Raw genomic sequence first — 56770 nt, 5'->3', positions numbered from 1 at the left:
AGCGCGGTTCCGTTCCACATGTGGACGCCTGACGTTTACGAAGGCGCGCCGACCCCGGTCACCGCCTTCTTCGCAACCGCGCCCAAGGTGGCAGCGGTCGCGCTGACCGCACGCGTGGTGTTCGAAGTGTTCGGCGGCCAAGTTGCGGCGTGGCAGCAGATCGTAATGTTCATGGCGCTCGCATCGATCATCTTCGGCGCGCTCGGCGCGATCGGTCAGGACAATCTGAAGCGCCTGCTTGCCTATTCCTCGATCAACAATATCGGCTTCATCCTGCTCGGGCTTGCGGTGGCCAATGCCGCCGGGGCGAGCGCGATGCTGGTCTATCTCTTCATCTATGTCACCATGAGCATCGGTTGCTTCGTCGCGCTTCTCATGCTGCGCGATGACGAAGGCCGATTGTACGAAACCTTCGCCGACATCCGCGGCCTTTCGGTCACGAAGCCGGCGGTTGCGTGGGCCTTGCTGATCTTCATGTTCAGCCTTGCGGGCATCCCGCCGCTGCTCGGCTTCTTTGCCAAATTCGTGATCTTCCAGGCGACGATCGAAGCGGGGCTTGTGGTGTTCGGGGCGATCGCGATTGCGGCCAGTGTTGTCGGCGCGTTCTATTACATCAAGTTCGTGAAGGTGATGTTCTTCGACGAGCCTGCCGGTATCGTTACCGGCAAGAGCGGGCCGGCCCACTGGGTGCTGCTGGCGCTGACGGGTCTGATCATTTCGCCGCTCGGCTACTTCTTGACTCCGTCGCTGACCGACCTTGCCGACAAGGCGGCTTCGTCGCTGTTCCTCGCGGTTTGATCCACCTCGTCGCAGAGACCGGCTCGACCAATGCCGATGTGGCCGCCGCCCTGCGCAGCGGTGCAGGGTGGGCCGAGGGGGACTGGCTGGTGGCCCACCGCCAGACCGCGGGTCGCGGCAGGCAAGGGCGCGCATGGTTCGACGGATCGGGCAACTTCATGGGTTCGACCGCGGTCGAAATCACCGAAGGCGGCCCGCCGCCGGCATCGCTGAGCTTCGTTGCAGCGCTGGCGGTGCATGCCGCGATTGCGTCGGTGCCGGGCATTGGCGGCGATTTGTGCCTCAAATGGCCCAATGATGTCCTGCTGAACGATGGCAAGCTGTCCGGCATCCTGCTCGAGATGGTCGGCGCGAACGTCGTCGTCGGCATCGGAGTCAATTTGGCGAGAGCGCCGGTGATCGAAGGCCGCAAGACCGCCGCCGTTGCCGATGTGACCACGCCTCCCGATATCGAAGAATTTGCCGCCAGTCTGGCAAGCCTATTCGACCGGCAGCTGGAGATGTGGCGGACCTACGGGCTCGAAGCGGTGCTGCAGGCATTCCTTTCACGCTCGATCCATGCGCAGGGTTCGTCGGTGACAGTTCACGACACCGACGGATCGATCATTTCGGGAAGCTTTGCGGGCCTCGAGGAAACCGATGGCGCCTTGCGGCTACGCTTGGCGGATGGGCGCGAACGTGTCATTCGCGCTGGCGATATTTCTTAAGGCTAGGACTGATCACGATGCTGCTCGCCGCCGATGTCGGGAACACGAATGTCGTCTTTGCGCTGTTCGATTTTGAATCGGACGGGACCTATACGATCCGTGCGCGGTGGCGGATCGCCACTGATCCGCGCAGGACCGGCGACGAATACGCGGTGTGGTTGCTTCAGCTTCTCAAGATCGAAGGGTTCGAACGCACCGACATCACGCAGGTCATTGTCGCATCGGTGGTGCCGCGCGCGGACCACAACCTCACCGTCCTGTGCGAGAAATATTTCCGGATCACGCCGCTGTTTGCAGGTCAGGGGAGCGCGCGGTGGCGCTTCGCGATCGATGTCGATCAGCCGTCCTCGCTCGGCGCTGACCGCGCGCTGAATATTCTGGCCGCGCATACCAAATACGGCGGCGACCTGATCATTGTCGATTTCGGCACGGCAACCAAGTTCGAAGCGGTCGATTTCACCGGCGCCTACAAAGGCGGTTCGATCGCGCCGGGGATCAATCTCAGCCTCGACGCGCTGGTCGGCAAGACGGCGAAGTTGCCGCGGATCGCCATCCGCGCGCCCAGCAGCCGTTCGGTCATCGGCCGCAACACCGAAGACCAGATGCTGATCGGCGTCTTCTGGGGCTATGTCGCGATGATGGAAGGCATGGTTGCCAAGATGAAATCCGAAATCGGCCGCCCGGCAAAGGTTGTAGCGACCGGCGGGCTTGCCATATTGTTCGATGACGCCACCGACATTTTCGACCATGTCGATGCCGACCTCACCCTCGATGGCCTCGCCATCCTTGCCCGCCAGGCCGAAGCCATTTGAGCGCGCACAACGTAAGAGACATTGTGAAGAACGATTACACGCCCGAAGACGAATTGCTGTTCCTGGCCCTTGGCGGATCGGGAGAGATTGGCATGAACGTCAATCTTTATGGCTGTCAGGGCAAATGGCTGATGGTCGATCTGGGCATGACCTTCTCGGGCGGCGAATATCCCGGTGTCGAACTGGTTTTTGCCGATCTGGAGTTCATCGAGGAACGCCGCAAGGATCTGATCGGGATCGTGCTGACCCATGCACATGAAGACCACATCGGCGCGGTCCCCTATTTCGCGGAAGATCTGGGCGTGCCGCTGTATGCGACGCCGTTCACTGCCGATCTGGTTTCGCGCAAGCTGGAAGAAGCCGGGTTGCTCGGCAAGGTCGAGCTCAACATCATTCCCGAAGACCACGGCGAGATCGAACTTGGCCCGTTCAGCATCACCTATCTGCCGCTGGCGCACTCGATCGCGGAAGGCAACGCGCTGCTGATCGATACGCCGCATGGCCGCATCTTCCACACCGGCGACTGGAAGCTCGATGACGAGCCGATCATCGGTGAACCCACCACCGAGGAAGAGTTGCGCGAAATCGGCGACGAAGGTGTGCTCGCGCTGGTGTGCGATTCGACCAACGTCTTCAATCCCCAGCCTTCGGGCAGCGAGGGTGCGGTTCACCGCGCACTGATGGACGAAGTTGCGCGCCACAAGGGCAAGCGGGTTGTCGTCACAACCTTTGCCAGCAACGTCGCGCGGCTCCAGACGCTGGGCGAGGTAGCGCGCGAAACCGGGCGGCAGATCTGCGTTGCAGGACGCTCGCTCGACCGCATCATCGAGGTGGCGCAGGACAACGGGTATCTTGCCGATTTCCCCAAGCCGGTCAGTTTCGATACCGCCATGGGGCTTCCTCGCGGCGAGCTGCTGATCATCGCGACGGGGGGGCAGGGCGAACCGCGCGCCGCGCTTGGGCGAATGGCGGATATGAACCACCCGATCGAACTTGTCGCAGGCGATGTGGTGCTCTTCTCCTCGCGCCAGATCCCGGGCAACGAAATTGCAATCGGCAAGATTCAGAACCAGCTGGCCGCACGCGGTATCCAGATGGTCACCGACCGGCAGGCACTGATCCACGTTTCGGGCCACCCGGGTCGTCCCGAGCTCGAAGCGCTTTACAGCTGGCTCAAGCCCGAAGTGCTGGTGCCGGTTCACGGCGAGATCCGCCACATGGCCGAACAGGCGCGTGTCGGCAAGGCAAGCGGAATTCCGGCGCAGGTGGTGCAGAAGAACGGCGATCTGGTGCGCCTGGCTCCGGGCAAGCCCGGCAAGGTGGCTCAGGTACGGGCGGGCCGGCTTGTGCTCGATGGCGATATCATTGCCCCGGCCGACGGCGATGCCGTGACCATGCGCCGGCGCATCGCGAGCGACGGGGTTCTGATGGTGGTGCTGGCGCGGGGCAGCCGTCCGGTGATCGAGGCTATCGGCCTACCGCTTGACGAGGATCTGCCCGAGTTTCTCGAAGAGGCGGCGGAGGACGTGTTGAAAGCGATCGCGCGGCTCAAGGGCCGCGATGCCAAGGACGAAGCCACCATCCGCGAGGCTGCGCGCCTTGCTGCCCGCCGTGCCGCGCAGCGCTGGTCGGGCAAGCGTCCGCAGGTGCGCGTGGTGATGCCGGGGCGTGCCGCCTGATGGCCATTACCTCGATCGCGGCGATTTATTTCCTGTTCTTCGTGATGAGCGGATTTCTGATGCTGCCTTTCGGCGTCAGAACCGCTGACGAGGCGGGGATCGAGAAGGTGCCGGGGCAGGCTGAAAGCGCGCCGATCGATTTTCGCCCCGGCAAGGTCGCCGCGCGGGCAGCCGTCATCGCTGCCGTGCTGACCGCGATCTTCGTCGCCAATTACCAATATGGCTGGGTAACGGCGGCGGATATCGACTTTCTCCCCAAACCGCCGTCGGCCACAGCGCCCGCCGGTTAGGCGCGAAGCCGCTGGATCGACTGGGCGAGCGCCACATAAAGCTTGCCCATGTCCGACCCCAGCATCGTCACGCTCAACACGTGCCCGTCGCGGGTCGAAAGCGTCTGACGCAGCAGCGCTTCGAAATCGTGGATGTAGCGGCTGACATTGCTCCTGAACATTTCGTCCGAGGTGTAGAGCCCGGCAATGTCGCGCGCGGTTCCGTTGTCGATCAACCGCACCGCGCGGCGGGTGAAGATCCCGCGATCGCCCTTCAGATAGGCCTCCCATGCAGTATCCGTCACCTCGGTCGAAAGCGCGGCCGTGATGTCGATCGCAGCAGAATTCAGGCTGTCGGTGATCAGCGCCATCCGCCGCGTGAAATCGTTGTTGACCTGTTCTTCGGCCAGATCGCGGGCGCGCGCCACGCGTTGTTCGAGATTGCCGGTCAACTCGTTCACCTTGACGAGCTGATCGCGCAGCTGGATCGCCGCCTCGCGTCCGACGCCCGAGGCGTGCGCCGCCGACTGCTCCAGCTTCCCCAAAGTTGCAGCGGTTTCATTGCGCAGCGCCCGTTCCAACGCTTCGACCGCATCCTTGCCAAGCGTGTCGGCCAGAGCAACCAGCCGCGAACGGGCCCCGTCATCAAGCGTTGCGAACGCACCTTTGATGGCGGTTTCAAGCTCTCCCAATGCGTTACGCAGCGCTTCCTGGGTCTCGCCCGCCAAGGCTTTGCTATCGGCGGCCAAACGGACATATCCACCCTTGAGGCCCTGCAGCCGGGCCAGCGCATCGTCGCTGTCTTGGGCAAGCTGCGTGCGAAGGTCGGCGATTGCCTGTTCGGTGTCGTCCACCCCGGCGCGGGTCTGCACCAGATAGGCCGACAGATCGCGGCCCGCAGCGGCGCTGCGCAGCATCACCGCGTCGACCTCGGCCGCGCGCTGCTCGACCGTTTCGAGCGCGCGGTCGGCGTTGCCAATCGCTTCACCCAGATCATCGCGGCAGATCCGCGTACCCGATTGCAGGATTTCGAGCAGCCGCACGCTGTTGTGCGTGAGCTGCGCAATGTCTGCCTCGGTTGCGGCGAGGGCTGCGCGCTTGTCGGCAAGCTGCTGCGCCAGCGTATCGAGGGGGGCAGTCAGTTTGGCGCGGGCGGAGTCGCCCGCTTCCCCGGCTTCCTCGATCCGGCGCGACAATTGCGCGACTTGCTCTGCCATCGCATCGCCTTGCGCGACCAGCATTGCGATATCCGCCATCTGCGTTTCGCGGCGCTGCGCGAGCGCATCGTCGAGCGCGGCCAGCCTTTGGCCGAGCACTTCGATCGATTGCGCAGACTGGGTCTCGAACGCCGCGTGGCGCCCTTCCATCATCTCGTCGAAGCTGCGGTTTCGGGCTTCGAGCTGGGTATCGAACCGCAGCGCCTCATCGCGCAATTGCGCAATCCGCTGGCTCGCCGCGGCGCTGGTGGTACGGTCGAGATCTTCGACCACCTTCAATCGTTCCACCATCGCTTCGTGCAAGGTCGCGATTGCGGCGAGCAACCGGGTTTCGGTGTTTTCGCTGCTTTCGAGCAAGCGTGCGGTCATCGCATCGGCCTCGGTGGCGGCGATTTCGACGCGGCTGCGCAACGCATCGAGCGCCTCGCTTTCCAAGGTTCCGACCGTGGAACGATAGGCCTCAGTCTCGCTGCGCAGCGCGCCGAAGCGTTCGCTGATCTGCTGCGCGATGGTGTCCAGCTGGGTCTCGAAGGTCGACAGGACTTCGCTCACGCGGGTTGCGACCGCTTCAATCTGACGCTCGTTCTTGGCACCAGCGGCGCTCAGATTGTCGAAGCCACCCGACAGGCTGGCCAATTGCTCGTCGGCGACGCGTCCCGCGCTGCCGATCTGGTTGGCCACATCGCGCGCGGCGTTGGCGATGACGGGAAGATCGTCGCGCAGCCGGTTCATGTTGCCGAGCGCGGTATCGCTGGCAGTTGCCACGGCCGATACCTGCGCCCCGTTGGCGGTAATCAAGGCCTGCAATTCGCCGGCATTGGCCGACAGGCGCTCGGCTGCCAGACGGCCGAGGGTTTCGAGATCGCGCGACTGTGCCGCAAGAAATTCGCGCGCCAGACTGAGCTCGCGATTGACCACCTTGAGGCGCGCTTCGAGCGCCGCGCTTTCGCGGTTCATCAGCCCGGCGGTCGCGGCAAAGCGCCGTCCTTCGGCCTGCGACGAGCGCATGACCAGCAGCCAGACGATGCCGATCAACGCGATCGGCACGGTCCAGCCGATGGTCCATTGTGCCCATTGCGTGGGCGGTGCACCGGCAGTCATCGCGGGCCAATAGGCGTAAAGGTAAAAACCGGACCATGCGGCGACCAGCAACATGGCAGCGGCCGGGGTGAGCCATGCCGGCATCGCCCGCTTCGGCTCACTTTCACCGAACTCGGTAAGCTCGCCCTCGGCCCAGTTTTCCGTGAGGTCGAGCTTATCTGCCGCCCCTTCAACATCGTCAGCGGATGAGCCGCTCACGCCGTTGTCGCCGCTCTTGCGCCCCAAGCTGCGCATCTGGTGCCGTATTGTCATGACGACACACATAACACACCCGGATTCGTGATAAACCCCGCTTTAACCCATTTTGGGATAGGCCGTTGTCATGGCATTCAATCACGGAGCTCTCGATGCGACTCTCGCGGCAGCAGCGGGCGATGATGCCGCCTTGCTGCGCGAGCTGCGTAGCGCCTTTCTCGAAAGCGCGATGCGGCAGCTCGATTTGCTCAAGCGCGCCCGTTGCGATGGCAACTGGCATGTGGCCGCGATGCGTTTGAAGGGGTTGGCCGCAAGCTTCCACGCCGAGGATCTGTTGCAGGCGGCCGAAATCGCGCTTCAGGCAGCGCCGGGCGAACCATTCGCGATCCGCGAGGTCGAAGCCGTGCTGGCGCGTTTCAGCCGGACGCTGCCGCGCAATCCGAACCGGATCTGACCTCGCTTTCTGCCCGCCGGGCACCGGCAAAATATCTTCGCCTGCTTGAACCTTTGCGTGCAAACCGCCAATCCAGCCGTCTGTGATGCCGGGACGGGAAGGGCAAAGGCGATGCGCGTTGGCCTGATCGCGATGCTGCGAACCGCGAACGACGGGGGTTTGCGCGGCGAGATGATGCTCGCCGGGCGCAGCGTGATCGCATGGCAGGCATCGCTTATGCAGATGCTCGGGGCGGAGCGGATCATCTGCCTCGCCGCAGATCCCGCTGCCGATCAATTGGCCGCCTTGCGGGAGGCGATCGAAAGCAAAGGCGGCCAATTTCACCAGGTTGCCCGGTTTTCGGCCCTGACTGCCATGGTGCGGGCGGATGACGAACTGATCGTGATGCTGGACGGTCTGGTTCCTGACCCTTCGGTGGTGCGGGCCGCACTTGGTGCTGACGGTAGCAGCGGCCTGCGCGCGGTCGCCACCTTGCCTGCCGAACATCCGCTGGCACGCGATTTTCCGCAGGATTTCGAACGGATCGATGCAGCGCGGCATTGGGGTGGCATTCTGGCGATGCGCGGCGCCGGGGTGCAGAAGCTGGCCGATTTTCCCGAGGATGCCGACGCTATATCGCTCTTGCTAAGGATTGCGCTGCAATCGTCAGTTCCGGGCCGTGATCTGGCTGCCCAAAAGCCGACGAACGGCAGCTGGCAGCTGGCGCATGATGCCGAGGCGCTCGCGCTGCATGAACGCGCCTTGCTGGCACGCGCCGCGCCGCCGGCAGACTGGCGCGCGCCTGGCCCGGCGCTGGCGACGATGATCGCATCTAGGGCAGCGGCGCGCGGGTTTGGGCAGGCGGGGATCGCCGCAGGCGCGATTGCGGTGCTGCTTATGCTTGCAGGCATCATCGCTGCTGCTGCCGGCCATCCGGCAACAGGACTGGGCCTCGCGGGGCTCGGCGTGCTCGCGGCGCAAACCGCCGCAGCGTTCACACAGACGACGACGCGGCTTTATGGCGCGCCGGACCAGCCGGGCGCCGCCAAAAAGGGCATGGTTGCAGCCGACTGCCTTGCGGCGGTTACCTTGTGGTTGTCGCTGGCACCGCTTGGCGTGTGGGAGCCCTTGGCGGCGATGGGGCCAATGGTAGTCGGGCTGATGCGACTCTACAGCGTCTCCGCGACCGGAGCAGCCGTCCCCGCAAGCCGCGACCGGGCAAGTTTGTTGCTTGTGCTGGCCTTTGCGTCCCTTCCGGGATGGTTACCTGAATTGCTGTCCTGTCTCGCCTTGGGGCTGGTTGCAGCTTTGCTGCTGCGCGTGCGCGAGGAATGATCTAACCCGGCCTTAACTACGCTGGCTTTATGCTTGGTAAGGATGGTCAAACAGACGATGGACATGGCCGGCGACGATGCTGTCGAGGCGATCCTGCGGGATGGTGCCGCGCGCGAACTGCGTGCGCTGTCGGCAGTTGTCCCGGTCCTGCGTCATCTGCTTGGCGCCGAAGTACAAGGTCTGGTCAGCGACGCACTGCTGGCGCGGGTGCGCGGGATGATCGTCGATCTTTCTGCCCAACTGCTTGCTGCGCATTCGGGCCACGATCCCGCCGTACGTTCGGGAAGCGAGGACCCGGCGGCGATCGATGGTCTCGCCGCCGCGCTCCTCGCCGATGAGCGGCTGCTGACGCATTGCCACGCGCTGGCCGCTGAAAGCCTGATTGCCGAGCGGTTGCAGCAACGCCACGGGATCGACCCGGTGCTGACCGGGCTGGTGCAGGAACTGATCGCCTCGCAGGACAACGGCGTTTCCGCGCTGGCGATGCAAGCGCTGGCCGCGCAGTCGCGCTTCGTTCAGTCCCAGCGCCGGATGGAACTGCCGCTGGGCGAGCTTCCGGCCGAATTGTTCCATGCGGTGCTCGCCTGCGCGCAAACCGAGGCCGGCGAGGGTGCGGGCCTTGCGAGGCTGAAGTCGGGTTATGACGAGGCGATGTCGCGGCTCGGCCTGCTGTCCCGGCTCGTTTCCGCGATGCGCCGCGGTTTGGTGGCCGCACTGGCGCTCGACCACGCGGGGATCGCGCTGTTCGCTACGGCGCTTGCACAAGAAACCCGCAGCGCAAGGCATCACGCGGTGCTGGCCTGTCATGAAGGGCAGGCCTTGCGGCTTGCGCTGATGCTGCGAGCCGCCGGGCAAGCGTCGCCCGCGATCGCGCGCCAACTGGCGCTAGTCGATCCTGCCGCGTCGCTTCCCGATTTTCTGGCCACCCTCTCCCCCGAACGCGCCGCGGCTTTGCTGGGCACCGATGAGGCCGGGCGATGAACGGCATGGATCAGGCCGAAACGCTGCTTGGCGCCTATGGGGTCACCGATGCGCATGACCGGCTGTTGACCGCTGATGCGCCGCTGGCAGAGCTTCAGGAGCGCTGCGGCGGCGATCTGCCCGGCACATTGGCGATCCCCGAACTGCTTGCGCTGGTGCAGCAGTCGCGGCGGATGGGCTTGAGGATCGCGCGTGGCTTTGCAGCGTTCGATGGCGATGCCGAGATCTCGGGGTTTGCCCGGATCCATCCGTTGGGGGTGGGCGAGGGCGGCGGCTGCGAAGTGCTGGTCGAGAACTGGCAGCGCAGCGTCGTTACCTTTCCAAGCGCGCGCGAAATGGCCGAACGCATCGACGCGATCGACCGTGCCACGGCAGAAGTGAGCGCGCGGCTCGATGCGCGCCAGTGTCTGCGAGTGCTCAGCGCCCGCGCGCCAGATGCGCAGGCGCTCGAAGCTGCCGCTCTTGCTTCGCTTGGCGGCGACTGGACCACCCTCGTTGAGCTGGTCGGCATCACTCACCACCAGCCGCTGCATTGGCGCCTGCTCGACGGCGCGCATTGCCGCTTTGCCGGATCGCAGCGCAATTGGCGGGTGCGGATGATCCCGATGGGACCGGATGCGCTGGAGCCCCAGGGGTTCGAACTGTTGTTGGTGGCGGAAGAGCCGCTCGCCCCGATGGCCGCACCATCGCCGGCAGATGAGGACGAAGATGCGCCCGAGCAATCGCCGACCCGGCTTGTCGGCACCGCGCTGACTCCGGTGCTGCGCCAGCCGGTCGCGCGGATCATCGCCAATGCCGAAACAATGCGGGCGCGACTCGCCGGGCCGCTGCGCGACGAATACAGCGAATATGCAGGCACCATTGCCAGCGCAGGGCAGCATCTGGCCGCGATGCTGGACGATCTCGCCGATCTCGAAGTTGTCGAAAGCCCGGGCTTCGCCGCTGCGCGCGAGCATGTCGATCTGGCCGATGCCGCCGCCCGTGCGGCGGGAATTCTCGGGGTGCGCGCGGCCAATCGCGAAACGGTGCTACGCGTCGAAGGTCAGCAGGGCGGGGCGGTCGCTGTGGGAGAGTTTCGCCGCGTGCTGCAGATCCTCATCAATCTGATCGGCAACGCGGTCGCCTATTCTCCGGCGGCAAGCACGGTGACGATCGATGCCACAGCGCCTGCCGAAGCCGGGCGCGTCGCAATCACCGTGGCCGATCAGGGGCCGGGCATTTCGCCCGAGCAGATGGCCCGGGTTTTCGACAAGTTCGAGCGTCTCGGCCGTCATGGCGATGGCGACAACGGGATGGGCAAGGACACAGGCTCGGGCCTTGGCCTTTACATTTCGCGCCGCCTTGCCGAAGCGATGGACGGCACACTCACCGTCAGCGCCGCGCCCGGTGGCGGCGCGCTGTTCCGGCTCGATCTGCCCGCGGCCTGATCGCAGTTCACCGCCGGGAGCGGACGAACGCGGTCAGTAACAAGCCAAGTCCCAGCGCAATCGCAATCGCGCCCCGCAGCGCCCATTCGCTGCGGCCAAGCATGAAGCTGTCGGCCGGCCATGCCAGCCAGCCCAAACCTTGCAGCAGCCAGATACAACCGAGGGCGGCAAAGAATATCCCCGCCGCCCTCAGCATGTTCATCGGTGATCCTCGCTTCGCGTTTAACGCTGGCCGAGCGGGATGTAATCACGCTCCGTCGGGCCGGTGTAAAGCTGACGCGGACGGCCGATCTTCTGGCCGGGATCGCTGATCATTTCGTTCCACTGCGCCACCCAGCCCACGGTGCGCGCCAGCGCGAAGAGCGCGGTGAACATCGTGGTCGGGAAACCGATCGCCGACAGGATGATGCCCGAATAGAAGTCGACGTTGGGGAACAGCTTCTTCTCGATGAAATAGGGATCGTTCAAGGCGATCTCTTCGAGGCGCAGCGCGGTTTCGAACAGCGGGTCGTTGACCTTGAGCGCGTCGAACACCTCGCGCACGGTCTTCTGCATCACCGTCGCGCGCGGATCGTAGTTCTTGTAGACACGGTGGCCGAAGCCCATCAGGCGGAACGGATCGTTCTTGTCCTTGGCGCGCTCGATATAGTGCGGGATCTTGTCCGGCGTGCCGATTTCCTTGAGCATGTTGAGCGCCGCTTCGTTGGCGCCGCCATGAGCGGGGCCCCACAGGCAGGCAATGCCCGCCGCAACACACGCAAACGGGTTTGCGCCCGATGACCCGGCAAGACGCACGGTCGAAGTCGAAGCGTTCTGTTCGTGGTCGGCGTGGAGGATGAAGATCCGGTCCATCGCGCGTTCGACCTCGGGGATCACTTCGTATTCCTCGGCCGGAACGCCAAAGGTCATGCGCAGGAAATTGCCGGTATAGGACAGCTTGTTGTCAGGATAGACGAAGGGCTGACCCACCGAATACTTGTACGCCATGGCTGCGATCGTCGGCATCTTGGCGATCAGCCGGTGCGAGCTGATCGTGCGGTGCTCGGGGTCGGAGATGTCGGTGCTGTCATGATAGAACGCCGACAATGCGCCGACCACGCCGCACATGATCGCCATCGGGTGCGCATCGCGCCGGAACCCGCGGTAGAACGTCATCAGCTGTTCGTGCAGCATCGTGTGCCGCGTGATGGTGTAGGTGAAGTCGTTGAGCTCGTCCTGGCTCGGCAGTTCGCCGTTCAGCAGCAGGTAGCTGACTTCCATGAAGCTCGAGCTCTCGGCCAGCTGCCCGATCGGGTAACCGCGGTGCAGCAGCACGCCTTCGTCACCGTCGATATAGGTCAGCGCGCTTTCGCAAGCGGCGGTCGAGGTGAACCCGGGGTCGAAGGTGAAGGCACCCGTCTGCGCATAGAGCTTGCGGATGTCGATCACGTCGGGTCCAGTGCTACCCTCGAGCACGGGGTATTCGAAAGTCTTGCCGCCGAGTTCGAGTTTCGCCGTCTTGTCTGCCAAGATCTGTCTCCTGTCCAAAATTTCTGTCGGTCCTGCGCCCCCCCCGCGCAGCCTGCTTCAGGCAGCCTGCGCTTGGAGCCGGGCCAGTGCCTCGTCTCGTCCGAGCAGGACCAGAACATCGAAAATACCGGGCGATGTGGTCGTCCCGGTCAGCGCCGCGCGCATCGGCTGCGCCAGCTTGCCAAGTCCCAGTTCCAGTTCCTCGGCGAGCGCCTTCGTAGTGGCTTCGAGCGCTTCGCTTGTCCAGTCGTTTTCCGCCCGGAGAGCCTCGTAAACCTTGCGTAGAATCGAACGTGCATCGCCTTCGAGCAAACCGGCCGCCTTTTCGCTCATGACGAGCGGTGTCTTGGCAAACAGGAAGCCCGCGCCATCGACGATTTCGCCGATGTTCTTCGCCCGCACCTTGAGCACCGGCATCGCCCGGGTAAGCAGCGCCACATCGGCATGCTCGCCGATCTGTGTGGCCACCAGCGCCGCGAGCCGCGCATCGTCGGCTTCGCGCAGGTAATGCCCGTTGAGGTTTTCCAGCTTCTTCATGTCGAAGCGCGACGGGCTCTTGCCCACGCCTGCCAGATCGAACAGCTGCGTGGCTTCCTCGCGGGTGATTTCCTCGCGGTCGCCGTGCCCCCAGCCGAGGCGCAGCAGATAGTTGAAGAGCGCCTCGGGCAGGATGCCGAATTCGTCGCGGTAGGCTTCGACCCCCAGCGCGCCGTGGCGCTTGGAGAGCTTGGCCCCGTCGCTGCCGTGGATCAGCGGGATGTGCGCGTAGACCGGATCGGCCCAGCCGCCTTCGATCGCATTCATCGCGCGGATGATGGGCAGCTGGCGGAAGGCGTTGTTCAAATGGTCGTCGCCGCGGATCACGTGGGTCACGCCCATGTCGTGATCGTCGACCACCACTGCGAGCATATAGGTCGGCGTGCCATCGGCGCGCAGGATGATGTAATCATCGATCTCTTCGTTCTTGACCGTCACCGCGCCCTGCACGCGGTCGTGGATCGTCACCTCGCCCTCGTTCGGGGTTTTCAGGCGGATCACGAAGGGCGCGCCTTCGGGAGCTTCGGCCGGATCGCGGTCGCGCCAGCGCCCGTCATAGCGCAGCGGCTTTTTCTGCGCGCGCTGTTCCTCGCGCATCGCTTCGAGTTCTTCGGGCTTGGCAAAGCACTTGTAGGCGTGGCCCGCCTCAAGCAGCTGCCAGGCGACTTCGGCGTGGCGTTCGGCGCGGTCGGACTGGAACACCGGGGGCGCATCGAAATCGAGACCGAGCCAGTCGAGCCCGTCGATGATCGCGTCGATTGCGGCCTGCGTCGAACGCTTGGTGTCGGTGTCCTCGATCCTGAGCAAGGTGCGTCCGCCGTGGTGCCGGGCATAGAGCCAGTTGAACAACGCGGTGCGCGCGCCGCCGATATGCAGAAACCCGGTGGGGGAGGGCGCAAAGCGGGTGACGACCTCGCCGTTCGGCTCTGCGCCGGGGATGCTGCTTTCGCTTGCCATTGGCCTTGCTTTCCTGTTCACTTTGAGCGGCTTGTTGGGGTGCAGGCCGGTCGGGGGACAAGCCGTTGCGCGATGTGCCGCTCATTCCGATGGGAGAGGAGCCCGGCGGACCCGTTGCCGCCGGAAGCCCGCGCCTGCGCCCTTGGCAAACCGCGAAGGGCTTGTCCAGCATCCCCCGCAGTCCGCAGGCTCTGGCAGACCGGGCCGAACGCTTTCTCGCAGAGGCAGGCTTCGACCGCGCGCCGTGGCTCACCGTGATGTTCATGCTGGGAATCCTCGCGTGGTTCTCTTGGCCGACCGCGTGGCATTGGAGCGCCGCAATCGCTGGCGGCACGGCACTTGCGCTCGGCGCGCAGGCGCTGTGGCCAGCGGGCAGTGCGGCTGACGAGACCCGCGCGCATCTGCGGCTTGCCGTTATGGCATGCGGGCTGGTCTTCGCCTTTGGTGTCGGCACCGTGTGGGCGCGCTCGGCGATTGTCGGAGCTGAGCCGATCGCCCGTCCCGCCATGATGCTGATCGAAGGCCGGGTGCTGGCGCGCGAGGATCAGCCTGCCGAGGGCCGGATACGATTGACGCTCGCCATGCGCGACCCTGTTGATGGAGAAGCGCGCAAGGTGCGCGTCAATGTCACGCTTGCGGTGCTGGGCGAGGCCGGGCCGCCGGCCGGGTTGAGCGAAGGCGCTGTGGTCAGGCTGCGCGCCCGGCTGATGCCGCCGGCGAGCCCGATGCTGCCCGGCGCCTATGATTTTGCCCGTGCCGCATGGTTTCAAGGCCTGTCCGCCACCGGCACGATGGTCGGCCCCCTGGAGCTTCGCGAATCGGCAGCGATCGGCAACGGAATCGCCAGTCTGCAACGCACGCTGGCAGTCCATGTCCGGTCGCGCGTGCCGGATTCGCCGGGTGCGATCGCCGCCGCGTTTGCCAGCGGCGACCGCGGCGGGATCGAGGAAGCCGACGAGGCGGCGATGCGCGATTCGGGGCTGACGCACCTTTTGTCGATCAGCGGGCTCCACGTCAGCGCAGTGATTGCCGCAGCCTATTTTGCGGTCATGCGGCTGCTCGCGCTGTGGCCTGCGCTGGCGCTCCGGCTCCGGCTGCCGGTGCTTGCGGCGAGCGCGGGCGCGGCTGCGGGGATCGGATACACCTTGCTCACCGGGGCGGAGGTGCCGACGATCCGCAGCTGTGTCGCCGCGCTGCTGGTGCTGGGCGCGCTGGTGCTGGGGCGTGAGGCCTTGTCCTTGCGGATGGTGGCGATCGCCGCCGGGTTTGTGCTGTTGCTCTGGCCCGAAAGCGCGATTGGCCCAAGTTTCCAGATGAGCTTCTCCGCCGTGATCGCGATCATCGCCTTGTCGAACAGCGCACCGGTGCGCGCCTTCCTTGCGCCGCGCGAGGAGGCATGGTGGCGGGCGACCCTCCGCAAGATCGTGATGCTGTTCGTGACGGGGATCGTGATCGAACTCGCGCTGATGCCGATCGTGATGTTCCATTTTCACCGGGCGGGAATGTATGGCGCATTGGCCAATGTCGTTGCGATCCCGCTGGTTACGTTCGTCGCGATGCCGATGATCGCGCTCGCGCTGGTGGCCGACCTTGTCGGCGCGGGCGCGCCGTTCTGGTGGGTGGTGGAACGATCGCTCGCTCTGCTGCTGACAATTGCGCATTTCACTGCCGGCCAGTCGGGCTCGGTGCGTCTGATGCCGCAGATCAGCGGGATTGCGGTAGGGCTTTTTGCCGTGGGGGGCTTGTGGCTTGCGCTGTGGCGCGGCCGGGTGCGCCTTGCCGGACTGGTTCCGGTGGGGTTGGCGAGCGTGATGGCCGCGGCGACCCCGATCCCCGATCTGTTGATTTCGGGCGATGGCCAGCAGGTGGGCATCACCATGACCGACCCAGACGGCGCGCGGCGTCTGGTATCGCTGCGAGATAGCCGTTCGAGCTATACCCGCGACAATCTGCTGGAACTCGCCGGGATCGCCGCCGAGCCCGTGCCGCTGGCTGAGTGGCCGGGGGCACGCTGTTCTTCGGCATGGTGCGCGCTCACCATGACGCGGGGCGGGAAAACGTGGCACCTGCTGCTCGGCCGCGGGCGATCGCAGGTCGAGGAGCGCGCGCTGGCGGCAGCCTGCGCGAGGGCCGACATTGTCGTCTCCGAACGCTTCCTTCCGCGCTCGTGCCGGCCGCGGTGGCTTAAGGCGGATCGCCGCATGCTCGAGCGGTCCGGCGGGCTTTCAATCAATCTTGCCGAGGCTAAGATTGTCAGCGTTGCCGACCGGCAGGGCGAGCATGGTTGGTGGCGGCTACCCGAAGCACGGGTTGGGAAATTCGGTGCCGAAACCGAAAACGGGGCAAAGCCGCCGCAGACTGCGTTCGAAAGTGCCCGAACCGGGGTCTAGAGGGGCGCTAGGCGCACCCCTGGAACCATCAAGGCGGGGCCTGAAACGCACGACTTTTAAACGCAACGCGTTCCAACAATCACGAATTTGGGGTGGGTTGGAGCCGAAGTCTAAGACCAGACATCGCGCGAAAAACGCGTTTCACGCTGCTGCAAATCCCGCTCCGGCTCCCAATGCGTCAGTGGTAACGGCGCAGCAGACCTGCAAGCTTGCCTTGCACTTCGACCTCTTCAGGCCGGTAGAACTGCGGATCATAGGCAGCGTTCGCCGGATCGAGCCGCACCTGCCCATCTTCCTTGCGCAGATACTTGAGCGTCGCTTCCTCGCCCCGAACCAGCGCCACGACGATTTCGCCGTCGCGGGCGGTGTTGGTGCGGCGCACCAGCGCAAAATCGCCATCGAAGATTCCGGCTTCGACCATCGAATCGCCCGAAACCTCAAGCGCATAATGTTCACCCGGGCCGAGCAGCGCGGCGGGCACCGGCAAGGTCGACTGGCCTTCCAGCGCTTCGATCGGCGCGCCGGCGGCGATCCTTCCGTGCAGCGGCAATTCGATCACGTCATTGGCGGCCGAAGGCGCGCGCGCAGGCGCGGCGGGCATCGCGACCACGTTGCCGGACGCAGCGGACGTGGCAGCGCGTGCAGGGGTTGCGTCGCCGGGTTCGCGGATCACCTCAAGCGCGCGTGCGCGGTTCGGCAGGCGGCGCAGGAAGCCGCGTTCCTCGAGCGCGGAGATCAGCCGGTGAACGCCCGATTTGCTCTTGAGATCGAGCGCGTCCTTCATCTCTTCGAAGCTTGGCGAAACGCCGGTTTCTTCGAGGCGTTGCTGAATGAAGACGATCAGCTCGCGCTGTTTTGCGGTCAGCATTGGTCCATTCTCCTGTGGTCGCACCACGGCACGGCGCGCCCTGCGCGCCAGTCCATCACCTGCATGCGCCAAGAGGCACCCATCGGGAGTGCGTTGCCAGCACGTTCCGTTCCGCCTTTATGGTGAACGAACAAAGAACAAGTAGGCAACCCGCAGAATCGTGTCAAGCGCCGCAACCCGCCAATCCGCGCAATTCAGCCATTTCGGAGATTGAACACGCGCACTGCCTCTCCTGCCGGCAGCGCCGGGCTGTGCGCGGGGCGATCGATCAGGCAATCTGCTGCGGCAAGCGCGGTGAGAGCGGAGGAATCCTGCGATCCGGCCAGGCACACCTCGCCATCCGCTTCGACCGCGCGCAGGAATTCACGGCGGGGGCCAACCGCGGGCAGATCGTCGCGTGTGCGCAGTTTCTGCGTGCGCGCAAACGGGTCATGCTCGCCGGCGGCTGCGCGCAGCAATGGCAGCGCAAACAGGAAGGCGGTGACGAAGCTCGACACCGGATTGCCGGGCAGGCCAAGGATCACGCAATCGCCCCGGGTTGCCACCAGCAGCGGCTTTCCGGGTTTGATCGCGATCTTCCAGAAGGCGATTTCGGCGCCCCATTCGGTGAGCGCAGGCTTGATCAGATCGTGATCGCCCACCGAGGCACCGCCCGACGTGATCACGATATCCGCGTCCTCGGCCCGGGCAAGCGCGTCTGCCAGGGCGGCCTGCGTGTCGGGCACGGGGCCGATGCGGTTCACCTCGCAATCAAGCGGGGCGAGCATCGCGGCAATCATCGCCCCGTTGCTTGCCGGGATCTGGTGCGGCAGGCAGGCGGCGGGGTCCGCGCTCAATTCATCGCCGCTGTCAATCACCACCACCCGCGCGCGGCGGGTGACGGCAAGCGTGCCGTGCCCTGCCGCAAGCGCCAGCGCGAGCCGGGCTGCCGTAATCCGCGTGCCGCGTGTCAACAGCACATCCTCGGCGTGAAAATCGAGCCCGCGCGGGCGGATATGCCGACCGGGCGGGGGCGGCGGGGCGGCGGTGATCGCGCCATTGTCGTCGCGTGCATCCTCCTGAAGCAGCACGCGGTCGGCCCCCGGCGGCACCATCGCACCCGTCGAGATGCGCACGCATTCGCCGTCAGTCAGGACGCCGGAATAGGGCAGGCCCGCGCGCGATTCGCCCACCAGCCGCCACGCCTGGGCATCGCCGCTCAGCGCGTAGCCATCCATCGCCGACAGATCGGCGGGTGGCTGTGTGCGCAGGGCAATGACATCTTCGGCGAGCACGCGGCCCAGCGCGGCCTCGGTGGCGATCCGCTCGCTCGAAAGCTGCGGGGCGAGCGCGAGCAGCCGTGCCTGCGCTTCCTCGAGCCCGAGCGGCGCGGTCATGCCGGGGCGTTCCAGTCGCCCGACTTGCCGCCCGACTTGGCGATCAGCCGGACGCCCTCGATCACCATGCCCTTGTCGATCGCCTTGGCCATGTCATAGATCGTGAGCAATGCGATAGAAGTCGCTGTCATCGCTTCCATTTCCACGCCCGTCTTGCCGTGAAGCGAAGCCGTGGCGGTGACCCGGATCGCATCGTCTTCGTAAGCGAAATCGACCGTGACCGCATCGAGCGCGAGCGGGTGACACAGGGGGATGAGATCGCCGGTGCGCTTGGCCGCCATGATCCCGGCAATACGTGCAGGCCCAAGCACATCGCCCTTGGGCGCGTTGCCTTCGCGGATCGCGGCAAGCGCTTGCGGCGACATTGTGATCCGGCCGCTCGCCACCGCGCGCCTGGCCGTGGCGGGCTTGCCGCCGACATCGACCATCCGGGCCGCGCCGCTATCGTCGAGGTGGGTGAGCCGATCCATGCCTTTAGCCTTTTGCGCCGAGCAGCGCGGCGGTGGCACTCGCAATATCGTCAGCGCGCATCAGGCTTTCCCCGACCAGGAATGTGCGCACGCCTGCCGCTTCGAGCCGCTGGCAATCGGCATGGCTGTTGATCCCGCTCTCCCCGACAATCAGCGTGCCGTCCGGCATTAGCGGGGCGAGCCGTTCGGTGTTGGCAAGCGACGTGGTGAAGGTCTTGAGATCGCGGTTGTTGACGCCGATCAGCCGTGACTGGAGGTGCTGCGCCGCGCGTTCCAGCTCGCTCTCGTCGTGGACCTCGACCAGCACGTCCATCGCGTGCTCGCGCGCGGCGGCTTCGATCTCGGCCATCTGGCTGTCGCCAAGCGCGGCGACGATGATCAGGATTGCATCGGCGCCGATGCTGCGCGCTTCGAGACATTGCCACGGATCGACCATGAAATCCTTGCGCAGCACCGGCAGGTCGCAGGCGGCGCGTGCGGCGACAAGGTAATCCTCGTGGCCCTGGAAATAGGGCGCATCGGTCAACACCGAAAGGCAGGCGGCGCCGCCCGCGGCATAGGCGGCGGCGTGATCTGCGGGTTGAAAATCACTGCGGATCAGGCCCTTGGAAGGGCTTGCTTTCTTGATTTCTGCGATCAGTGCGTAACCATCGGCGGCGCGGCGGCGCAGCATCGCTTCGAACCCGCGCGGAGCGGTTTGCGCAGCGGCCTGCGCGTCCAGCGCGGCGCGCGAGACCGCAGCCTTGCGCGCGGCGACTTCCTCACGCTTGGTGGCGCAGATTTCATCGAGCTTGTTCATCGGTTCACTTCATAAGAGAATTACTGGGCCAGTGCGATCCATCGTTCGAGCAAACCCCGCGCCGCGCCGCTGTCGAGCGCTTCGGCAGCCATCGCCGCACGCTCCTGCCAATCCGCGCCGCGGCCCGCGACCTGCAATGCGCCGGCCGCGTTGAACAGCACGGCATCGCGGTACGGTCCGGGCGTGCCCATCAGCAGCGCTTTGAGCGCGGCGGCATTGTGCCGGGCATCGTCACCGCGGATCGCCTCGATCGGGGCATGCGGCAGGCCCGCTGCGCTCGCGTCGACGCGCTCCATCGTGAAGGCGTGGCCGGTCACCACCGCGACTTCGTTGCCGCCCGCAAGGCTCAATTCGTCGAGCCCCTCGTCACCCGACACGATCAGCGAATTTCCGGTGCCGAGCCGGGCCAGCGCGCCGGCATAGATCGGAACATAGGCGGGCCGGGCGATACCGATCAGCTGGCTGGAAACCCCGGCGGGGTTGGACAGCGGGCCCATCAGGTTGAAGATCGTGCGCGTTTTGAGCCGGGTGCGGATGGGCTGAATGCGTGCCATCGCCGGATGGTGGTTGCGCGCGAACAGGAAACAGATGCCGATTTCAGCGAGCGTCTTTTCCGCCGTTCGCCCGGCTGCGTCCATGTCGAGGCCAAGCGCTTCGAGCGTGTCGGCCGCGCCTGCCTTGGAGGAAGCCGCGCGGTTGCCGTGCTTGGCCACCGGCACGCCGCACGCCGCGACCACGAGGCTGACCGCGGTCGAGACATTGAGCGTATGATGCCCGTCGCCGCCGGTGCCGCACACGTCGATCGCGTTCTCGGGGGCGTTGATCGGGATCAACCGCGCGCGCAAGGCCCGCGCTGCACCCGCAATCTCGTCAGCCGTCTCGCCGCGCGCGGACAAAGCGACCAGGAAGTCGGCAATTTCCTGCTCGGACGGATCGCCGTGGAGCAAGAAGCCAAAAGCGGCCTCGGCCTCGGCTTCCGACAGCGGGGTGGCGATATCGGGAAGCACGCTCATGCCGCGGCCTGCGCGGGCAGCACGGGCTCGATCCCGCACATCCGCACGAAATTGGCGAGCAGCGCGTGGCCGTGTTCGGTGGCGATGCTTTCCGGGTGGAACTGGACTGAGTGGATCGGCAGGCTTTCGTGGCGAAAGCCCATGACGCTCGCGTGGTCGCTGCCCGGCGTTTCGGCGTGGGCATTGGCGATCAGCGCGCGCGGCACGTTCACCACTTCGAGGCTGTGATAGCGCGTTGCGGTGAAGGGCGAGGGCAAGCCCGCAAACACGCCGGTCCCGTCATGCGTCACGGGCGAGGTCTTGCCATGCATCAATCCGCCGCGCTGCACCGTACCGCCGAAATACTGGCCGATCGCCTGGTGACCCAGGCATACCCCCATCAGGGGCAGACCGGCATCGGCACAGGCCGCGACCAGATCGAGGCTGATCCCGGCCTCGTTCGGGGTGCAAGGCCCGGGCGAGATCAGCACCCCCGCAGCGCCCGTCGCCAGCGCCTCTGATGCGGTCAGCGCATCATTGCGTTCCACCCGCACCTTTGCGCCCAGTTCCATCAGGTAATGGACGAGATTGAAGGTGAAGCTGTCGTAATTGTCGATGACGAGTATCATGGGGCCTCTGCCTTCGTAGCGGGCGATGGGGCAGTCGCGGGTGTCGCCGAAGCGGCGGCGCGCTTCGAAACCACGATGATCGGGCCGACACGGCCCTTGTCGATCCGCCCGCGCGCCGGGTCCCACAGGCTGGAGACCTGCCCATCGAGATAGAGCGCATTGCCGACCTTCACGACATCGCGGAAATAGCGCGCCAATTGTCCGAAACTGACCGGCACATCCGAAATCACGAAGTGCGCCAGCCCCTTGGCATCGACGCCCACGCCGTTGCGGATCGCCTTGGACGGGCCATCGTCCTGAATTTCGGGGTGAAGCTTCCCGTCGATCAGGATCAGCGGGCCGGACTGTGTGCCGAATTGCGGGCGGTCGCCGATGGTGTTGAAGAAGGTGTTGCTCCCCAAGACCTGCCATTTGCTGGCAGACCCGAAGAATACACCGTTGGGTTTCATATAGAAATTGCCGTCGCCATTGGCGCGGTTCAATTCGTGCAGACGCTCGCCGTTCTGGACGAAATACCCAATCGGCTTCAGATCATCGCCATACATCCCGCCGTTGACGGCGAAGGCGACCGTTTCCGGGTCCATGCTCGCGGCAAGCGCGCCAAGCGAGCCGAAGGGTTGCTTGTCCGCGCCAAGGTTCGCCATCGCGATAGTGTGCTGCGACGGGTCGGCAATGCAATGCGTCAGCGCCGCGCCTTCGAATTCGACCGCTTTGCACGCCGAAGGGCCGGTCGGCGCAGCGGTTGCCGACGGAGTCGAAAGCGGTTCGTCGACCTGCTTCCCATCGAAACGGATTTTGGTCACCGCTTCGCCCGCGGGCGGTTCGGAGCAACCTGCAAGAAACAGCGTCACGCCCGCGACGATCATCAGCGGCAGCTTCATTGGCCATACCCCGGTTCGCCCGCGACCCGCACCGCTTCGCGCGCTGCTGCGATCAGCGCACCCGATTTGGCGCGGCATTCGGCCAGTTCGTAATCGGGATCGCTGTCGGCAACGATGCCTGCGCCCGCCTGCACATGCATCACCCCGTCCTTGACCACCGCGGTTCGCAGCACGATGCAGCTGTCGAGGCTGCCATCGGGCGCGAAGTAGCCGACGCCGCCCGCGTAAGCGCCGCGGGTTTCGGGTTCCAGCTGCGCGATGATCTCGCAGGCGCGGATCTTGGGCGCGCCCGAGACGGTGCCTGCGGGAAAGCCTGCGAACAAGGCGTCGAGCGCATCCTTTGCCGGATCAAGCCGTCCCACGACGTTGCTGACGATGTGCATCACGTGGCTGTAGCGTTCGATCGTGAAGCTGTCGGTGACCTCCACCGTGCCTGCGGCGGCGACCCGGCCGACATCGTTGCGCCCCAGATCGAGCAGCATCAGATGCTCGGCGCGTTCCTTGGGATCGGCAAGCAGGCTGGCCTCGTTCGCGTCATCCGCTTCGCGCGTGGCGCCGCGCGGGCGGGTGCCTGCGATAGGGCGGATCGTGACTTCATCGTCGCGCACCCGCACGAGGATTTCGGGCGAGGAGCCGACCAGCGCGAAGCCGGGCAGGTCGAGGAAATAAAGAAACGGTGAAGGGTTCACCCGCCGCAGCGCACGATAAAGCGCAAGCGGGGGGAGCGGGAAGGGGCAGGTAAATCGCTGCGCCAGCACGACCTGGAAGATGTCGCCCGCAACGATGTAATCCTTCGCGCGCAGGGCCATCGCCTTGTAATCCTCGGGCGGGATCACCGGGGCAAGATCGGGCAGTGCGTCAGGCGGCGCGGTTGCCGCCTGAACGGGCGCGGGCAGGGCAAGCGCGCTGAGCGTCGCATCGATCCGCTCGCCCGCGCGCGCGACCGCGGCTTCGGGATCGGCCGCTTCCCAGATCGGGGCAACCGCGAACAGCGCGTCGGTCAACCGGTCGAAAACCAGAATGACCGTGGGCCGCACGAACAGCATGTCGGGCAGATCGAGGTCGCTTTGCGCAGCGCGGGGCAGCGTTTCGACCAGCCCGATCGTTTCATACCCGAAATAGCCGACGAGGCAGGCCAGCGCCGGCGGCAGGCCTTCGGGCATCGGGTCGATCCGGCAGGCGGCGGCCAGCGCGCGCAGTTCGGCGAGCGCGTCACCATCGAGCGGCGTGAACGCGTCGCGGTCGAGCCGCCAGTTGCGATTGACCTCGGCGCGCGGGCCTTGCGCGCGGAACACCAGATCGGGATCGAGCCCGAGCAGGCTGTAACGCCCGCGCACTTCGCCGCCTTCGACGCTTTCGAGCAGGAAATCGCCGCGGCCCGGCACGATCAGGCGCCGCGCCGCGCCCACCGGCGTATCGCTGTCGGCAATGATCCGCCGCCACACCAGCGCAGGCTTGCCCGCGGCAAGCAGCGCGGCGGCGGCAGCGGCGTTTTCCGGCAGTCCTGCGTCAGCGATGGTCACGACCCGGTCAGCCCTCGTCCGCTTACTGCTCGCCCGACAGCTGCTTGCGCACGGTCGCGATGCCCGCATCGTTGCGGGTCACGCCCAGTTCCTTGCGCATCGCGGCGGTCGCCTGCGCGCGGTATTCCTGCGGCAGGGTCTGCGCGAGTTGCTGGCGGGTCTGGCTCACCAGTTGCGGCTCGTTGCTGAGCGGCAGCGTGGTGATGGTGTCGAGATCGACCACGAACCAGCCCGCATCGCGCGGCGCTTCGAGCGTCTTGGTGGTGCCCTGCGCCATGCTGAACATCAGCACCAGCGGGGGCGCAATGCGGCCCTGCGATCGTGCGAGCAGCTGGCGGCGTTCCAGATCGATCACCTCGCGCTGGATGCCAGGCTTGTTTTCAGCCGCCAGCGCGGCGGCCAGCGGTGTGCCGCTGCGCACCTTGGCGAGGATCCGGTCGGCGGCCTGCTTGGCCAGCACCGCACCCTGCGCGCGCTTCCATCCAGCGATCGCCGCATCGCGCACCTGCGCAAGCGGGGCTGCTGCGGCTTCCTCGACCCGTGCGACTTCGAACACCACGAACTGTTCGCCCGGCGTGACCTCGGCAAGCTGCGGCGCGCTTTCTTCCATCTGGAACGCGGTGGTGAGCACGGGAGCAAGCTGCGGGACGATCTGCACGTTGGGCTGGCCGAACGCCTGACCGTTGGCGAGCAGGGCGGGGGTGGTCTCCAGCGTCAGGCCATAGGCCTTGGCGACATCGGCCAGCGCGGTGCCGCTGTCGATCTCGCTCTCGATTTCGGCGACGCTCTCGGAAATCGCGGCGGTGCGCTTTTCCTTGGCCAGCGCCTCGGTGATTTCGCCCGTGGCCTGTGCCAGCGTACGTGCCGGCGTGCGCTCGATCTGATCGACGCGCGCGACATACCAGCCCAGTGTGCCCTGCGCCGGATCGACGACGCCGCCCTGCGCGGCCTTGAAGACGTTCTGGGCAAAGGCAAAGCTGGTCGCGCTGGCAAGGCTCTCGCGGTCGCGTGCTTCGATGCGCGATGCGGTAAAGCCCGCCTCGCGCGCGGCGGCTTCAAGGCTGGTGCCGCCGCGAATCCGCGCGGCAAGCGATTTTGCCGCGTCTTCGGTGGGGACGACGAAGCTGGTCACGGCGCGCTTTTCGGAAGCTGCATATTGCGCGGCATTCTGCTTGTAGCGCGCAGCGATTTCGGCCGCGGTGGGGACGGTGTTGATCTTGAGCGCATCGGTGCCGAACACCGCAAAGCGCAAGGTGCGCCGTTCGGGACGGACGAACTGCGTGCGGTTGTCGGCATACCATGCGGCCAGCTGCGATTCGCTGGGGTTGCCCGCCGGTGCGAAGGCGGTGCTGGGGATCAGCGCGATTTCGCCCTTGCGCTTTTCCAGCACCAGCGCGGCATATTGGCGCGCGATCTTTTCGGGCAGCTGCGGCACGGCGACTGCCGTCCGCAGCAATTGCTGTTCGAGCAGACCATCTTCGAGATCGCGGCGCAGCGTCGCATCGGTCAGCCCGCGCGATTGCAGTGCGGCGGTGTAGGCCTTCTCGTCGAACGCGCCGGTCAGCCCCTGAAATGCGGGGATCTTGAGGATTTCGCTGTTCACGAGGTTGTCGCCCGCGCGCAGGCCATAAGTGCGCGCATATTCGCCCACGGTATAGCGGTCGATAAGCTGGCTGATCACCGCATCGAGCCCGCCCTGCGCCACGAATTCGGGCATGGTCAGCGTCGGGTTCTGCTCGCGCACCTGTTCCAGTGCGTTGTTCGCCGATACCGCAACTTCGGTCAGCGGGATCTTCTGATCGCCCACGACAGCCAGCCGGTCGGTTCCCGAAACGCCGGAAAACTGCGTTCCCGATAGGTCGCCGGCGGCAAAGGCCAGCGCGATCAGCGCCAGGAACGCCAGCGCCAGCGGCAAGCCGATCTTCGAGGCAAAAAAGCGGCGGAAGAAGGAAATCATGACGTAACGGATCCCATCCGGGTCTGGCCGGCACGGGCGCCGGCATGTCTCGGGCAACGCGCCGCAAGAGGCTGCAACGCATCGCGCGCTTTAGAGAGCATGCGACCGCGCGGCAACAGGTTCGGACGCGTTTTGACTGTTGCGGCGACCTCGGCTAGCGGACGCCGCTCCGGGGCCCTACAGCAAAACACAGAATCAGGGCGCCCCGTGCCTTACCCCTCTCCAATTGCAGGAAGTGCAGAAACTCGTCATGACCCGCCGGCCCTACATCGTCGGAAACTGGAAGATGCACGGCACTCGCGCGATGCTCTCCGAAGCGCGCGCGATCGATCGTGCAGCCCAGCGCCATATGAAGGTGGAGGTGGCGATCGCGCCGCCTTACACATTGATTCACGCCATCCACCGCGAAGCCGAGCAGATTGCGGTCGGTGCGCAGGATTGCCACGAAGTCGACGGCGGCGCGCACACCGGTGACGTTTCGGCTGCGATGATCGCCGATGCTGGCGCCAAGTTCGTGATCCTCGGACATTCCGAACGCCGCCAGAACCACAATGAAAGCGATGCGCTGGTTCGCGCCAAGGCCGAAAGCGCGCTGGCAGCGGGTCTGCGGATCATCATGTGCTGCGGCGAAACCGCGCAACTGCGCGAATCGGGCGATGCCGTCGCTTTCGTCAAACAGCAGCTGGCCGCATCATTGCCGCCGGCAGAGACCATGCCCGCCGACATCGCCGAGCGGCTTACGGTTGCATATGAGCCGATCTGGGCGATCGGCACGGGCAATGTCGCCACCACCGACGATATCGGCGAGATGCATGCGGCGATCCGCGCGCTGCTGATCGAACTGTTCGGCGAAGAGCAGGGCGCCGAAGTGCGCATCATCTATGGCGGTTCGGTCAAGCCCGACAATGCGGCGGCAATCTTTGCCGTTCCCGATGTCGGCGGCGCGTTGGTGGGCGGGGCAAGCCTGACCGCCGACAGCTTCATGGGCATCGCGCTCGCCGCGAGCGAGCCGTTCGAAGCCTGACGCGTAGCGCCCGCATGGCACGATGCCGGCGGGGGTCAGGCGCGGGCTTGTCCAAATTGGCGCGCGCGCCTACATGGCGCCGATTGATTGCAACCGGGCGAGCCGATCGCCCATGGCCACGAGTTTTTTCGCATGTCCCTGTTCATCTTCTTCACCGTGATCCAGGCCCTCGTGGCCGCTGCGCTCGTCGCCGTCGTGCTGATGCAGCGTTCGGAAGGCGGCGGGTTGGGGATCGGGTCGAGCCCGGGGGGCGCTTTCGGTGCGCGCGGGGCGGCGGATTTTCTGACCCGCACGACCAAGTGGCTTGCGGTGGCCTTTGTCACGCTGTCGATCCTGCTGGCGGCAATGGCTGCGCGGCAGGGCCAGGTCGGCGATGTGTCGACCACGCTCGAACGCGGCGCGCCGGCCGCGCCCAAGCCCGATCTGCTGGCCGATCCGGTGCCTGCGCCCGCGCAAAGCGCGCCGGTCACGGCTCCTGCTCAGCCTGCCCCGGTGCAGCCCGCAGAGTAGTAATGCCGGGGGCGGTCAGCCCGGCTGACACCGCCCCATCATCATTTTCGCCCCGACGGCGCTGTGGATGGCGCACGTTACGGACAAGCTTTCGCTTGCCCCGAATCCCTCCTGTTGCTTAAGGCCCGATTCCCATGGCGCGGTTCATTTTCATCACCGGCGGCGTGGTCTCCTCGCTCGGCAAAGGTCTCATGGCGGCATCGCTTGCCGCGCTGCTTCAGGCGCGCGGTTACAAGGTGCGCATTCGCAAGTTCGACCCCTATCTCAACGTCGATCCGGGCACGATGAGCCCGTATCAGCACGGCGAGGTCTATGTGACCGACGACGGGGCCGAGACCGATCTCGATCTTGGGCACTACGAACGCTTCACCGGCGTGTCTGCTTTGCAGACCGACAACATCACCTCGGGCCGCGTCTATCGCGACATCATCGCCAAGGAACGCCGCGGCGATTACCTGGGCGCAACGGTGCAGGTGATCCCGCACGTGACCGACGCGATCAAGGCCTTCGCGCTTGCCGATCAGGGCGACAATGATTTCATCCTGTGCGAAATCGGCGGCACGGTGGGCGACATCGAATCGCTGCCTTTCATGGAAGCGATCCGCCAGCTCCGGAACGAGCTTGAACCGTTCCAGACCGTCAGCGTCCACGTCACGCTGGTGCCCTACATCAAGGCCGCGGGCGAATTGAAGACCAAGCCGACGCAGCATTCGGTGCGCGAACTGGCCGCGCTGGGGATCAAGCCCGATATCCTGTTGTGCCGCGCCGAACATCCGATCCCCGAAAGCGATCGCCGCAAGATTGCGCAGTTCTGCAATGTGCGCGCCGAAGCGGTGATCCCTGCGCTCGATGCGCCGTCGATCTATTCGGTGCCGCACCAGTATCATGCCGAGGGGCTCGACCGCGAAGTGCTGCGCGCCTTCGGGATCACCGGTGCGCCCGAGCCCGATCTGTCGGCCTGGAACGATGTCACCGACCGCTATTCGAACCCCGAAGGCGAAGTCACGATCGCGGTGGTGGGCAAGTATGTCGGCCTGCCCGATGCCTACAAGAGCCTGAACGAAGCGCTTGTTCACGGCGGCCTTGCCAACCGGGTCAAGGTCAACATCAAGTGGATCGACGCCGAGATCTTCGAAGGCGACGATGATGCCGCCATCATCGCCGCGCTGGAACCGATGCACGGCATTCTGGTGCCCGGCGGCTTTGGCGAGCGCGGGAGCGAAGGCAAGATTTCCGCAGTGACCTTCGCACGCACGCGCAACGTGCCGTTCTTCGGCATTTGCCTCGGCATGCAGATGGCCTGCATCGAAGGCGCGCGCGCGGCCGGATTTGCCAATGCGTCGTCGACCGAATTCGGCCCCACCGATACGCCGGTGGTCGGGATCATCACCGAATGGATGACCGAGGAAGGCCTGCAAAGCCGCGCCGAAGGCGGGGACCTGGGCGGGACGATGCGGCTTGGCGCCTATCCCGCCAAGCTCAGCCCGAACAGTCACGCCTCGCGCATTTATGGCGGGGCAGAGACGATTTCGGAGCGCCACCGTCACCGCTACGAGGTCAACGGCGCATTCATCGAACCGCTCGAAAAGCAGGGGCTGATCTTTGCGGGGATGAGCCCTGATGGGTTGCTTCCCGAAATCGTCGAGCGGCCGGATCACCCGTGGTTCGTCGGCGTTCAGTTCCACCCCGAATTGAAGTCGCGGCCCTTCGACCCGCATCCGCTGTTCGCCGGCTTCATCGCCGCTGCGCTGGAACAGTCACGTCTGGTGTGATGCGCTCGCTTTCGAGCGCATGGTGCAGGCGTGACTACCCAGCTACGGGGCCCGCTTTCGCAATCTTGTGACAAGGCGACGATTTGTTGCGAACAAAGCGATTTAGCCTTGCGTCTTCTTGCAATTCCGCATTAGACCGTGGGCTCGACTTCATGCTTTTCTAGGGACCGGGTCCTTAGGTTCTGTCGCAATGCCTTCATGGACATGCGACAAGCCTGACGCTGCGGCGCGATCTTGTCCTTTGATACGAGCTTGCCTGGTTTTGTCCGTCTTCTGCGACCCGGACGGATAGGACCATGCAGGGCGACGAAAGTCGCTGGGGGCGGGTCGCAAGACCCGCCCCCTTCATTTAACCGATATAACGATGCTTATCAGGCGGCGCTGGCGGCTTCGTCGATGTCACCCGTGGGAACCGCAGTGAGTGTCGCGGTGCCACCGATCGAGATCTTGCGCGGCTTCATCGCATCGGGAACCTCGCGCACGAGATCGACGATCAGCAGCCCGTCGGCCAGATCGGCGCATTCGACCCGGACGAAATCGGCCAGTTCGAACCGGCGTTCGAAACCGCGGTTGGCGATGCCGACATGGATCAGCTCCGAGCCGTCCTCGACCTCGTCACGCTTCTTGCCTTGCACGACCAGCAGGTTCTGCTGGGCGGTGATGTCGATATCGCCCGGCCGGAAGCCGGCGACGGCGAGCGTGATGCGGTAGTTGTCCTCGCCGCGGCGCGAAATATTGAACGGGGGATAATTGTCTCCGGCGTTCAGGCGCGCCTGGTTTTCAAGCAGATCGAAAACGCGGTCGAAGCCGACAGTGGAACGCCGATAGGGGGAAAAATCGAAACGTGACATGTGCAAATCCTCTTTTTTCGAGCGATTTTGTCTGACGCGGGCCTGCCGGATGCAGCGCCCGCCTTGCCGCCATTGCGCTTCCCGAGACTGGCGAAACGCGGCGACACCCCCTATCTGGTTTTTGCACCGCCGCTTTCAAGAGGAATGCCCATGGCCGCCCCGCAGATCGATATCTATACCAAGTTTGCCTGCCCTTATTGCGTGCGCGCCAAGCGGTTGCTGAGCGAAAAGGGCGCGACTTTCACCGAGCACGACATCACCATGGGCGGCGCAAAGCGGGACGAAATGCTCGCCCGTGCGCCCAATGCGATGACGGTACCGCAAATCTTCATCGGGGATACGCATGTCGGCGGGAGCGACGATCTTGCCGCGCTCGAACGCGCTGGCAAGCTCGACGCGTTGCTCGCCGGATAGGGCCTTAAAAGTCAGTGCCGAAAATCGCGCTTTTGCAGATGACATCGGGGATCGACCCCGAAGCGAATTTCGCAGCGATTGCCGATGCCATGCGCGCTGCGGCGGGTGAGGGCGCGGCAATGCTGTTTACGCCCGAAATGTCGCTGCTGCTCGATCGCGACCGCGCGCGCGCAGCGCCCCATATAGTTTCGCAGTCGCGCTCGCCCTTCGTGCCGCGGTTTGCCGCGCTCGCCCGCGAAACGGGCGTCACCTTGGCGCTGGGATCGATGGCGGTGGCAGGCGATGACGCGCCCGATGCCAGAAATGCGAACCGCGCGATGGTCTTTGCCCCGCCGGCAGAGGTGCCTGTCACATACGACAAGATCCATATGTTCGATGTCGATCTGGCGGACGGGGAAAGCTGGCGCGAAAGCAATGCCTACCGGGCCGGGCGGGCGGTGGTGACGGTCGATGATACGCCTGTCGGCCGGCTTGGGTTGACGGTGTGCTACGATATCCGCTTCCCTGCGCTTTTCGCAGAACTCGGAAACCGATGCTGCGATGCCATCGCGGTGCCCGCGGCATTCACGCGCCCCACGGGCGCTGCGCATTGGCATGTCCTGCTGCGCGCGCGCGCGATCGAGGCGCAGGCTTTCGTGATCGCTGCGGCGCAGGTCGGCCATCACGAGGACGGGCGGGAAACCTTCGGTCACAGCCTGGTGGTCGACCCATGGGGCGAGGTGCTGCTCGACATGGGCGGAACCGATGCGGGACTGGGATTTTGCGAAATCGACCTTGGCCTGATCGAAAAGACGCGCAAACAGGTTCCGGCGCTTGCCAACCGCCGCGCGATCGCCAATTCGTGAACGACCATGATCGTCTTTGACCTAGCCTGCTCGCATCATCACCGGTTCGAAGGGTGGTTCGGTTCGTCCGCCGATTTCGAGGACCAGCGTGCCCAAGGGCTGCTGACCTGTCCCGCATGCGGCTGCGCGCAGATTGCCAAAGCGCCGATGGCCCCTGCCGTTCCTGCGAAAGCAAACGCGCGCGGTTTGAGCGTGCCGGACAGGCTCGCGCAGCCGATGGCCAACACCCCGATGCCGCCCGAATTCCAAAAGGCGTTCGCCGCACTCGCCAAGATGCAGGCCGAGGCACTGAAACAGTCGACTTGGGTGGGGGACAAGTTCGTCGCCGAAACCCGCAAGATGCATTACGGCGAGCGGGACGAGGCACCGATCCATGGGCAGGCGAGCCTTGCCGAAGCCAAGGCGCTGATCGAGGAAGGCGTCCCCGTTGCCCCCCTCTTGTTCCCGGTAGCTCCTCCCGACAAGCTGAATTGAATATGCTTGCCCTGCGCCGGGAACGCGCGTGCGGCGATATTGCACGGCGCGCCGACCCTGCTATTGCTCTCGCCGGGACCCCGTAGCTCAGCCGGATAGAGCACCAGATTCCTAATCTGGGGGCCGCGCGTTCGAATCGCGCCGGGGTCACCATCACGCCGTGGCGATATTCCGCAGCCAGCGTCTCTCGGCGTAAAGCGACAAGGCGACCACGCACAGGCTCATCCCCAGCAGCAACGCGCAGGTGCCGGCCCACCCGGCATTATCGAATACTGCCGTGCCCAGCGCGCTGCCGATTGCCCCGCCGATGAACATCACCACGATGTAGCTCGTCGTCAGCCGCGTGCGGATTTCGGGGGCGAGCGTGAACAGCGTCATCCTGCCGGTCACATCGACGGTGGGGCCGACAAGGTTGGTGATGAAGAGCGGCACTAGCAGCGACCAGATCGAAAAGCCCAGCGGATAATAGAGCGCGATGCCGACCAGCTGGACCAGCGCGGCGACCACACGCGCACGGCGCGGACCTACCTTGTCCGCCCAGCGCCCGAGTCTCGGCGTGGTGAATACGCTGATCGCGGCAACCGCGGCCAAATAGCCCACATCATCGGTGCCATAACGCATCTCGACCCCGGTGAGATGAAGCGCCAACGCGAGCCAGCTCGCCGTAAAGATCGCGAAGTTCAGCCCCTGGATCGCCGCCGACAGCCGCATGTCCGGATGCCTGGCCGCAAGCGAGAAGACCGAGACGATCAACGCGCCGTAACGCGCATCGGCTTGCTTGGGACGGACAGGTTCGCTGCGCATCGCGAACGGCAGAAAAGCGGTGACCGCGATCATCACCACCAGCGCGCCGATATAGACCGTGTGCCAATCGGCATGGGCCGCCACCACGCCCGCGCCCACCCGCGCGACCAGAATGCCGAAAATTACCGCCGCGGTCAGCTGCGCGGTCACCGCCCCCAGACGTTCGGGCGCGACCCGTTTGGAGGCATAGGCCGGTATCAGGTAAGGCGCGATGGTGAAGAAGCCGAGCACGGTCGAGGCGGCGGTGAAGGCGATGAACCCGGGCGCGGCCACCATCGCGGCAAGGCACAATGTCTGTCCGGCCACGAAGATCAGGCACAGCCGCCGGTTGGGATAGAAATCGCCAAGCGGCAGCAGCAAAAGTATCCCGAGCGCAAGCGCGAGCTGGTTCAGCGCCGGGACCAACCCGATCTGGGTTTCGCCGACGCCGAACGCCTGCGCCACGTCGCCGATGATCGGGTGGATGTAATAGGCATTGGCCGTCACGACGGCGATGGTCAGCGCCAGCGCCCATTCCTGCGTGCGGGTGAGTAGCGCCGGGCCGGAAGCCGGGGCGTTCGGCGGCGGCGGGGAGGCGGGGGAAGGGGCGCTGACAGGATCGGGCATTGGTCCCATCCGGTAGCAGACCCTAAGCGGAATGCCACCGCCACGTGTGCGCCTCATGCGAGCGCAGAATCATCAGGTGGACTTGATGATTGCAAGGCGGCAAGCAGCGGCTGATCCAAGGAGTGACTGCTGCAATGCCAACCCACGAACCCGAAGAACTTGCAGAAATCCGCCGAGCCGTGCGGGGCCTGTGCGACGGCTTCCCGGGGGAATACTGGCGCGCAAAAGATGCGGTGCGCGCCTATCCGGCAGAATTCGTCGACGCGTTGACGCAGGCCGGTTTTCTGGCGGCGTTGATCCCGGCAGAGCATGGCGGCAGCGGTCTCAGCTTGGAGGCGGCCTGCGTGATCATGGAGGAAATCCAGGCGTCGGGGTGCAATGGCTCGTCCGCGCATGCGCAGATGTATATCATGAATACGCTGCTGCGTTACGGCTCGCCCGAACAAAAGGCACAGTATCTGCCGCGCATCGCCAATGGCGAGCTGCGGCTTCAGGCGTTCGGCGTATCCGAGCCGACCAGCGGCACAGACACGCTCAGTCTCAAGACACGCGCGGTGCGCGACGGGGACGAGTATGTCATCAACGGTCAGAAGATCTGGACCAGCCGCGCCGAACATTCGGACCTGATGCTGCTGCTTGCCCGCACCACTTCGCGCGAGGCGGTGGCGAGCAAGACCGAAGGCCTGTCAATCTTTCTCGTCGACATGCGCGCAGCTCTCGCGGGCGGAATGAGCGTGAAGCCGATCCGCACGATGATGAACCACTCCTCCTGCGAGGTGTTCTTCGACGACCTGCGCATCCCGGCATCCGCGCTGGTGGGCGAGGAGGGCAAGGGCTTCCGCTACATCCTGTCGGGCATGAACGCAGAGCGCATCCTGATCGCAGCCGAATGTATCGGCGATGCCAAGTGGTTCATCGAAAAAGCCACCGATTATGCCAAGGATCGCAATGTTTTTGCGCGCCCCATCGGGCAGAACCAGGGCGTGCAGTTCCCGATCGCGCGGTGTTATGCGCAGATGCGCGCGGCCGAATTGATGGTTCACCATGCCGCGCGGGTTTACGATGAAGGCGGCAACCCGGGCGAGGAGGCCAACATGGCCAAGCTGCTCGCGTCCGAAGCCAGCTGGGCGGCGGCCGACATGTGCGTGCAGACCTTCGGCGGTTTCGGCTTTGCCGAGGAATACGACGTCGAACGCAAATTCCGCGAGGCGCGGCTTTACACCGTGGCGCCGATTTCGACCAATCTCATCCTGTCCTATCTTGCCGAACATGTGCTCGGCCTGCCGCGTTCCTACTGAAAAGCGCGTGCGCTAACCAAAAACCCGGTGAAGGGCCGGGTTTTGTGCGGATTGCGCCGCAAGCCTCTTGCTCTCAAAGAGCAATTATGATTCTGTCGCATAAGGTGATCGGCGACAGGCGACAGGGGATTATCGCGCGATGCGCAAAGCCGCAAAGGAAGGGATGATCAGGCGCAGTGCCGCGCTGATTGCGCTGCTGTTGCTGGCAGGGTTCGCCGTTGCAGGCCCGACAGGCCTTCTCGCATGGAGCGAGAACGCGTCTGCGCTTGAAATGCGCCGCGCCGAAATCGTCGAACTCACCGCAAAACGCGATGCCTTGCGCAACCGCGTCCAGCTGCTCGATCCGGAAGCTGCCGACCCCGATCTCGCCAGCGAGCTGGTGCGCGATCAGCTGGGCGTGATGCGCGAAGACGAGGTCGTGATCACGCTCGACGGCGAGTGATCGGCGGCACGCCTCACTTGCGCTGATTTCGTATGCGCGTTCTGTTTTCTGCAACGCCTTGCCGTTGCGTCAAGCCGCGATGCCTGCCTATAGAGACAGGCATTGGACGGCGCTTCTCCTCCCCATGAGCGCGCCAGAGTGAGGGATACTTGATCTTGGCCAACCAGCCCGCAACGCCAGCCGAAACGGCTGGGGACGACAGCGATTTTCTGCTGCATTCGCTTCAGGACGCCTTTCTGGCGAAAAAGCGTTATGCCGCTTCCGAAGAAGAAATGCTCGAATTCTACCGGCAGATGCTCCTGATCCGCCGGTTCGAGGAGAAGGCGGGTCAGCTTTACGGGCTCGGCCTGATCGGCGGGTTTTGCCACCTTTATATCGGCCAGGAAGCCGTCGCGATCGGGCTGCAAAGCGCGCTCGACAACGAGCGGGACAGCGTCATCACCGGTTACCGCGATCATGGTCACATGCTCGCCTACGGGATCGATCCCAAGGTGATCATGGCCGAACTTACGGGCCGCGAATCCGGGATTTCGCGCGGGAAGGGCGGGTCGATGCACATGTTCTCGACCGAGCATAAGTTTTATGGCGGTCATGGCATCGTCGGCGCGCAGGTCGCGCTGGGCGGGGGCCTCGCGCTCGCGCACCAGTATAACGAGGACGGCGGGCTGTGCCTCGCCTATTTCGGTGACGGCGCGGCCAACCAGGGGCAGGTCTACGAGACCTTCAATATGGCTGCGCTCTGGAACCTCCCCATCGTCTTCGTCGTCGAAGACAACCAGTATGCGATGGGCACCGCGACGAAGCGCTCGTCGGCCGAAACCCGCTTCTACCGCCGCGGCACCGCGTTCCGCATTCCGGGCATGGAAGTGAACGGCATGGACGTGCTCGAAGTGCGCGCGGCGGCCGAAGTTGCGTTCGAGCATGTGCGCGCCGGCAAGGGGCCGGTGCTGATGGAGCTGAACACCTACCGCTTCCGCGGCCATTCGATGTCCGATCCAGCCAAATACCGCACCCGCGAGGAAGTGCAGGATCAGCGCGATCACCACGACCCGATCGAAGGGCTCAAGAAGGCGTTGCTCGAAGCGGGCAAGACCGAGGATGAATTGAAAGCAATCGACAAGGCGATCCGCGCCGAAGTGGCCGAAGCTGCCGATTTTGCCGAAACCTCGCCCGAACCGGGTGCGGAAGAACTTTATACCGATGTTCTCGTGGGGGAGTATTGAGCCATGGGAATCGAACTGAAGATGCCCGCCCTGTCCCCGACGATGGAGCAGGGCACGCTCGCCCGCTGGCTCAAGCAGGAAGGCGACACGATCCAGCCCGGTGACATCATCGCCGAGATCGAGACCGACAAGGCGACGATGGAATTCGAGGCCATCGATGAAGGCGTGCTCGAGAAGATCCTTGTGCCTGCCGGAACCGAGGACGTAGCGGTAGGCGCGGTGATCGCGCTGATCGCCGGCGAAGGGGAGGAGCGTTCCTCCACCCCTGCCAAGGCGGAAGACGCCGAGGAGAAGTCCGCTGAAGCGCCCAAGGCCGAGGAAGCAGAAGCTGCCAAGCCGGTTGCCGAACCCCTGAAGGCCAAGGCCGAGCCGGCGCGCGATCCGGCGCTGCCCGAAGGCACGACCTTCACCAGCACCACCGTGCGCGAAGCCTTGCGCGATGCGATGGCCGAGGAAATGCGCGCCGACCGCCGTGTCTTCGTGATGGGCGAGGAAGTCGCCGAATACCAAGGCGCATACAAGGTCACGCAGGGCCTGCTCGCCGAATTCGGCCCCAAGCGCGTGATCGATACCCCGATTACCGAATATGGCTTTGCCGGCATCGGTTCGGGCGCGGCGATGGGCGGTCTTCGCCCGATCGTCGAGTTCATGACCTTCAATTTTGCGATGCAGGCGATCGACCACATCATCAACTCGGCTGCCAAGACCAACTACATGTCAGGCGGCCAGATGCGCTGCCCGATCGTGTTCCGCGGCCCCAATGGCGCGGCATCGCGCGTGGGCGCGCAGCATTCGCAGAACTACGGTCCATGGTATGCGAGCGTGCCCGGTCTGATCGTGATCGCGCCCTATGACGCGGCCGATGCCAAGGGATTGATGAAGGCCGCGATCCGGTGCGAGGACCCGGTGGTCTTCCTCGAGAACGAACTGGTCTATGGCCGCAGCTTCGACGTTCCCGATGTCGAGGATCATGTCCTTCCCATCGGCAAGGCGCGGATTGTGCGCGAGGGCAAGGACGTGACCATCGTCACCTATTCGATCGGTGTCGGCCTCGCGCTCGACGCGGCGAACACGCTGGCGGATGAAGGCATCGATGCCGAGGTGATCGACCTTCGCACGCTGCGCCCGCTCGATAAGGAAACCGTCCTCGCCAGTCTTGCCAAGACCAACCGGCTGATCGTGGCCGAGGAAGGCTGGCCGACCTGCTCGATCGCGAGCGAGATTATCGCGATCTGCATGGAGGAAGGGTTCGACGATCTCGATGCACCCGTGCTGCGGGTGTGCAACGAGGATGTGCCGCTGCCTTACGCGGCCAATCTCGAAAAGCTTGCGCTGATCGATGCCCCGCGCATTGCCGAGGCTGCGCGCAAGGTGTGCTACAAGGCCTGACCCGTGAAAGGTGGATCGCCCGGCGGATCAGGCCGGGCGGTTCGCCGAATAGACGTTGCAGCGGGCGACGGGGGAGGCGGGCGTGGTGGCGAAGATGCCATTGTTCGAAGGCCCGCCTGTCAGCGAGCGATTGTCACGCACGTTGAAGGCCGCAGTGTAGACGATCTGCTGATTGTTGAACAGGTTCATCGGCGTGATCGACTGGAAGTTGTAGGCAACCTCGACGAACATCACTGCGGTCCCGGCCGAAGCGGTGATAACTCTACCGGTTGCGCCCATTCCCGGGAAACTCGTGCCGGTTGCCCCGTTGCCTTCGACCCCATAGCTGGAATTGTAGACCTTGGCGCCGCGACAACGCTGCCATGCGATCCATTGCCCGCCGGACGAATTGCGCTGGAGGCTGGAAAGGATCACCCGGCCATGGGTGAAGATCCCGATTCCTGCACCGACCTTTTCGGCGCCGACGAAAGTCTCGTTGATATCGCCGTCATTGATTTGCTGGATCGACAGTTCGTTCGCGGTGCCCACGCGCGAGGCATTGTCGGCCACCTGCATGGCGATCTGGCTGACCTGAAGGTGCGCAATCACCAGCGACGCGGTCTCGGTTCCGAGCATTCCCATGCCCAGCACGAGCGGTGCGGCAAAGGCAAACTCGACCATTGCGAGGCCGGAACGATTGGCACCAAGTCGGCGGGTCAGGCGATAGAGCGGCCGGGCCGCGCGAGGCATTTTCGAGCGCGTCATCACGGGCAATTCCTCCGGGTCGTGCCTTTGCCCGCCTGCACACCGTAAGGCTGATTGCGCAGCACGGACGATGCTTTGAGAATGACCGTGCTGGGCAAGCCGGCGAGGCCTTGCATCGGGAAGAGGCGCGAATAGCTGACAGTGGCAGTGTACAACACGGCATCGCGTGCCGAGCCGAGCCCGGTCCTCCCTTTGCTCGCGCTCCAGCTGCCGTTGTTGTTCGTATCAATATATGGCTCGTTGGCGTTGCAGATTCCATCACCATTGGTGTCGGTGAAATCCTCGGCCTGACCGACATCGTTGAAGTCGGAGAACGCTTCCTTCTGGATCGTGATCGTCGCGCCGTTGGGCATGACGGCCTTGACCTGATTGCTGAAGAACGTGTCGATCGTGGTCTGGTTGACCGCGCCGCCTTCAACAGTGAGATCGCGGCCCGCCTTCTGCATCGAGCCTTGCAGGACCGAAAGCGTGTATTGCGAATGGGCGATATCGAACAGACCCATGATCATCAGGATCAGTACCGGGCCGACGAAGGCGAATTCGACCAGCGTGACGCCACTGGTGTCACGCCGCAGCTGCCGCAACAATCGGCATGTGTGCGCATTACGTTTGGTCATGAGGTCAACCTCAGGGCTGCAATCTGCGATGCGATGCGCTGGAATGCCTGGTTGAGCGCCGCATTGTTGGCCGCTTCAAAAGCACGGTCGGGCGAAGCGCAGGTGCGCAGGCTGTCGGTCAGCTCGGTGCCGAAAGCAACGACCCACACGGTGTAGTTTTCGTTCTTCGCCGCTTCGCAGGCCGCCTGGAAGCGCTTTTCATGGCGATCGTTCATCTGGCTCTGGCTTCCGTCCGACGTCACCCGCAGATCCCACGGCTCCAGGCCGTACGGCGAATAGACGGAGCGGTTGGGGGCCAGCGTGCCGTCGGTCATGAACACGATATGGCGCGCGATCGGCTGACCGTTGGGTGCCGTGGTATTTTCTGCAGCAAAAATGCCGCGCGGCGAAAGGTAGCGGGCGCCCCAGAGCATGCCGATATCGTGGTAGGTCGCGCCTCTGGCAACCAGCCCGTTGACATAGGTCTGCACGTCTGCGCGGGTCATAACCGCGAGCCGCCTTGCGCGCGGGACGCACAGGTTAAGCCCGGCCCGGTCCATCCGCCAGCTTGTAACATCGCTGGTCAAGTTGCGGCTTGCGGTCGTTATGTATCCGTTGCTGTCATACCGCTGCCACGAAGCGCGATTCAGCAGCGGCTTCCAACGCTGGGTCGCAGTAGATGGCACGAGGTTGATGTTGAGATCGTGCGCATTGGAAGGAAGCGGATCGAAATCGTCAGTCCGCGCGGTCGAAGCTTCTTCGATGCAGCCGGCCCAGGTGATCGTTTCCATCGCGCCGGCGGTTCCGGTCGGCATGGAAATCTGGTTGTCATCATAAAGCGTGGCAAGATTGACCGAGCCCCAACCATTTCGATTGGATGGCGGTTCATAGTTGCAATTTGACGCTTGACCGGTTGTTACGCGGCAGTAGCGGTAATACCAAAAGTCGCCATCTGACTCATAAATCGGAACACGCGAATTGTAGCTGTGCTGCGTCGCCATGTACTGGGTGGGAATATCAAAGCCTACATTCACCGTATTGGCATAGGGCATCATTCCATACCGTACGCGCGAGGCAGTGGATGCGGTTGCGGCGACAGAATCATAGAAACTTAAAACCGCAGTCCTGAGGCCCACGATCAGCGAATTCGATACTTCGACCTCGTTGTTGTTGCCATTGGTGCAGCCAGCGATGTTGTTGTCAGGGCAGTTCATCGACCCGGTCACGTCGAGTACGAACATGATGTCGGTGTTCGAAATGTTGAGGTCGGCGCTGCACGTCACGCTCAGGGGAAATTGGGTGTAGCCGAAGGCGTTCATGATCGTGCTGGGCAGCGTGCCGCTCGCCGTCCCGGTAACGACACCGGCGCTGTTGGCCGTATAATTGCGCGTGCGGCCGGTTACCCCGAAGATGCCTTCATGAAAATTTTGGTCGAAGAAGTTGAGGCCCTGCTGGCGTTGATCGGCGTTCATCGTCACGCCGGTCATCGACCGCCGCGCCGCCAGCGCCCCCGCATCGCAGGCAGCCTGCATCCGGGCTGCGGCCATGTAATAGCGGCTGGCATCGATCCCGCCGCCCACCATCGCCATCAGCGGGACCAGAGACGCTGCCGCCAGCGCGAGCGTGTTGGCGGTCGTATCGTGCAGCAACCTGTGCATGAACGATCTCGTGATCTGCTTGTCTCGCCCCATCGCCTCAATGCCCTTCCCTGTCGCCCGCGCATGATCCGGCGGGCATTCCAGTTGCATCCTTCGCCCATAATTTACTCTGGTAAGCGGAGTGCAAAGGAGCATGGTTAACAAAAAGCTGCGTTAAGCCCAGGGAGGATCGCCGGTGAGGGGGAAGAGATTGCCGGCACCAGGCTTGCCAATCGGCCAGTGGCTCCGGTAGGCGCGCTGGCGTGAACGCCGCTGTTGCCGAACCGTTACCCCCCGAGATCACGCTTGCGCTTGCGTGGAGCGGCGTGGCCGTGCGCGCACCGCTCGCCGTCGCCTTTCAGCTTGATCGGCGGTTGGCACGCATCGTTCAGCGCACCACCGAGCCGATGCTGGGGCAGATGCGGCTGGCGTGGTGGCGTGAGGCGCTGGACAAGCCATGGGACGAGCGCCCCACCGGTGACGCTGTGCTCGATGGAATCGGTCGCCATTGGCAAGGGCGCGAACAGGCGCTGATCCAGATGGTGGACGCATGGGAACTGTTCGTGACCGCCCAAGACCTCGGCCCTGCCGAGGCAGCGCGGTTCGGGGCGGGGCGGGGCGCCTTCTTCGCAGCGCTGGTTCCGGATCCCGATGAGACGCCGCTGGTGCGCCGGCTTCTGGCGGCTGGGCATTGCTGGGCTGCGGCCGATGCGAGCCAGGCGGTTTCCCGTCCGGAAGAGCGGGGCGCGTTGATCGCGAGCGGCGCCGCGGCGCGGCGCGGGACCGGACGAATGAGCGGCGAGTGGCGCGGACTGGCGGTGCTCGGCGCGCTTGGAGCGCGATCGCTCGATGCCGGCGGGATACCGTTGATGGACGGAAGGGGGGCATCGCTTACCGCATACAGGGCCGCTATCTTTGGTGCATGATTACGTGTAGTTACGTGGTCACAGCAACCAGCAAGAGGGGGGCAGACCCTTGCGACAGGCGGTATTGGGGGTTTTGGGCGGGTTGATGCTGGCAGGCGTCGGCATGTTCTGGTGGCAAGGGCGCGCGGCCACGGAAAGCGCCGCTCCGCCGCCCGTGGCCGCACCGCCCGCGATCGACCCGATGGCGCTGCCCAGTGCAGACCCGGGCCAGCAAACCGGCCCCGCACCGCCCGAGGTGAGCGCCTTGAGCAAGGAGGAACAGCGTTTCTTCCGCTACGATCGCAACCGCGACCGCTTGATCACCCGCAACGAAATGCTTTCGACGCGCACCGATGCGTTTCGCAAGCTCGACGAGGACGGCAACAACCTTCTCACTTTCGAGGAATGGGCCGTTGCAACCGTCGACCGGTTCAGTGCAGCAGACAAGGATGCCGATGGCCGCCTGACCACCCGGGAGTTTGCTGCAACCGCGCCAAAACCCGCTGCGCGCAAGCCCGCTTGCAAGTGTTGAGCGCTCAGGCGGGCAAGGGGGTCCGGTGGGCCGCGATCCATTGCCCCAAATCAGCCTTGGCCCGCGTGGTATAGGCCTCCTTGCGGACCTTCTTGCCGACATCGTGCAACGGCGGAAAAAGCCCGAAATTGACATTCATCGGCTGAAACGATGCGGCTTCCGCGTCACCCGTGATGTGACTGAGCAGCGCGCCCAGCGCTGTCGTCGGGGGCAACGGCTGCCACGCGCGGCCGGCCAGTTCCGCCGCAGTCATCAGGCCCGCAACCAGACCGATCGCCGCGCTTTCGACATAGCCTTCGCAGCCTGTCACCTGACCGGCAAAGCGGATATGCGGGGCAGCTTTCAGGCGCAGCTGGCGGTCGAGCACTTCGGGCGAGTTGAGGAAGGTGTTGCGGTGCAATCCGCCCAGCCGCGCGAATTCCGCATTCTCCAGACCCGGTATCGTGCGGAACAGTTCGATCTGCGCGGCATATTTAAGCTTGGTCTGAAATCCGACCATGTTCCACAGCGTGCCCAGCTTGTTGTCCTGGCGAAGCTGCACCACGGCATAGGGCCAGCGTCCTTGCGGGAATTCAGGTGTCGTATCGAACGGGTTGTCGAGCCCGACGCCCTTCATCGGGCCATAGCGCAGCGTTTCCCAGCCGCGCTCGGCCATTACTTCGATCGGCATGCAGCCATCGAAATAGGGCGTGTCCTTTTCCCATTGCTTGAATTCGGTCTTCTCGCCCTCCATCAGGCCCTTGTGGAAGGCGCGGTATTGCTCCTCGTTCATCGGGCAATTGATGTAATCGCCGCCTTCGTTCGAGGCTTCGGTGGTCTTGTTCCAGCGCGACTGGATCCAGACCTTACTCATGTCGATCGAATCGCGGTGGACGATCGGCGCGATGGCATCGAAGAAGGCAAGCCGATCGGAACCGGTTGCCTGCACGATGCTGCCCGCCAAAGCTTCGGCGGTCAAAGGCCCGGTGGCGACGATTGTGAGGCCGCTGTCGGGCAGGTGATCGACCCGCTCGCGCACGATGGTAATATTGGGATGCTGGCCCAGCGCCTTTTCGACCTCGGCCGAAAAGACATCGCGGTCGACCGCCATCGCGCTGCCCGCGGGCACTCTTGCCGCTTTGCCTGCGCGCATGACAAGACTGTCCAGCGCGCGCATTTCATAATGCAGCAGGCCTACCGCGTTCTTGGTATCGTCGTCCGAGCGGAAGGAGTTGGAGCACACCAGCTCGGCCAACCCATCGGTCTGGTGCGCGGGGGTCATCTCCCCCGATCCGCGCATTTCGGACAGCCGCACCTTCGCGCCAGCCTGCGCAAGCTGCCAAGCCGCCTCGCACCCGGCAAGGCCGCCGCCGATTATGTGAACATCGTGGGAAGTGGTAGGTCCGGTCATGGCGAGGCAGGTAATTGCGTGATAGCCCTGCCGCAAGTCCCAAGGGGCAGCGACAGGATACAGGACCGGCATGGCACAGCGCGCATTGATCGAACAAAGGCCATGGCTGCTGGCAAGCATCGCGGCATCGGTCGCCTATTATTTCCTGCGCGACAATCCGGTGGGGGAGGGCCTGTGGGGCCTGTTAGCCAAAGGCGGTGCGGTAGGGTTGCTTGCGGTCTATGCCGCCGTGCGCGTGCCGCAGGGCAAGCACCGGAGCGATGGCCTGTTGCTCGCCGCAGCCTTGGCGCTGGCAGCCTGCGGCGATGTCGCGATCGAGCTTGATTTCATCACCGGCGGCGCGTTCTTCGCCGCTGCACATGTGATGATGGTGGCCCTTTACATGCGCAATCGCCACCAGCGCCCTTCGCCCGTACAGAACGTGATTGCCGCATCCTTGGTGATCGGCACGCCATTGATCAGCTGGTTGCTGAGCGGTGATGGCAAGGTGGCGTTTTACGCAGCGTTCCTTGGCGTCATGGCCGGAACCGCGTGGATGAGCCACTATCCGCGTTACCGCGTCGGCACGGGCGCGGTATTGTTCGTGGTCAGCGACTGGCTGCTTTTCTCGCGGATGGGGGCAATCGATCTGGCACCGCTGCCCGATCTCTTGATCTGGCCGCTGTATTATGCCGGGCAGCTGATGATCGCCACGGGTATCGTCCAGTGCATGCGCGGCGAACAGCCCGCCAGATAGCGGGCCGTTCGCGCATCGTGCAGGCAATGCGTCAGCTTGCCGGCGTGTCGTCCGCGGCTGTGCCGAGTTCGGCGGCAATCGCTTCTTCTGCGGGGTTTTCCGGCTCGGTCGTGTCGTCGATCAACGCCGCGCCGACAATGTGTTCGCCCTTCGCCACGTCGAAGATCCGCACGCCCGACGAACCGCGACCCGAGATCGAGAAGCCCTTGTGCTCGGTAAAGCCGCCCGGCGTCAGGTGGCGGAAATCGATGCCGAGACGGATCAGTTTCGCCTGATCGGTGACCAGCATCAACTGCGCGCCATGCTTCACCGGGAAGCTGGCAACCACCGGCCCGTTGCGTTCAGGATTGCTGTCGGGCGTGCCGATATTGGTAATCCCCTGACCGCCGCGCGCCGTGGTGCGGTATTCGTAAGCCGAGGAAATCTTGCCATAGCCGTTGGCGGTGATGGTGAGGATGAATTCCTCGCCTGCCGCCATCGCCGAGACCTGTTCTGCACCGAGCGTCGGCGCAGCCTCGTTGTTCTTCCACGCTGCGGCGCGCAGATAGGCCTCGCGGGTTTCCATGCTGGCCGACAACGGATCGAGCACCGCCATGCTGACGACCTTGCCGCCTTTCTTGAGGCTCATGCCCCGCACGCCGATCCCGGTGCGGCTCTTGGTTTCGCGCGCGTCGGTCGCGGCAAAGCGGATCGCCTTGCCGCTGTCGCTGGCGAGGAAGATCTGCTGATCTTCGGTGAGCAGTTGCACCCCGACCAAGCGGTCGCCCGAGCCTTCGACGAAGCCCATCGCATATTTGCCCGCGGTCGGGATATTGGCAAAGGCATCCATCGAATTGCGTCGGACCATGCCCTGTTCCGTTGCGAACACGATGTTGAGGTTGGCCCAGGTCGCCTCGTCCTCGGGCAGCGGCAGCACGTTGGTGACGCGCTCGTCTTCGCCGAGCGGAAGCAGGTTGACCATCGGCCGGCCCTTGGTCTGGGGGCCGCCCTCGGGCAGCTTCCACACCTTCTTGCGGTAAACCCGGCCGGTGTTGGTGAAGAACAGGACGGGGTTGTGCGTGCTGGTGACGAACAGTTCGACCACCGCATCCTCGTCCTTGGTGGCCATGCCGCTGCGGCCCTTGCCGCCGCGTGCCTGCGCCCGGAAGGTCGCCAGCGGTGTGCGCTTGATGTAGCCGCCATGGGTGACGGTGACGACCATCTCCTCGCGCTCGATCAGGTCTTCATCGCCAAGCCCATCCCATGCGGGGGCGATTTCGGACAGGCGCGGGGTGGCGTAAGTGGCGCGGATTTCCTCAAGCTCGGTGCGCATCACGCCGTAAAGCTTGACGCGATCACCGAGGATCGAAAGATATTCCTCGATCGCGATCGCCAGTCCCTTGAGCTCGTCACCGATCTCGTCGCGGCCCAGTGCAGTAAGGCGGTGGAGGCGCAGTTCGAGGATCGCCTTCACCTGCCGTTCGGACAGGCGATAGGTGCCGCCTTCCTGATCGGCATCGGGTTCAATCGCCTCGACCAGCCGGATATATTGCGCGATGTCCCCGATCGGCCATTCCTTGGCGAGCAGCTTCGCGCGCGCCTCGGCCGGGTTGCGGGCCGAACGGATCATCGCCACGATCTCGTCGAGGTTCGATACCGCAACGACCAGGCCGAGCAAGATGTGCGCCCGTTCGCGCGCCTTGGCGAGTTCGAACTTGGTGCGCCGGGTGATCACTTCCTCGCGGAAGCTGATGAAAGCCTGGATGAAATCGCGCAACCGCAGCGTCTCGGGCCGACCGCCGCGGATCGCGAGCATGTTGGCCGGGAAGCTCGATTGCGCGGGCGTGTGCCGCCAGATCTGGTTGAGCACGACTTCGGGTGTCGCATCGCGCTTCAGATCGATGACCACACGCACGCCTTCGCGCGAGGATTCGTCGCGGATGTCGCTGATGCCCTCGATCCGCTTTTCCTTCGCGGCTTCGGCGATCTTCTCGACCAGATTGGATTTGCCCACCTGATAGGGGATCGAGGTGAATACGATGCTTTCGCGCCCCTCGCTCTTGGCGCCGCGGGTCGATTCCACCTCGTGCCGGCAACGCATCAGGATCGAGCCGCGCCCGGTCGTGTAGGCTTGGCGCGCGCCGTGCGTGCCGAGGATCAACGGGGCGGTGGGAAAGTCCGGGCCCGGGACATACTGGATCAGTTCTTCCGAAGTGATCGCGGGGTTGTCCATGAAGGCGAAACAAGCGTCGATGACTTCGCCAAGGTTGTGCGGCGGGACGTTGGTGGCCATGCCGACCGCGATCCCGCCTGCGCCGTTGACCAGCAGGTTGGGGAACCGCGCCGGCAGCACCGTCGGCTCCTTGCGGGAGCCATCGTAGTTTTCGGTAAAGTCGACCGTATCCTTGTCGAGATCGTCGAGCAGCGCATTGGCCACCCGCGCAAGGCGCGCTTCGGTATAACGCATCGACGCCGGCGGATCGGGGTCCATCGAGCCGAAGTTGCCTTGACCATCGATCAGCGGCACGCGCATCGACCACGGCTGGGTCATGCGGGCGAGCGCATCATAGATCGCGCTGTCGCCGTGGGGGTGATAGTTGCCCATCACGTCGCCGACGATCTTGGCCGATTTGCGGTAAGGGCGCCCGGCGACAAAGCCGCCTTCCTGGCTGGCGAACAGGATGCGGCGGTGCACGGGCTTCAATCCGTCGCGCACATCGGGCAGCGCGCGGCTGACGATCACGCTCATAGCGTAGTCGAGGTAGCTCGACTTCATCTCGTCGACGATGTCGATGCGGTCGAAGCCAGCTGCCGGGCTTGCGGGGGAATCGATGATGTCGCTGTCGTCGCTCAAGATAAGGGCCGTTTCTGCTTGTGTTCGGGTGCCGGATGCGGCGGGCCGGCCATAGTCAGGCCAGCATATCGCGATCTAGATAGGCGCTTGGCCGGCATTGTGCCACCGTGTGCATGGAACACACGGCGAACGAAGCGCATTTTTCCACACCTCGGACATTGCCAACCTGTCTATTGCGCCAGGTGTGCATTCAAAGACCGTTCACCCGGCCACACCTAGGGACAATTTGCAAATCCCGTCCGGGCCGTTCAAAGGCAAGGGCGGTTTTCGGGCAGTGCGCGCGCCGCGATTGGCGCGCAGACGGCCATAAATGTGGAGAACGCAGTGACCAATTTGTCTTCGCCCCGTCGTCAGGCCGGCCTTGGCCGCCAGTTCGCGCTTGCTGTGGCGCTTGCCACCGGCACCGCCGTGCTCGCCGTGCCCGGCTTCACCGGAGCAGCCCTTGCCCAGAAAAAGAAGAAGGATGAGCCGGCGGAAGCCAAGGCGAAATTCACGCCTGCTTTCGTGAAGGCCTATCAGGGCGTCGAAACTGCGCTCAAGGCGCCGTCGCCCGATTACGCTGCACTCAAGCCGCAGGTTATGGCGCTGGTACCGCTGGCGGCAACGCCCGATGACAAGCAGGCGCTTGGCGGGATGATCTACAATCTCGGGATTACGTCCAAGGATTATCCGCTGCAGTTGCAGGGCGCGGAGATGATGCTGGCCAGCGGCAAGGTTGCCCCTGAAAACGCGGGCCGCTTCAATGTCGTCGCGTCCCAGGTCGCCAACGAACTGAAGCAGTATGACAAGGCGCGCACCTATCTGCAGAACGCGATCAACCTGAACTACAGCACCCCGACCGCATCGGTGCAGGATCTGCAGCTTAGTCTGGCAGAACTGTACTTTGCCGAAGGCCGCAATGCCGAAGGCATCAAGTATCTGACCGATCTGATCGACAGCCTCAGGGCTGAAGGCAAGCCGGTCGGTGCCAAACTCTACGGCCGTGGCATTTCGATTGCCTACAGAAACGAAATGGTGCCCCAGATCTATGGTCTGGTGCAGAACTGGGTGGTGGATTTCCCCACCACCGAAAACTGGCGCGATGCGATCAACCTGACCCGCAATCTCAACGATTACGATGGCGCAGTTCTGCTTGACCTCCTGCGTCTGGGCAAGAAGGTCGGCGCGCTCAAGGAGAAGAACGACTATATCTTCTATATCGAGTCCGCCGATCCGCGCCGTCTGCCGTTCGAAGTCAAGGCTGTGATCGACGAGGCCAATGCCTCGGGCGTGATCGCCAAGGGCAGCGACAGCTGGGTCGATGAACAGGCCAAGGCAGCAGCGGGCCTGATCGCGCAGGACCGTGCCGCCCTGCCGACGCTCGAACGCGATGCCAATGCCGGGGCTGCCAAGCTTCGCACGATCATCGCCGCTGGCGACACCTTCCTGAGCTATGGCGAATACGCCAAGGCGGCAGGGTTCTACGAGAAGAGCCTGACGCTGCCCGATGTCGACCGCGATCTTGCGCTGACCCGTCTGGGCATCGCGCAGATCGGTTCGGGCAACACCGACATGGCGCTTGCTACCTTTGCCAAGGTGCAGGGTTCGCGCGCGCCGGTGGCGATGCTGTGGAGCACCTACGCCAAGCAGCAGGCAAAGGCCGGTATGGCCGGCGGCGCAACCACCAACTGATCGCCGTCGATCTGCAAATGCAAGAGGAGCGCCGGGCGGGCCAACCGCACCGGCGCTCTTTTTTGTCAGGGCCTGCGCACAAATTGCAACGGCTCCTGCGCTTGCGAGAGCGGCCTTGCACGACTAGATGGCGCACATGAACGACCTCGCCAGCACTCCGCAGCCGCCCCCGTCGGCAGACCGGCCCGCCCGTCAGCGCAAGCCCGACTGGATCCGTGTTCGCGCGCCGGTCAGTGAGGGTTACAACGAAACGCGGCGGTTGATGCGCGAACTCAATCTCAACACCGTGTGCGAAGAGGCGGCGTGCCCGAATATCGGAGAGTGCTGGACCAAGAAGCACGCGACCGTGATGATCCTCGGCGATGTCTGCACGCGCGCCTGTGCCTTCTGCAACGTCAAGACCGGCATGCCGCGTGCGGTCGATCCGTTCGAGCCGGAGAACACCGCTATCGCGGCCGCCAAGATGGGCCTTGAACACATCGTCATCACCTCGGTCGACCGCGATGACCTGCCCGATGGCGGCGCCTCGCAATTCGTCAAGGTGATCGAAGCGCTGCGGCGCACCACGCCGGACACCACGATCGAGATCCTGACCCCGGATTTCCGCGGCAAGATGCGCCGCGCGGTCGAAATGATCTGCGCGGCAGGGCCGGACGTCTACAACCACAACCTCGAGACCGTCCCCCGGCTTTATCCCACGATCCGTCCGGGCGCGCGCTATTACGCGTCGCTGCGCTTGCTCGAAGAGGTGAAGGCGCACAATCCGCTGATCTTCACCAAGTCAGGGATCATGCTCGGCCTAGGCGAGCAGCGGCTGGAAGTGCACCAGGTCATGGATGACATGCGCTCGGCCGAGGTCGATTTCATAACCATGGGGCAATATCTTCAGCCCACGCCCAAGCACGCCAAGGTCGAGGAATTCGTGACGCCCAAGGCTTTTGCCGCATATGGCGCGATCGCCCGGGCCAAGGGCTTCCTGCAAGTCGCTTCCTCGCCGCTCACGCGCTCGAGCTACCATGCTGGCGATGATTTTGCGAGGATGCGCGCAGCGCGTGAGGAAAAGCTCACGCGGGAGCGCGCGCGGGTCTGATGCCGGGCATCCGCGAAACCCGCCGCCTGCCGTACAGCGCCGAGCAGATGTTCGATCTGGTCGCCGATGTTGCGCGTTATGGCGAATTCCTGCCGTGGGTCATCGCCACTCGGGTGCGGTCGAACAGCGAAACCGAAATGGTGGCTGACATGGTTGTCGGGTTCAAGGCAATCCGCGAAAGCTTCACCTCGCGGGTTACCAAGGACCGTCCGCGCGAAATCGCGGTGCATTACGTCGACGGACCGCTCAGCGACCTCGAGAACGTGTGGACCTTTCGCGCGATTGACGAACGCACCTGCGAAATCGACTTCCTTGTCGATTTTACCTTCAAGAACCGATTGTTTGAAAAGATCGCAGGACAATATTTCGACAAGGCGTTCCGCAAGATGGTCGAAGCCTTCGAAAAACGCGCCGCGCAGCTTTATGGCAGCAATAGCTCGAGCGCGCACAGCGTCGCCTGACGCCGGATTTCCGCGCGTCCGCCGGGGCCATCGCCGCCATCGAAGAATTTGAGCTCGCCTTCGGGTTCGCCAGTTTCCCCGCGCACGATCCGGGCGAACACGACTGTGCCCACCGGTTTGTGCAGCGAACCACCGCCGGGACCTGCAACCCCGCTGATTGCCACCGCGACATCCGCGCGCGAGCGATCGAGCGCGCCTTTGGCCATTGCCCATGCACAGGCGATCGACACCGCGCCGAACGTGTCGATGATATCGCGCGGAACGCCGAGCATCTCGATCTTGGCGTCGTTGGAGTATGTGACGAACCCACGTTCCAGAACGGCAGACGATCCCGCAATGTCGGTCAGCGCGCCGGCAACCAGCCCCCCGGTGCAGCTTTCCGCGGTCGTGACCATGCGCCCGATCGCCGCATTTTCGGCCACGACGCGTGCGGCGAGTGCGGCAATATCACGGGGAAGCAGGGCATCGACCATCGTAGCGTGGATCAGCGTTTCGTTGCGGATGCCGCCGCAGGGCAGACGGACGGGGCTTTGACATCGGCAAGTTCGAAGATGAAAGCAGCAAGGCCGCCGACATTCTCCGCGGGCAGCGGACTGACGAGCTCAAGACCGCGTTCGATCCGGCCGCAGCTTTCGCCCTTGATCTCGCCTGCGATCATCTGGCCTGCCAGCGCATCGACAAACGGGCGCAGGGCTTCGGGCGGAAGTCCCGACAGCGCGGCCATGGCATCGCCGCCTTCGCTGCCGGCCGGCCCGTCGCTGGTGGCCATGTAGGTCTTGAGGAACCGATATGCGCCGGGCCAGGCCTTTTCCTGGCCGCTGCGGTAGTTCGCAATGAAGCTTTCCCCGCGCCGGGCGATGAAACCATCCTGCGACAGACGGTTGGCGCAGGCCGTGCGCGCCGCGTCATAGGCGATGGGCATCGCATAGATCACCGCATCTGAAACATCGCGCGCATCGATGCAGGCCGCCTGCTGCGCCTGTGCGGTTTGCGCCGTCAGCATGGCGACGGCGGCGAGGGCAGGGGCAATGATACGGGGAGAGATCATGGCATAAGTTCCTCAGGCAATGCGGGAGACGAGAACGATGGCTTGTGCAGCGATACCTTCGCCGCGGCCCGTAAAGCCGAGCCTTTCGGTGGTGGTCGCCTTGATGCTGACCGCAGTTTCGTCCAGTCCCATCAAGCGCGCAACCTCGGTGCGCATTGCCGGGCGGTGCGGCCCGATCTTGGGCGCCTCGCAGATCAGGGTAAGATCGATATTGGCGATGGCATAACCGGCCTTGCGGGCAAGACCGACTGCATGTTCGAGGAACCGGCCGGAACGCGCGCCGCGCCATTGCGGGTCGCTTGGCGGGAAATGCGTCCCGATATCGCCTTCGCCCACTGCGCCCAAGACCGCGTCAGTGATTGCATGCAGCGCCACGTCGGCATCCGAGTGCCCGGAAAGCCCCATGTCGTGCGGGATGAGAACACCGCCCAGCCACAGTTCCTCGCCGGCTTCGAGCCGGTGGACATCATAACCCTGACCGATGCGGAAAGCGGGGAGGGCGGGCTGATCCATGAAATCCTCGGCAAAAGTGATTTTCTTCAGGCGTTCATCGCCATCGACCAGCGCGACTGAACCTTCGCTGGCGAGCAGCACCTGCGCATCGTCGCCTGCATCGTCAGCGCCGTGCCAATCGCGGTGGGCTGCAAGAATGGCGGCGTAACGAAATGCCTGCGGGGTCTGCACGCGGCGCAACGTGTTGCGGTCCGCCTTGCCGGTCATGACATTGCCTGTTCCGGCAACGGCAAGACTGTCGACCACCGGCAAGACAGGAATCGCACCGTCATGCTCCCCAAGGGCATCGAGCAGCCGCGCGAGCACATCTTGCGGCAGATCGGGACGTGCCGCGTCATGGATCAGCACGATAGGGGGCGCGGCGTCAGCCATTGCCTCGAGACCGGCGCGAACCGATTCCTGCCGGGTCGCCCCGCCGGTGACGAAGGCCAGCCCGTCAATTCCCTTCAAGGCTGTCTCGGCATGTCCGCGCGCATCCGCGGCCACGACCACAACCAGCGGCGCGGCGCCTGCGGCCCGAAGTGTCTCAACCGAATGGCGGATAAGCGCCTTGCCGCGCCAAACCCGAAATTGCTTGGCAGTGTCGCCGCCGACGCGAAGACCTTTACCCGCTGCAACCACGATTGCGGCAAAGCCGGAGGGGAGAGGGCACGGTTCCATCGGGGCGATCGCTTAAGGTCTGGACGGGCTTTCGGCAATCCACTAAGCGCATGCCCAAATTTTAGGCATTATTCTCCATGACCTCGCTCCCTCCTCCGCCGCCCTTGAAGCCGATCGCGATCGGTCCCGTGGTCGTCGCTGATCCCGTCGTCCTCGCGCCGATGACGGGTGTCACCGACATGCCGTTTCGCACGCTTGTGCGCCGCTATGGATCGGGCCTCAACGTGACCGAAATGGTCGCGACCGAAGCTGCGATCCGCGAAACCCGCCAGTCGCTCCAGAAGACCGCGTGGGACAAGATCGAGGAACCGGTGTCGATGCAGCTTGTCGGCTGCGACCCGGTCAGCATGGCCGAGGCTGCCAAGCTTCAGGAGGGCAACGGCGCCGCGATCATCGATATCAATTTCGGCTGCCCGGTGCGCAAGGTCGTGGGCCAGATGGCAGGCTCGGCCCTGATGCGCGAGGTTCCGCTCGCGGTGCGGCTGATGGAAGCGACCGTCAAGGCGGTGAAGGTGCCGGTGACAGTCAAGATGCGCATGGGCTGGGACCATGACAGCCTGAACGCGCCCGAACTTGCCCGGATGGCCGAGGATATCGGCGTGCAAATGATCACGGTTCACGGTCGCACGCGCAACCAGATGTACAAGGGCAGCGCCGACTGGGCCTTCGTGCGCCGGGTCAAGGATGCGGTGAAGATTCCGGTAATCGTCAACGGCGACATTTGCTCGGTCGATGATGCCAGCAAGGCGATGGCGCAATCGGGCGCGGATGGCCTGATGATCGGCCGCGGCGCCTATGGCAGGCCGTGGCTGCTGGGGCAGGTGATGCACTGGTGGCGCACGGGCGAGGATCGCGCAGCGCCTGGTATCGACGAACAATATGCGCTGGTGGTCGAACATTACAGGCGGATGCTCGACCACTATGGCCGCGAAACCGGCGTGAAGATGGCGCGCAAGCATCTGGGCTGGTACACCAAGGGGCTGCACGGCTCGGCCGAGTTTCGCAACATGGCCAATTTCATCGATGACGCTGACCAGGTGCTTGGCGAGATCGAGCGGTTCTATACGCCCTTCGTGCTGCAACAGGCCGCCTGACGCATGGCAAGCGCTTCGGAGCCCGTGCAATCCGCATCGCGGCCCGATGCGCGCGCGCAGATTTCCGGACTGATTTTTGCACTTGTTCTGATCGATGGCGATGGTGTCATCGCCGAAGTCAACCATGCCGCCGAAGCCCTGCTTGGCACCAGCGCCAGCCGCCTTGTGGGAACGCGTCTGGCAGAGCGGATCGGACCGCTCGATCCGCGGGTCGAGGCGCGCCTTTCGGGCGACGAGGCATTGGTGGCGCGCGATCTGGCGATCCAGGCCGCAGGGCAGGAGATACGGGTCAATCTGACCGCCTCGCCGCTTGGCGGATTTCCGGGATGGCGCGTGGTGACATTGTCACAGATCGGCCATGACGATAGCAACAATCCCTCTGGCGCCGATGCCATGCTCGGCGCGCCGGCGGTGCTCGCACACGAGATCAAGAACCCGCTCGCCGCAATCCGCGGAGCGGGGCAACTGGCCGAGCGCAAGTTGCCGCATGCCGACCGCAAGCTGGCACGGATGATAACCGACGAGGTCGACCGCATCGCGCGCCTGATCGACCGGATGCAGCAATTGGGCAGCACCCGCACCGCGTCGGTCGATCCTTGTAACCTGCACGAAGCGATCCGCGCTGCCGTGGCGACCATGCGCGCGGCTGGCAGCACGTTTGGCGAAATCGACATTCGAGAGGAATTCGATCCCTCGCTTCCGCCCGTGCTCGCCAATCGCGATGCCTTGGAGCAGGTTCTTATCAACCTGGTGTCCAACGCGCGTGATGCCGCGCTGCGCGGTGATCGGCCGGACGGCGCGGTGCCGTGTGTGACTGTCCAGACCCGGTTTGTCAGTGGTCTTGCCTTCAGCGCAATCCGCAATGGCCGCGCGGTGCCTTTGCCGATCGAGATCACGGTGTCCGACAATGGTCCGGGGATCGACCCGGCCTTGCGCGATCATGTGTTCGAACCGTTTGTTTCCTCCAAGCCGTCGGGGCAGGGGCTGGGCCTGTCACTGGTGCGCAAGCTGGTGCGCGACATGAACGGCAATGTCAGCCATGACCGCGATACGCGCAGCGGCCTTACGCATTTCCGCCTGCATCTGCCTCAAGCTTCGGACGCGACCTGATCCATGCCCCAAACCAATGATGCGATCCTGCTGGTCGAAGACGATACCGCGATCGCGACGGTAATCGTTGCTGCGCTCGAAGACGAGGGGTTCGCCATCGCGCACTGCACCAGCATCGCCGCGCGCGACAAGCAGCTTGCTGCGCGCCGATTTGCCGTCATGCTGACTGACGTGATGCTAGAGGACGGGGATGGTCTTGCCAGCCTCAACGCGGTGCGCGATCAGGCGCCCGACATGCCGGTCATCGTCCTTTCGGCGCAGAACACGCTCGATACCGCGGTGCGCGCGAGTGAGAGCGAGGCTTTCGAATATTTCCCGAAACCCTTCGATTTGGACGAACTGGTTCATGCCGTGAGGCAGGCCGCAGGCGTGCGCGCACCATCGCCCGACGATGCGGTAAGCGCGTTGCCCGGTGACAGCGAGAAGATGCCGCTGGTAGGCCGCAGCCCGGCCATGCAGGGTGTCTACCGGATGATCACGCGGGTCTTGCGCAACGACCTGACCGTGCTGGTGACCGGCGAGAGTGGCACCGGCAAGGAACTCGTCGCCGAAGCGATCCACGAATTGGGCAACCGCCGCACCGGGCCGTTCGTCGCGGTCAATACCGCGGCGATCCCGGCGGATCTGGTGGAAAGCGAATTGTTCGGCCACGAGAAAGGCGCGTTCACCGGTGCCGTTGCGCAAGCCATTGGCAAATTCGAACAAGCCAACGGCGGCACGCTGTTCCTCGACGAAATCGGCGATATGCCCGCCGAAGCGCAGACACGTCTGCTGCGGGCACTGCAATCCGGGCGCATCCGGCGCGTCGGCGGGCGGCAGGAAATTGCGGTCAACGTTCGCATCATCGCCGCAACCAACCGCGACCTTGCCCCGATGATCGCCGCCGGCTCCTTCCGTGAGGACCTTTTCTACCGGCTCAATGTCGTCCCCATCATTCTGCCCCCGTTGCGTGATCGGCGCGAGGACATTGGCGCGCTCGCAGCGCACTTCCTCGGCCTCGCAGCCGAAGACGGCCTGCCGCGGCGGGTGTTGACGCCGGATGGCATCGAACGGCTGGAAGCGAGAAACTGGCGCGGCAATGTGCGCGAACTGCGCAACGTGGTCTATCGCCTGGCTCTGATGGCGCGCGAGGAACGGATCGACGGCGAAACCGTGTCCGACATCATCGGTGCCGAACTGACCCCGGCGACATCGCGGCAAGGCGACTGTCAAACCGGTTTCGGCGCGGCACTGGCCGGTTGGCTTGTTGCCGAAAACCCGCCCGCGGGCGCGCTCTATCACCGCGCGCTGGCCGCTTTCGAGCGGCCTTTGATCGAACATGCTCTGGGCCGTACGGGCGGAAACCAACTGCGTGCTGCACAGCTTTTGGGGATCAACCGCAACACCCTGCGCAAGCGGATCGGCGAACTCGGGCTTGATCCCGACCGTTTTTCGCTGGGCTGAACGGCGCGCCGCGCGCACATGATGGCGCACAACAATCCGCTTGCGTCGGATTGTCCTTGCATTCGTGCCACACCATTGTTGTAAAGCGGCAACGATGGACGATGTCTCGACCCGCACCTTGCGTCATACCTCGCGGCAACCGCCGCGCTGGTTACGGCGTTTCATGGTTGCAGCGCGGCGCGCCAATGTCTTCCTGTGGCTCGAAGGCGTAGCCGTCCTTGCGCTTCTGGCAGCGATCGGTGCCACATGGTCGACCTACCGCGGTTCGGGGTCGCCTGACGATCTGCTCCCGACGATGTGGGTTTCGATCCTGCTGATGGCCATCCTGGTGCCGGCAATGACGCTGCTGGTGCTCGTGGGGCGACGATTGGCATTGCGCCGCGCGTCGGGCAGCACCGCGCGGCTTCATGTGCGCCTGGTGTTCTTCTTCTCGATGGTGGCCGCGCTCCCCACGCTGCTGGTGGCAGGTTTTGCCGCATTCCTGTTCCAGACCGGGGTCGATTTCTGGTTTTCGGACGAGTCGCGCGGACTGATGCAGAACGCGAATGCGCTCGCGCAGAATTACTACGACGCCAACCAGCGCAACGTCGAGCAGAACTCGATCATCATGGCGACCGACATGCGCGCAATCCTTGCCCGTGTGCCGATCACCGATCCCGATTTCCCCGATTTCTATGCCTATCAGGCGCAGGGCCGCGAAATTTCGGAAAGCGCGGTGTTGCAGCGGATGGATGATGGTTCATTCCGCACGGCCGCCACGCTCAATCTCACCAAGGGCAACAGTCCGCTGGAATTCAGCCGCAGCGCGCTGCC

53 protein-coding genes and 1 tRNA gene (2 of these 54 cut by a window edge) are annotated in these 56770 nt (G+C 64.4%); 31 read left to right on the top strand and 23 right to left on the bottom strand.

The window, feature by feature from the left end; all coding sequences use genetic code 11:
- The 5 genes in view from nuoN to A9D12_RS12590 are tightly spaced (at most 23 nt apart) and all read left to right on the top strand, a layout consistent with a single transcriptional unit that may run on beyond the window.
- Window positions 1-798, top strand: the 3' portion of a protein-coding gene (nuoN, locus tag A9D12_RS12610; protein ID WP_068352361.1) for an NADH-quinone oxidoreductase subunit NuoN. The gene continues 681 nt to the left of window position 1, outside the view; only the last 798 of its 1479 coding nucleotides appear in the window; its start codon lies beyond the left edge, outside the window; it ends in the stop codon at window positions 796-798.
- Window positions 795-1505, top strand: a complete 711-nt coding sequence (locus tag A9D12_RS12605) for a biotin--[acetyl-CoA-carboxylase] ligase (RefSeq protein ID WP_068352359.1) — start codon at window positions 795-797, stop codon at window positions 1503-1505. Before nuoN ends, A9D12_RS12605 begins: the two co-directional genes overlap by 4 nt.
- A 17-nt stretch (window positions 1506-1522) precedes the next feature.
- Complete coding sequence (locus A9D12_RS12600; RefSeq protein ID WP_068352357.1) at window positions 1523-2317, top strand: type III pantothenate kinase; 795 nt, start codon at window positions 1523-1525, stop codon at window positions 2315-2317.
- A gap of 23 nt (window positions 2318-2340) precedes the next feature.
- On the top strand, window positions 2341-3996 hold the full coding sequence (locus A9D12_RS12595) for a ribonuclease J (RefSeq protein WP_197489822.1): 1656 nt from the start codon (window positions 2341-2343) through the stop codon (window positions 3994-3996).
- The gene (locus A9D12_RS12590; protein WP_068352355.1) at window positions 3996-4286 is read left to right on the top strand and encodes a DUF1467 family protein; all 291 of its coding nucleotides are present in this window, start codon (window positions 3996-3998) and stop codon (window positions 4284-4286) included. The genes A9D12_RS12595 and A9D12_RS12590 overlap by 1 nt, the downstream gene beginning before the upstream one ends.
- Here A9D12_RS12590 and A9D12_RS12585 read toward each other — a convergent pair.
- Complete coding sequence (locus tag A9D12_RS12585) at window positions 4283-6781, bottom strand: coiled-coil domain-containing protein (RefSeq protein ID WP_231889627.1); 2499 nt, start codon at window positions 6779-6781, stop codon at window positions 4283-4285. The two genes, A9D12_RS12590 and A9D12_RS12585, sit on opposite strands and share 4 nt — an antisense overlap.
- 124 nt (window positions 6782-6905) lie before the next feature.
- Here A9D12_RS12585 and A9D12_RS12580 point away from each other — a divergent pair, with 124 nt between their 5' ends.
- The 4 genes from A9D12_RS12580 (at window position 6906) to A9D12_RS12565 (ending at window position 10954) form a co-directional block, all read left to right on the top strand.
- Entirely contained in the window at window positions 6906-7232 is a 327-nt protein-coding gene (locus A9D12_RS12580; protein ID WP_068352351.1) for a hypothetical protein, read from the top strand.
- A 111-nt stretch (window positions 7233-7343) separates the two neighbouring features.
- A complete protein-coding gene (locus tag A9D12_RS12575; protein WP_068352349.1) occupies window positions 7344-8546 on the top strand; it encodes a hypothetical protein in 1203 nt (400 codons plus the stop codon).
- A gap of 57 nt (window positions 8547-8603) precedes the next feature.
- On the top strand, window positions 8604-9527 hold the full coding sequence (locus A9D12_RS12570; RefSeq protein ID WP_197489821.1) for a hypothetical protein: 924 nt from the start codon (window positions 8604-8606) through the stop codon (window positions 9525-9527).
- A complete protein-coding gene (locus A9D12_RS12565) occupies window positions 9524-10954 on the top strand; it encodes a sensor histidine kinase (protein ID WP_082925557.1) in 1431 nt (476 codons plus the stop codon). The genes A9D12_RS12570 and A9D12_RS12565 overlap by 4 nt, the downstream gene beginning before the upstream one ends.
- A 7-nt stretch (window positions 10955-10961) precedes the next feature.
- On the opposite strand, the gene A9D12_RS12560 is transcribed toward A9D12_RS12565, so the two are convergent.
- From A9D12_RS12560 to gltX, 3 genes are read right to left on the bottom strand one after another with little or no spacing between them, the layout of a single operon-like run.
- Complete coding sequence (locus A9D12_RS12560; protein WP_068352346.1) at window positions 10962-11156, bottom strand: hypothetical protein; 195 nt, start codon at window positions 11154-11156, stop codon at window positions 10962-10964.
- A gap of 20 nt (window positions 11157-11176) precedes the next feature.
- On the bottom strand, window positions 11177-12463 hold the full coding sequence (locus A9D12_RS12555; RefSeq protein WP_068352344.1) for a citrate synthase: 1287 nt from the start codon (window positions 12461-12463) through the stop codon (window positions 11177-11179).
- A gap of 57 nt (window positions 12464-12520) precedes the next feature.
- Window positions 12521-13957 carry a glutamate--tRNA ligase gene (gltX, locus tag A9D12_RS12550; protein WP_068352339.1) on the bottom strand — a complete coding sequence of 479 codons (1437 nt, stop codon included), beginning with the start codon at window positions 13955-13957 and terminating at the stop codon, window positions 12521-12523.
- 161 nt (window positions 13958-14118) lie between these two features.
- Between gltX and A9D12_RS12545 the strand changes: the two genes are divergently transcribed.
- Complete coding sequence (locus A9D12_RS12545) at window positions 14119-16347, top strand: ComEC/Rec2 family competence protein (protein ID WP_231889626.1); 2229 nt, start codon at window positions 14119-14121, stop codon at window positions 16345-16347.
- A gap of 178 nt (window positions 16348-16525) precedes the next feature.
- Here A9D12_RS12545 and lexA read toward each other — a convergent pair whose 3' ends face one another.
- The 9 genes from lexA to A9D12_RS12500 all read right to left on the bottom strand — a co-directional run bounded on the left by lexA (window position 16526) and on the right by A9D12_RS12500 (window position 25842).
- Window positions 16526-17215: a transcriptional repressor LexA gene (lexA, locus tag A9D12_RS12540; RefSeq protein ID WP_068352337.1), complete on the bottom strand. Its 690-nt coding sequence runs from the start codon at window positions 17213-17215 to the stop codon at window positions 16526-16528.
- A gap of 194 nt (window positions 17216-17409) precedes the next feature.
- Entirely contained in the window at window positions 17410-18591 is a 1182-nt protein-coding gene (locus tag A9D12_RS12535) for a molybdopterin molybdotransferase MoeA (RefSeq protein WP_068352335.1), read from the bottom strand.
- Window positions 18588-19061, bottom strand: coding sequence for a cyclic pyranopterin monophosphate synthase MoaC (gene moaC / locus A9D12_RS12530; RefSeq protein WP_068352333.1), 474 nt, complete (start codon window positions 19059-19061; stop codon window positions 18588-18590). Before moaC ends, A9D12_RS12535 begins: the two co-directional genes overlap by 4 nt.
- 4 nt (window positions 19062-19065) lie before the next feature.
- Window positions 19066-19860, bottom strand: coding sequence for an indole-3-glycerol phosphate synthase TrpC (gene trpC, locus A9D12_RS12525; RefSeq protein ID WP_068352329.1), 795 nt, complete (start codon window positions 19858-19860; stop codon window positions 19066-19068).
- A gap of 20 nt (window positions 19861-19880) precedes the next feature.
- Window positions 19881-20873, bottom strand: a complete 993-nt coding sequence (trpD, locus tag A9D12_RS12520) for an anthranilate phosphoribosyltransferase (RefSeq protein ID WP_068352328.1) — start codon at window positions 20871-20873, stop codon at window positions 19881-19883.
- Window positions 20870-21481, bottom strand: a complete 612-nt coding sequence (locus A9D12_RS12515) for an anthranilate synthase component II (protein WP_068352325.1) — start codon at window positions 21479-21481, stop codon at window positions 20870-20872. The genes trpD and A9D12_RS12515 overlap by 4 nt, the downstream gene beginning before the upstream one ends.
- Entirely contained in the window at window positions 21478-22362 is an 885-nt protein-coding gene (locus A9D12_RS12510) for a phosphodiester glycosidase family protein (RefSeq protein ID WP_197489820.1), read from the bottom strand. Before A9D12_RS12510 ends, A9D12_RS12515 begins: the two co-directional genes overlap by 4 nt.
- A complete protein-coding gene (locus tag A9D12_RS12505) occupies window positions 22359-23879 on the bottom strand; it encodes an anthranilate synthase component I family protein (RefSeq protein WP_418251584.1) in 1521 nt (506 codons plus the stop codon). Before A9D12_RS12505 ends, A9D12_RS12510 begins: the two co-directional genes overlap by 4 nt.
- Before the next feature lie 28 nt (window positions 23880-23907).
- A complete protein-coding gene (locus A9D12_RS12500) occupies window positions 23908-25842 on the bottom strand; it encodes a peptidylprolyl isomerase (protein ID WP_068352323.1) in 1935 nt (644 codons plus the stop codon).
- 250 nt (window positions 25843-26092) lie between these two features.
- Here A9D12_RS12500 and tpiA point away from each other — a divergent pair, with 250 nt between their 5' ends.
- From tpiA to A9D12_RS12485, 3 genes are all read left to right on the top strand, one after another.
- Entirely contained in the window at window positions 26093-26866 is a 774-nt protein-coding gene (tpiA, locus tag A9D12_RS12495) for a triose-phosphate isomerase (RefSeq protein WP_068352321.1), read from the top strand.
- Window positions 26867-26998: 132 nt separating this feature from the next.
- The gene (secG, locus tag A9D12_RS12490; RefSeq protein WP_068352319.1) at window positions 26999-27376 is read left to right on the top strand and encodes a preprotein translocase subunit SecG; all 378 of its coding nucleotides are present in this window, start codon (window positions 26999-27001) and stop codon (window positions 27374-27376) included.
- 134 nt (window positions 27377-27510) lie between these two features.
- Window positions 27511-29148 (top strand): CTP synthase, encoded by a 1638-nt coding sequence (locus A9D12_RS12485; RefSeq protein ID WP_068352317.1) that lies wholly within the window; start codon window positions 27511-27513, stop codon window positions 29146-29148.
- A gap of 371 nt (window positions 29149-29519) precedes the next feature.
- On the opposite strand, the gene A9D12_RS12480 is transcribed toward A9D12_RS12485, so the two are convergent.
- Window positions 29520-29999 carry an Hsp20 family protein gene (locus tag A9D12_RS12480; RefSeq protein WP_068352315.1) on the bottom strand — a complete coding sequence of 160 codons (480 nt, stop codon included), beginning with the start codon at window positions 29997-29999 and terminating at the stop codon, window positions 29520-29522.
- A gap of 150 nt (window positions 30000-30149) precedes the next feature.
- Here A9D12_RS12480 and grxC point away from each other — a divergent pair, with 150 nt between their 5' ends.
- From grxC to A9D12_RS12460, 4 genes are all read left to right on the top strand, one after another.
- On the top strand, window positions 30150-30413 hold the full coding sequence (gene grxC / locus A9D12_RS12475; RefSeq protein ID WP_068352313.1) for a glutaredoxin 3: 264 nt from the start codon (window positions 30150-30152) through the stop codon (window positions 30411-30413).
- A 14-nt stretch (window positions 30414-30427) separates the two neighbouring features.
- Window positions 30428-31258 (top strand): carbon-nitrogen hydrolase family protein, encoded by an 831-nt coding sequence (locus tag A9D12_RS12470; protein ID WP_068352311.1) that lies wholly within the window; start codon window positions 30428-30430, stop codon window positions 31256-31258.
- Window positions 31259-31264: 6 nt separating this feature from the next.
- Window positions 31265-31732 carry a DUF1178 family protein gene (locus A9D12_RS12465; RefSeq protein WP_068352309.1) on the top strand — a complete coding sequence of 156 codons (468 nt, stop codon included), beginning with the start codon at window positions 31265-31267 and terminating at the stop codon, window positions 31730-31732.
- Between the two features lie 76 nt (window positions 31733-31808).
- Window positions 31809-31885: transfer RNA gene (locus A9D12_RS12460), tRNA-Arg, on the top strand.
- Here A9D12_RS12460 and A9D12_RS12455 read toward each other — a convergent pair.
- Window positions 31886-33142 (bottom strand): MFS transporter, encoded by a 1257-nt coding sequence (locus A9D12_RS12455; RefSeq protein WP_082925555.1) that lies wholly within the window; start codon window positions 33140-33142, stop codon window positions 31886-31888.
- A gap of 134 nt (window positions 33143-33276) precedes the next feature.
- Between A9D12_RS12455 and A9D12_RS12450 the strand changes: the two genes are divergently transcribed.
- From A9D12_RS12450 to A9D12_RS12435, 4 genes are all read left to right on the top strand, one after another.
- Window positions 33277-34440: an acyl-CoA dehydrogenase family protein gene (locus A9D12_RS12450; RefSeq protein ID WP_068354471.1), complete on the top strand. Its 1164-nt coding sequence runs from the start codon at window positions 33277-33279 to the stop codon at window positions 34438-34440.
- 139 nt (window positions 34441-34579) lie between these two features.
- Window positions 34580-34882, top strand: a complete 303-nt coding sequence (locus A9D12_RS12445; protein WP_068352308.1) for an FtsB family cell division protein — start codon at window positions 34580-34582, stop codon at window positions 34880-34882.
- Window positions 34883-35037: 155 nt separating this feature from the next.
- Window positions 35038-36105, top strand: coding sequence for a pyruvate dehydrogenase (acetyl-transferring) E1 component subunit alpha (gene pdhA, locus A9D12_RS12440; RefSeq protein WP_068354469.1), 1068 nt, complete (start codon window positions 35038-35040; stop codon window positions 36103-36105).
- Window positions 36106-36108: 3 nt separating this feature from the next.
- Window positions 36109-37494: a pyruvate dehydrogenase complex E1 component subunit beta gene (locus tag A9D12_RS12435; protein ID WP_068352306.1), complete on the top strand. Its 1386-nt coding sequence runs from the start codon at window positions 36109-36111 to the stop codon at window positions 37492-37494.
- Between the two features lie 27 nt (window positions 37495-37521).
- On the opposite strand, the gene A9D12_RS12430 is transcribed toward A9D12_RS12435, so the two are convergent.
- The 3 genes from A9D12_RS12430 to A9D12_RS12420 are packed head-to-tail and all read right to left on the bottom strand — an operon-like array spanning window position 37522 to window position 40582.
- Window positions 37522-38238 (bottom strand): TadE/TadG family type IV pilus assembly protein, encoded by a 717-nt coding sequence (locus tag A9D12_RS12430; RefSeq protein WP_068352305.1) that lies wholly within the window; start codon window positions 38236-38238, stop codon window positions 37522-37524.
- Window positions 38238-38855 carry a TadE/TadG family type IV pilus assembly protein gene (locus tag A9D12_RS12425; RefSeq protein ID WP_068352304.1) on the bottom strand — a complete coding sequence of 206 codons (618 nt, stop codon included), beginning with the start codon at window positions 38853-38855 and terminating at the stop codon, window positions 38238-38240. Before A9D12_RS12425 ends, A9D12_RS12430 begins: the two co-directional genes overlap by 1 nt.
- Window positions 38852-40582: a pilus assembly protein TadG-related protein gene (locus A9D12_RS12420; RefSeq protein WP_068352302.1), complete on the bottom strand. Its 1731-nt coding sequence runs from the start codon at window positions 40580-40582 to the stop codon at window positions 38852-38854. The genes A9D12_RS12425 and A9D12_RS12420 overlap by 4 nt, the downstream gene beginning before the upstream one ends.
- 152 nt (window positions 40583-40734) lie before the next feature.
- On the opposite strand from A9D12_RS12420, the gene A9D12_RS12415 reads away from it, so the two are divergent.
- Together A9D12_RS12415 and A9D12_RS12410 are read left to right on the top strand one after the other, a co-directional pair.
- Window positions 40735-41397: a hypothetical protein gene (locus tag A9D12_RS12415; RefSeq protein WP_068352300.1), complete on the top strand. Its 663-nt coding sequence runs from the start codon at window positions 40735-40737 to the stop codon at window positions 41395-41397.
- Between the two features lie 49 nt (window positions 41398-41446).
- Window positions 41447-41908 (top strand): CREC-EF hand family protein, encoded by a 462-nt coding sequence (locus A9D12_RS12410; RefSeq protein ID WP_068352293.1) that lies wholly within the window; start codon window positions 41447-41449, stop codon window positions 41906-41908.
- A 4-nt stretch (window positions 41909-41912) separates the two neighbouring features.
- On the opposite strand, the gene trmFO is transcribed toward A9D12_RS12410, so the two are convergent.
- A complete protein-coding gene (gene trmFO / locus A9D12_RS12405; protein WP_068352292.1) occupies window positions 41913-43298 on the bottom strand; it encodes a methylenetetrahydrofolate--tRNA-(uracil(54)-C(5))-methyltransferase (FADH(2)-oxidizing) TrmFO in 1386 nt (461 codons plus the stop codon).
- A gap of 70 nt (window positions 43299-43368) precedes the next feature.
- Here trmFO and A9D12_RS12400 point away from each other — a divergent pair, with 70 nt between their 5' ends.
- On the top strand, window positions 43369-44034 hold the full coding sequence (locus A9D12_RS12400) for a lysoplasmalogenase family protein (RefSeq protein ID WP_068352290.1): 666 nt from the start codon (window positions 43369-43371) through the stop codon (window positions 44032-44034).
- A gap of 31 nt (window positions 44035-44065) precedes the next feature.
- Here A9D12_RS12400 and gyrA read toward each other — a convergent pair whose 3' ends face one another.
- Window positions 44066-46867, bottom strand: a complete 2802-nt coding sequence (gene gyrA, locus A9D12_RS12395; RefSeq protein WP_068352287.1) for a DNA gyrase subunit A — start codon at window positions 46865-46867, stop codon at window positions 44066-44068.
- Window positions 46868-47191: 324 nt separating this feature from the next.
- Between gyrA and A9D12_RS12390 the strand changes: the two genes are divergently transcribed.
- From A9D12_RS12390 to A9D12_RS12380, 3 genes are all read left to right on the top strand, one after another.
- On the top strand, window positions 47192-48538 hold the full coding sequence (locus A9D12_RS12390) for a hypothetical protein (protein ID WP_068352285.1): 1347 nt from the start codon (window positions 47192-47194) through the stop codon (window positions 48536-48538).
- A gap of 136 nt (window positions 48539-48674) precedes the next feature.
- Entirely contained in the window at window positions 48675-49628 is a 954-nt protein-coding gene (gene lipA / locus A9D12_RS12385) for a lipoyl synthase (RefSeq protein WP_068354466.1), read from the top strand.
- The gene (locus A9D12_RS12380; protein WP_068352282.1) at window positions 49628-50089 is read left to right on the top strand and encodes a type II toxin-antitoxin system RatA family toxin; all 462 of its coding nucleotides are present in this window, start codon (window positions 49628-49630) and stop codon (window positions 50087-50089) included. Before lipA ends, A9D12_RS12380 begins: the two co-directional genes overlap by 1 nt.
- Here the strand turns inward: A9D12_RS12380 and A9D12_RS12375 are convergent.
- Genes A9D12_RS12375 through A9D12_RS12365 form a run of 3 tightly spaced genes read right to left on the bottom strand, consistent with a single transcriptional unit; the run spans window position 50050 to window position 52310 of the window.
- Window positions 50050-50562, bottom strand: coding sequence for a CinA family protein (locus tag A9D12_RS12375; RefSeq protein WP_068352280.1), 513 nt, complete (start codon window positions 50560-50562; stop codon window positions 50050-50052). The genes A9D12_RS12380 and A9D12_RS12375 overlap by 40 nt on opposite strands.
- 11 nt (window positions 50563-50573) lie before the next feature.
- Window positions 50574-51137 (bottom strand): hypothetical protein, encoded by a 564-nt coding sequence (locus A9D12_RS12370; RefSeq protein WP_156522878.1) that lies wholly within the window; start codon window positions 51135-51137, stop codon window positions 50574-50576.
- A gap of 12 nt (window positions 51138-51149) precedes the next feature.
- Window positions 51150-52310 carry a bifunctional 2-C-methyl-D-erythritol 4-phosphate cytidylyltransferase/2-C-methyl-D-erythritol 2,4-cyclodiphosphate synthase gene (locus A9D12_RS12365; protein ID WP_068352277.1) on the bottom strand — a complete coding sequence of 387 codons (1161 nt, stop codon included), beginning with the start codon at window positions 52308-52310 and terminating at the stop codon, window positions 51150-51152.
- 77 nt (window positions 52311-52387) lie between these two features.
- Here A9D12_RS12365 and dusB point away from each other — a divergent pair, with 77 nt between their 5' ends.
- From dusB to A9D12_RS12345, 4 genes are all read left to right on the top strand, one after another.
- Entirely contained in the window at window positions 52388-53404 is a 1017-nt protein-coding gene (dusB, locus tag A9D12_RS12360) for a tRNA dihydrouridine synthase DusB (protein ID WP_068352275.1), read from the top strand.
- Window positions 53405-53407: 3 nt separating this feature from the next.
- On the top strand, window positions 53408-54514 hold the full coding sequence (locus tag A9D12_RS12355; protein WP_068352273.1) for a two-component system sensor histidine kinase NtrB: 1107 nt from the start codon (window positions 53408-53410) through the stop codon (window positions 54512-54514).
- 3 nt (window positions 54515-54517) lie between these two features.
- On the top strand, window positions 54518-55957 hold the full coding sequence (locus tag A9D12_RS12350; RefSeq protein ID WP_068352269.1) for a sigma 54-interacting transcriptional regulator: 1440 nt from the start codon (window positions 54518-54520) through the stop codon (window positions 55955-55957).
- A 94-nt stretch (window positions 55958-56051) separates the two neighbouring features.
- Window positions 56052-56770: the 5' end (the start) of a sensor histidine kinase gene (locus A9D12_RS12345; protein WP_068352267.1), read on the top strand. The gene runs 1510 nt beyond the window's last position; 719 of the gene's 2229 nt are visible here — the first part of the coding sequence; the start codon lies at window positions 56052-56054; its stop codon lies off the right edge, out of view.

The organism is Erythrobacter neustonensis, from assembly GCF_001663175.1.
In the GTDB taxonomy this organism is placed as follows: domain Bacteria; phylum Pseudomonadota; class Alphaproteobacteria; order Sphingomonadales; family Sphingomonadaceae; genus Erythrobacter; species Erythrobacter neustonensis.
The sequence above is the reverse complement of the archived record's forward strand: the minus strand, read 5'-3'. Positions and strand labels throughout refer to the sequence as shown.

Bases quoted from the DNA above. Each gene is read 5' to 3' on its own strand.
- A9D12_RS12600 (WP_068352357.1), top strand. From the start codon at position 1,523: ATGCTGCTCGCCGCCGATGTCGGGAACACGAATGTCGTCTTTGCGCTG.
- A9D12_RS12590 (WP_068352355.1), top strand. From the start codon at position 3,996: ATGGCCATTACCTCGATCGCGGCGATTTATTTCCTGTTCTTCGTGATG.
- A9D12_RS12580 (WP_068352351.1), top strand. From the start codon at position 6,906: ATGGCATTCAATCACGGAGCTCTCGATGCGACTCTCGCGGCAGCAGCG.
- A9D12_RS12575 (WP_068352349.1), top strand. From the start codon at position 7,344: ATGCGCGTTGGCCTGATCGCGATGCTGCGAACCGCGAACGACGGGGGT.
- A9D12_RS12570 (WP_197489821.1), top strand. From the start codon at position 8,604: ATGGACATGGCCGGCGACGATGCTGTCGAGGCGATCCTGCGGGATGGT.
- A9D12_RS12565 (WP_082925557.1), top strand. From the start codon at position 9,524: ATGAACGGCATGGATCAGGCCGAAACGCTGCTTGGCGCCTATGGGGTC.
- A9D12_RS12560 (WP_068352346.1), bottom strand. From the start codon at position 11,156: ATGAACATGCTGAGGGCGGCGGGGATATTCTTTGCCGCCCTCGGTTGT.
- gltX (WP_068352339.1), bottom strand. From the start codon at position 13,957: ATGGCAAGCGAAAGCAGCATCCCCGGCGCAGAGCCGAACGGCGAGGTC.
- lexA (WP_068352337.1), bottom strand. From the start codon at position 17,215: ATGCTGACCGCAAAACAGCGCGAGCTGATCGTCTTCATTCAGCAACGC.
- A9D12_RS12535 (WP_068352335.1), bottom strand. From the start codon at position 18,591: ATGACCGCGCCGCTCGGGCTCGAGGAAGCGCAGGCACGGCTGCTCGCG.
- moaC (WP_068352333.1), bottom strand. From the start codon at position 19,061: ATGGATCGGCTCACCCACCTCGACGATAGCGGCGCGGCCCGGATGGTC.
- trpC (WP_068352329.1), bottom strand. From the start codon at position 19,860: ATGAACAAGCTCGATGAAATCTGCGCCACCAAGCGTGAGGAAGTCGCC.
- trpD (WP_068352328.1), bottom strand. From the start codon at position 20,873: ATGAGCGTGCTTCCCGATATCGCCACCCCGCTGTCGGAAGCCGAGGCC.
- A9D12_RS12515 (WP_068352325.1), bottom strand. From the start codon at position 21,481: ATGATACTCGTCATCGACAATTACGACAGCTTCACCTTCAATCTCGTC.
- A9D12_RS12510 (WP_197489820.1), bottom strand. From the start codon at position 22,362: ATGAAGCTGCCGCTGATGATCGTCGCGGGCGTGACGCTGTTTCTTGCA.
- A9D12_RS12500 (WP_068352323.1), bottom strand. From the start codon at position 25,842: ATGATTTCCTTCTTCCGCCGCTTTTTTGCCTCGAAGATCGGCTTGCCG.
- tpiA (WP_068352321.1), top strand. From the start codon at position 26,093: ATGACCCGCCGGCCCTACATCGTCGGAAACTGGAAGATGCACGGCACT.
- secG (WP_068352319.1), top strand. From the start codon at position 26,999: ATGTCCCTGTTCATCTTCTTCACCGTGATCCAGGCCCTCGTGGCCGCT.
- A9D12_RS12485 (WP_068352317.1), top strand. From the start codon at position 27,511: ATGGCGCGGTTCATTTTCATCACCGGCGGCGTGGTCTCCTCGCTCGGC.
- A9D12_RS12480 (WP_068352315.1), bottom strand. From the start codon at position 29,999: ATGTCACGTTTCGATTTTTCCCCCTATCGGCGTTCCACTGTCGGCTTC.
- grxC (WP_068352313.1), top strand. From the start codon at position 30,150: ATGGCCGCCCCGCAGATCGATATCTATACCAAGTTTGCCTGCCCTTAT.
- A9D12_RS12465 (WP_068352309.1), top strand. From the start codon at position 31,265: ATGATCGTCTTTGACCTAGCCTGCTCGCATCATCACCGGTTCGAAGGG.
- A9D12_RS12455 (WP_082925555.1), bottom strand. From the start codon at position 33,142: ATGCCCGATCCTGTCAGCGCCCCTTCCCCCGCCTCCCCGCCGCCGCCG.
- A9D12_RS12450 (WP_068354471.1), top strand. From the start codon at position 33,277: ATGCCAACCCACGAACCCGAAGAACTTGCAGAAATCCGCCGAGCCGTG.
- A9D12_RS12445 (WP_068352308.1), top strand. From the start codon at position 34,580: ATGCGCAAAGCCGCAAAGGAAGGGATGATCAGGCGCAGTGCCGCGCTG.
- A9D12_RS12435 (WP_068352306.1), top strand. From the start codon at position 36,109: ATGGGAATCGAACTGAAGATGCCCGCCCTGTCCCCGACGATGGAGCAG.
- A9D12_RS12430 (WP_068352305.1), bottom strand. From the start codon at position 38,238: ATGACGCGCTCGAAAATGCCTCGCGCGGCCCGGCCGCTCTATCGCCTG.
- A9D12_RS12425 (WP_068352304.1), bottom strand. From the start codon at position 38,855: ATGACCAAACGTAATGCGCACACATGCCGATTGTTGCGGCAGCTGCGG.
- A9D12_RS12420 (WP_068352302.1), bottom strand. From the start codon at position 40,582: ATGCAACTGGAATGCCCGCCGGATCATGCGCGGGCGACAGGGAAGGGC.
- trmFO (WP_068352292.1), bottom strand. From the start codon at position 43,298: ATGACCGGACCTACCACTTCCCACGATGTTCACATAATCGGCGGCGGC.
- A9D12_RS12400 (WP_068352290.1), top strand. From the start codon at position 43,369: ATGGCACAGCGCGCATTGATCGAACAAAGGCCATGGCTGCTGGCAAGC.
- lipA (WP_068354466.1), top strand. From the start codon at position 48,675: ATGAACGACCTCGCCAGCACTCCGCAGCCGCCCCCGTCGGCAGACCGG.
- A9D12_RS12380 (WP_068352282.1), top strand. From the start codon at position 49,628: ATGCCGGGCATCCGCGAAACCCGCCGCCTGCCGTACAGCGCCGAGCAG.
- A9D12_RS12375 (WP_068352280.1), bottom strand. From the start codon at position 50,562: ATGGTCGATGCCCTGCTTCCCCGTGATATTGCCGCACTCGCCGCACGC.
- A9D12_RS12370 (WP_156522878.1), bottom strand. From the start codon at position 51,137: ATGATCTCTCCCCGTATCATTGCCCCTGCCCTCGCCGCCGTCGCCATG.
- A9D12_RS12365 (WP_068352277.1), bottom strand. From the start codon at position 52,310: ATGGAACCGTGCCCTCTCCCCTCCGGCTTTGCCGCAATCGTGGTTGCA.
- dusB (WP_068352275.1), top strand. From the start codon at position 52,388: ATGACCTCGCTCCCTCCTCCGCCGCCCTTGAAGCCGATCGCGATCGGT.
- A9D12_RS12355 (WP_068352273.1), top strand. From the start codon at position 53,408: ATGGCAAGCGCTTCGGAGCCCGTGCAATCCGCATCGCGGCCCGATGCG.
- A9D12_RS12350 (WP_068352269.1), top strand. From the start codon at position 54,518: ATGCCCCAAACCAATGATGCGATCCTGCTGGTCGAAGACGATACCGCG.